Source organism: Cobetia sp. MMG027, assembly GCF_027947415.1.
In the GTDB taxonomy this organism is placed as follows: Bacteria; Pseudomonadota; Gammaproteobacteria; order Pseudomonadales; family Halomonadaceae; genus Cobetia; species Cobetia marina.
Genome location: NZ_JAQJIO010000009.1, coordinates 173,014 through 229,932, shown reverse-complemented (window position 1 = coordinate 229,932; position 56,919 = coordinate 173,014). Strand labels below are relative to the sequence as shown.

The following is a 56,919-nucleotide window of genomic DNA, read 5'->3' as shown; positions in this document are numbered from 1 at the left end:
TTCACCCTGATGCGGGCATCACCGACAGTTTCGCGGTCGTGGTCACCGACATCACCGGGCAGAGCAGCACGGACAGCCTGGACATCACCATTCTCGATACCGCGCCGGAGGCCAAGGCTGACGCGCGCAACATCGGCGAAGACACCACCACGGCGCTCGACGGCAACGTCATCAACGGCGCCAGCGACACCGCCGACACCCTGGGCGCGGATGCCACCAGCGTGACCAGCGTCACGCCGGCCGGCGGTAGTGCGTCCGACGTCACCGCAGATGATGCGACGGTCGTTACCGGCAGCTACGGCACGCTGACGCTCGAAGCCGATGGCAGCTACAGCTACGTGCTCGACACCACCAATGCCGATGTGCAGTCGCTGGATGCTGACCAGTCACTGACGGACGTCTTCACCTACACCATCACCGACGCCGATGGCGACACCTCCAGCACCACGCTGACCATCACCGTCGACGGTGCCACCGATGCCGCGCCCATCATCACGTTGGCAGACAAGGAAGTGACCGAGGCCACGGGTGCCACTGTCACTGACACCTTCCAGGTCGAGGCGGATGCCGGCATCGCCAGCGTCACCATCAATGGCACGGATATCACTTCGGCGTCAGTGGATAACCCCATCGTGATTCCGGGCGCGACTGATGACGAAGGGACGCTGACTATCACGGGCTACGATTCCGGCACCGTGTCCTACACCTATGTGGAGGATGGTACGGCTGCGGATCACTCGGCTGGTGACAATAGCGTGTTCGACAACTTCGCCGTGGTCGTCACTGACCTGGCAGGACAGAGCACGAGCGACAGCCTTGACGTCAAGATTCTGGATACCGCGCCGGTTGCCAACCCTGATGAACGCACCATCGAGGAAGATGCGACGGATGAACTGACAGGCAACGTGATTGACGGTATCAATGACACCGCCGATACGCTGGGCGCCGATACGCCGTTCATGGTCTGCAAACTGGACGATAAAGGGATTGCCGACGGCGGCAGTGCGACCGTCACCGGCGACTATGGCACGCTGACACTCAATAGTGACGGCAGCTATACCTACGTATTGGATACCACCAAGACGCAGTCGCTGGCTGATGGTGTGCAGGCGGAAGATGTCTTCACTTATGTCCTGGAGGACAGTGATGGTGATACGTCTACCACCACGCTGACCATCAACATCACGGGGTCTGACGATCTGCCGGTACTTACCGCAGACACTGGTGCCGTGAGTGAGGACGACGTACTGAGTGCCACTGGTGCGCTGACGGCTACCGACGTGGACGGCATCGCTCCGACCTTCGTCGCCGCCACCGATGACAGCAGTATCTACGGCAGCTTCGAGGTCGCCGCCGACGGCAGCTGGACCTACACGCTTGATAACGACAGTGCAGACGTACAAGGCCTGATTGAAGGACAGACCGTCACCGAGCAATACATCGTGAGCCTGTCGGATGGCACCAGCACTACCGTCGATATCATTATTACCGGTGCTGATGATGGTGAGCCGACCATCGACTCGTTGGAAGATCAGTCAGTCATCGAGGGTGAGGGTGCGACCGTCACCGATACCTTCAATGTCCAGGCTGATACTGGCATCGCTACCGTCACCATCAACGGCACCGATATCACCGGCGCGACTGCAGACAATCCGGTCGCGATTCCTGGCTCGGATGGTGATGAAGGTACGTTGACCGTCACTGGCTACGATGCCGACACGGGCACCGTCTCTTACCGCTATGTGGAAGATGGTACTGCCGCTGATCACTCTGGCGGCGATGACAGCGTTGTCGATAGCTTCACCGTGGTGGTGACGGATGTTACCGGTGCAACAGCCACCGACAGCCTCGACGTCACGGTTCTGGATACCGCGCCTGTCGCCAATGATGACACCTACACCATTCGTGAGGACGATACTTCCCCTGATGGTGAGCCGGTGATCAGTACCAATGTCATCACGAGTGTTTTGGGTCGTGGTCAGGATGAGCTTGGTGCCGACGCCGTGACCATCACGAAACTGGACGGCATCTTGCTGGCAGACAACGGGGGTAGTGTTACCGTCGATGGCAGCTATGGCAGCCTGACCCTCAATACCGATGGCAGCTTCAGTTATGACCTGGACGATGTACGTGCCCAGGCATTGGGAGCGGGTGATCTGGTCAAGGAGGAGTTCGAGTACACCATTCTTGATGCGGATGGGGATTCAGATACCGCTGTCATCACCATCAATGTCCAGGGCTTGAACGACAAGCCGGTGGCCTATGACGATGGCCCGATTCTGGTCGAGGAAGATACTCCGGTCAGCGGCAACGTCCTGAGCAACGATGTTGATGCCGATGGTGATGAGTTGAGCGTCTTCAGCTTCACTGTTGACGGCGATACCTACGACCCGGGCGAGACGGCGGATCTTGGCGAAGTCGGCACGCTACTTATCAATGCCGATGGTACCTTCACCTTCACGCCCGGCGAGAACTACAACGGTCCGGTGCCTGATACCACCTATGTGATCACGGATGGTACCGAGTTCGATGAAGCCATTCTCAGCTTCCAGGATGTCACGGCGGTCGATGACCCTGTTGTCATCAGTGCCGATGATGGCGCTGTTGCCGAAGATGGTGTGACACAAGCGTCGGGTACGCTGACCGCGACCGATGTCGATAGTGTGGCGCCGACATTCGTGGCCGCGACCGATGACAGCAGTGACTACGGCAGCTTCACTGTCAATGCTGACGGTAGCTGGACCTATACGCTCGACAACGACACAGCTGCTGTTCAGGGGCTGACGTCTGAAGACGAGATTGTCGAGCAGTACACCGTCACGCTCAGCGATGGTTCCACCACGACAGTGGATATCGTGATCACCGGTACTGATGATGCACTGCCGGTCATCAATTCACTGGAAGATCAGTCCGTCACCGAAGCGACAGGAAGTACGGTCACCGATACCTTTACCGTGAAAGCTGCGGCAGGTATTGCGGCAGTGACGATCGCTGGTGTGGATATCACGGATGCCAACACCTCACCGGTAGTGATCTCCAATCCAGATGGCGAAGGGACGCTGACCGTCACAGGCTATGATGCCGACACCGGGGTGGTCTCCTACAGCTATGTGGAAGATGGCACTGCGGCTGATCATTCCGGTGGCGATGACAGTGTCGTTGACGACTTCGCTGTCGTGGTGACGGATCTTGCCGGTCAGAGCACCACATCCAGTCTGGATGTCACCGTTCTGGACACCGCGCCGATAGCCAACGCTGATACCCGCAGCATGAACGAGAATCGTAGTGCTGCCGTTACCGGCAATGTGGTGGACGGCTCATCTGCGACGGCGGACACCCTGGGGGCCGATGCGGTCACCGTCACCGCCGTCACTTCCGGATCAGAAACCGTCGCGGTGAGCGATGGCGCGGCGGCGGTGATCACTGGTGCTCATGGCGAGCTGACGCTTGAAGCGGATGGCTCCTACAGCTACCAGTCAGCACGCGAAGATCTGCAGTTCCTCGCGGCGGGTGAGTCGGTCACGGATGTCTATACCTACGTGATCAAGGATGCTGACGGTGATACCTCCAGCACCACTCTGACGATCACCATCAATGGTCGCAACGACGGCCCGGCGATCAGCGTCAACAGTGGTGATAGCGCCTCCGCCAGTCTGACGGAAACGGACTCCGCCCTGAGCACCAGCGGTACGCTGTCGGTGACGGATGTGGATCTCAGCAATAGCGTGACGCCAAGCGTGACCAGTGTCTCCAGCAATGGTGATACTGGCGCGCTGGACAACGATGATCTGCTTGCGCTGCTGGGGGTGGACACCGGCGCCATCATCGATGACGAGAACACTGAAGGGACGCTCAACTGGACCTTCGACAGCAGTGCTGCCGGGGAAAGCTTCGATTACCTGTCTGCAGGCGAGTCACTGGTCCTGACCTACACCGTCACTGTCACGGATACGGCGGGAGCGACAGCTACCCAGGATGTCACCATTACCATTAAGGGGACGAATGACGCTCCGATGGTGACTGCGACTGAAGGCCGCGTCAGCGAAGAAGGGCTCGAAGGCGGTATCGCCGACAGTGATGCGGCTGATGGCTTCACGGATACTACCGATGCCACCATCGTCACCGGTACGGTTTCGGTCACGGATGTCGACAGTGACAGTGTCTCGCTGGTGCTGACAGCGCCCGCCACGGCCATCACCTCCGGTGGCAGTGCGGTGACCTGGTCCGGCAGCGGCACCCAGTCAATGGTGGCAACCGATGCCGAGGGTAATGAAGTCGCGACGGTGACCATCGATGACAGCGGCGCCTATACCTTCACTCTGAGTCAGGCGGTTGATCACTCGGGTGATGGGGAAGATGTCCTGTCTCTGGACTTCGGTGTGCTCGCAACGGATAGCGAAGGCGCAAGCTCCACCGGCACGCTGACCATCGGCATCGAGGATGATGCCCCCGAGCAGCAGGAAGCACAGAGCTTCTCCTCGACGCTGGTGGACACGAATCTCACTATCATTCTTGATGTGTCAGGTTCCATGAATACAACTGATGGAATCGATGGTGAAACTCGCCTGCAGAGCGCCATTGATTCCATCAAGTCTCTGATTGAGGCATACGATGACTTTGGTGACGTACGTATCAATCTGGTCACGTTCTCAACCATTGGCACAGCACAAGATGCATGGATGACCGTCGGTGAGGTTGAAACCATATTGGATAGTCTTGTTGCCAATGGAGTCACTAACTACGACTCTGCGCTAGCTGCTGCCATCGAGAATTACTCCCAAGATGGGGCGTTGGAAGATGCGCAAAGCATTTCCTATTTCTTCTCCGATGGTGAACCAAACTATGGTGATGGGGATTCTAGGGAATTGAATGTCCTTACCGGTGGGTTCGTGTATAGCGCTGATGCCGGTATCTCGAACGATGAAGAGGATATCTGGACTGACTTCCTGGTCGATAATGGCATCAAGTCCTACGCTATCGGCCTGGGCAGCAATGTCACCGAGTCCAATCTTGATCCGATTGCCTACGATGGCTCGGCAGATGAGGATCTCGATAGTACGGTCGTGACCAGCTTCGAGGATCTCGACGATACGCTTGCTGCCACGGTCCAATCACCCGTCAGTGGTCAGCTGGTATCAGGCAGTTCCGTGGATGGCAGTCTGTTGGGAGCAGATGGCGGTTATCTGCAGTCGGTCACTGTGGATGGCACGACCTACAGCTATGATCCGGATACCAATGCTGTTTCTGCCACTGGCACTGACAACAGCAGTTACGATGCAGACAGCCTGGAGTTGACCATCTCGACGGATCTGGGCGGCAGCATGCTGTTCAATCTGGGGACCGGTGATTTCTCCTATACGCCGCCGGACAATGTCAGTGAGCGTTCCACGGACAGCTTCGATTACGTCACGGTCGACAACGACGGGGATACCAACACTTCCAGCGTCAGCATTGATGTCGACAAGTTGGCTGTCGTGATCGGGACTTCCGGTAACGATACTTTGACAGGTGATGGTGACGGGCCTTTCTATGCCGATTATCTGATCGGCCAGGGCGGCAATGACATCTTGAGTGGCGGTGTGGGCAGCGATCGTCTGGAAGGCGGTAGCGGCAACGATACGCTGAGAGGTGGTACCGGCAACGATATCCTGTCCGGTGGCGAGGGCGATGATCTTCTGGTGGGTGGCTCCGGCAACGACATCCTCACCGGTGGCGATGGGGCAGACACCTTCCAGTGGATGAGTGGTGATGACGTCAACAGCGAAGGCGGCATGGCGACGGATACCATCACCGACTTCAGTGTGGCGGATGGCGACGTCATCGATCTGTCGGATCTCCTTCAGTCCAATGGGGACGCCGATGCGCTCTCGAGCTTCCTGCACTTCGAGTCAGATGGGGACGGCGGTACCACCATCGAGATCAGTGTGGACGGCTCTGCGGGCAGCAATGTCACCCAGGAGATCACTCTGCAGGATGTGGATCTGACATCGGGCGGTGATTCCGATACCCAGATCATCCAGTCGCTGCTGGATAGCAATAGCCTCAAGACCAACGTTGACGGTTGATGCAAAAGATAAGGGAGATGGCTTAGGCCATCTCCCTTTTATTGCATTAGACTTCACCGAATGAATGTCTGCGAAGTGCCCCACTAAGGAGGACAGGTTGAGCGATCAACCCACGCCATTGAGACCAGAGCCGGTCGGCGAAAGAGAGGGCGACCCTCTGCTGAATGCGCTGGTGTTCATGGCGCGTTACCACGGCAATCCCCGGTCAGCCGCCGTGCTGACGGACGGGCTGCCGATGGAGGACGGGCGTTTGCCTCTGGCGCTTGTCAGCCGTGCAGCCGCGCGTGCCAATCTGAGCGCCAAACTGGTCAATCAACAGATCACCGCGATCAGCGATCTGTTGATGCCCTGCATTCTGATGTTGAATGAAGGGCGCGCTGTCGTGCTGCTGGAAGTGGATGCCAAGACAGGAAAGGCGCGAATCCATCAACCGGAAGCGGAAGGCGATGCATGGATCGAACTGGAAACGCTGACGGCACGCCATGATGGACGAGTGGTCTACCTGAAGCAGGAACACCGTTTCGATGAGCGCGCCCCGGAAACGCTGGAACAGAGCGATGGCCACTGGTTCTGGTCGACGCTGAAGCTCTCGACGCCTATCTATCGTGACGTGATTCTGGCCTCTGTCCTGATCAATCTGTTTGCTGTGGCATCGCCACTGTTCGTGATGAATGCCTATGACAAGGTGGTGCCCAATCTGGCGTTTAACACCTTGTGGGTCATGGCGACGGGCATGGCGATCATCATGGTATTCGATTTCGTGATGCGGCAGACGCGTGCCTATTTCATGGATACCGCCGGCAAGAAGTCCGAGGTGCTGCTGACTTCCAAGCTGTTTGCCAAGACCATGAATCTGCGCATGGAGTCGCGCCCCGGCTCCGTGGGCGGCTATGTGAAGCATCTCCAGGAATTCGATTCCATTCGCGAGTTCTTCACGTCAGCGACGTTGACCACGCTCGTCGACCTGCCGTTTGCGCTGCTGTTTCTCGCCATCATCTGGATCGTCGCCGGGCCCCTGGTACTTGTGCCCCTGATAGCTCTTGTCATCCTGCTGATCTACAGCCTGGCGATACAGAGACCGCTGCGCAACAGCATTGAGAAGGGCTCGCGGCTGGCGACCGAGCGCAATGCGCGTCTCGTGGAAGCGGTCTCGGGGCTCGAGAGCCTCAAGCTGGCCAATGCTCAGGGAGAGACCCAGCGCCGCTATGAGCGTGCGGTGGGTCAGATCGCTCATTGGGGGGTGAAGAGCCGCAATCTGACGACATCCGTCAGCTCGCTGAGCATGTCATTGACGCAGGCCACCACGGTGGCACTGGTCGTGTTCGGGGTCTATCTGATCGCGGATGCACGACTCTCGGTGGGTGGGTTGATTGCCGCGGTCATGCTTTCCGGGCGTGCACTTCAGCCCCTGGGGCAACTGGCGCTATTGATCACCCGTATCGGGCAGACGCGCAGTGCCATGAGTGCGCTTGAGCAGATCATGGCGTTGCCTGAAGAGGCAGAAGATCGTCGGTACGTGCATCGCGAGACACTGCAGATGCGGATCGAGTTCGATCGTGTCGGCTTCGCCTATGCGCCCAACACGCCGCCGGCGGTGACCGATATCTCGTTGACCATCGAGCCAGGCGAGCGAGTGGCCATCATCGGCCGTATCGGTGCCGGCAAGAGCACCCTGCAGCGCCTGATCTGCGGACTCTACCGTGCTACCGCCGGCAGCGTGCGAGTCGATGGTCTTGACCTCAACCAGATCCATCCCGCCGATGTCCGGCGTCATATCGGGCATGCCGGTCAGGACAGTGCGCTGTTCTTCGGCTCTATCCGCGACAACATCACCCTGGGGCAGCCGCATGCCAGTGATACCCAGATTGAGCTTGCGGCCGATGCTGCCGGCGTGACCGAGTTCACTCGCCATCACCCGGAGGGACTTGATCGCCAGGTCGGGGAAGGGGGACGGATGCTGTCCAGTGGCCAACGTCAGACGGTCCTGATGGCTCGGGCGCTTCTGATGCGACCGCCGCTGCTGTTGCTCGATGAGCCCGGTTCGCACATGGACAATCGTGCCGAGCTGCGTCTGAGGCGTATGCTCAAGTCATTGCCGCGTACCCAGACCATGGTGCTGGTGACGCACAAGAGCAGCATGCTGGAAGTGGTAGACCGCGTCATCGTGATGGAAGGTGGGCGTATCGTCGCTGACGGTCCCAAGGACAAGGTATTGAATGCCTTGAATGAAGGGCGTGTGTCCGGGCGCAAGCAGGAGGCTCAACGTGGCTAAGGCACCGATTGAACAGCGCGATCTTCACCACCTGGATGACGTCAGCTCAGCCGTTCTGCTGGCGACCCCCTGGAAGTCACGCATCCTGATCTGGATGGTGCTGGCCTTCATCGTGGTGTTCGTCATCTGGGCCAGCCAGGCGAGCCTGGAGGTCGTGACGCGAGGTTCCGGCAAGGTGGTGCCCTCCACCCACCTCCAGGTCGTGCAGAATCTGGAAGGGGGGATCGTGCGCGAGATCTACATCAAGGAAGGGCAGATCGTGTCGCCCGGAGAGCCCTTGCTGCGCATTGATGACACCAGCGCCGGTTCCGACCTGCGCGAGCGTGTCTCGACCCTGGATGGCCTGCAGGCCACCATCATCCTGTACGACACCGAGCTGGATTCCATCGCGGTGGACGCCTCTGCTGATGACTGGAAGGACCAGGTCGTCATGACCCGCGTCCCCCTGCCATTCGATGAGGAGTTCAAGACTCGCAGTCCTGCACTTGTCGCGCGTGCGATGACTGCCTATCGCACCCACCTCAACCAGTTGAACAGTGGCTTGAATGGCTCTCGTGAGCAGATTCTGCAGAAGGAGCAGGAGCTGAGAGAGCTGAAGTCACGCATCAATAGCTTGGAGCGCAGCTACCAGCTGTCACGTCGTGAGCTCAACATGACAGCACCGCTGGTACGTGAAGGCGTGGTATCGCAAGTCGATCTGCTCAAGATCCAGCGTGAGGTGAATGATCTGCGGGGGGATCTGGAGTCGGCGCGACTGGCAGTGCCCGGCAAGCAGTCGGAGCTGGATGAGGCCATCTCGAATCGTGTCGGTGTTGCCCAGGAATTTCGTTCGCGTGCAGCAGATGAGCTGGCCAAGACTCAGGCGGATCTCGGGCGATTGCGTGAGGGGCGTACCAGTCTTCAGGACCGTCTTGACCGTACTTTGGTGACGTCTCCCGTTCAGGGGGCCATCAAGACCTTGAATATCAATACCATAGGCGGGGTCATCGAGCCTGGCGAAGATCTGATGGAGATCGTTCCCATCGAAGATCAGCTGCTGGTCCAGGCCCGGGTGGCACCCAAGGACATCGGCTTCCTGCGTATTGGCCAGCCTGCCGTGGTCAAGCTGTCCGCCTACGACTTCACCATCTATGGAGGGCTCGAAGGCGAGGTGGAGCAGATCAGTGCCGATACCGTTCAGGATGAAGAAGGCAACAGCTTTTATGAAATCAAGGTGCTCACGGAGCAGAACCACCTTGGAAGTGACTCAGACCCGCTCACGATCATCCCGGGCATGCAGGCCAGCGTGGATGTCATCACCGGTGAGCAGACCATCCTGCAGTACCTGATGAAGCCGATTCTGCGCGCCAGGCAAGGTGCCTTGCGTGAACGTTGATCATGGACATGAAGTATTCAAGGGCAACCCATAATGAAAAAGACACTCTTGGCATTGAGCGTGATGGCGGGGATGAGTTCCAGTCTCTCCGCCTCTGCGCAGTCATTGGAAGAAGCCGTTTCCAAGGCAGTGATGGAAAATCCGCGTACCCGCTTGCAGGTGACCCGTCATATCCAGCGTCTGGAAGAAGCGGAAGTCCAGCGTGGGGCCTATCGCCCGACGGTCGATCTGACCGGACGACTGGGCTATGGCAAGTTCGACTCCGAGGATGATGGGGTCAATGACGAGGATGACTGGCACGATTATCGTCGGTTGGATCTCACCATTCGCCAGCTGCTCTGGGACGGTGACACCACGATCGAGCGCATCCGTCAGGCAGAGACCGAAGCTGACTATCAGCGCCTGCAGACGGCCGCCGAAGCCAATGATGTCGCGTTGGATACGGCCGGGGCCTATCTGGATGTCATGCGTGATGAGCTGATTCTCAAATATGCGCAGGCCAATCTCGATGCGCACCGTCGTATTTCCAGTGATATCGGGCGTCGTGCAGAGTCCGGTCTCGGTGCCCGCAGTGACGTGCGTCAGGTGGATGGTCGTCTGGCCAATGCCGAGGCCAGCGTGCTGTCCGCCCGGAACAACCTCGAGGATTCCCGCTCGGCGTATCTGCGCCTGGTCGGTGAGCTGCCCACGGATCTGAACCTCCCCAGCCTCGATACCGATCTGATCAGTGCCGATGTGGAGAGTGCCTATGTCCAGGCCAATCAGCGCAACCCCCTGCTGGCAGCGGCACGGGTGTCCATTGATGCGGCTCGTCATGAGGTGAACGCTGAGAAGGGTGACAACTACCCGGAATTCAGCATCGAGGGCAATCGCACGCTGACGGACGATTATGATCAGGACGAGAGCAGCTCCGATGACTGGAGCGTCGAGCTGGTCATGCGCTACAACCTGTATCGCGGTGGGCGGGATCAGGCCGAGATTCGCGGACGCCAGGCGGCGCTGGAAACCGTCGAGCATGACAATGATCGCGTGATGCGCGATGTGCGTGACGAGATCCGACTGGCCTGGAATGCACGCGAGAACCTCAAGCGTCAGATCGATTATCTGGAAAGCTATGTGCGTGCCGCGACGGATACGCGCGAAAGTTATCGCAAGCAGTTCGATATCGGCCGCAGGACGCTGCTGGATCTGTTGGACAGCGAAAGTGAGCTGTTCACTTCGCAGCAGAATCTGATTCGTGCACGTTTTGACCTGGAAACGGCCAACTATCGCTTGTTGTCCGCGACAGGTGCATTGCTGGATTCAATGAACGTTGCCGTACCGACCCGACAGGGTTGAGTCGCTCACGGCACCACCAGGAAGTGGTGCCGTGGTCATACTGACGGCTGATGAGGAAATCAGATGAGTCTTTCGCGCCGCCTGTTTACCTTGATGTTGTTGGTGCTGTTGGTGTTTTCCTTCGGTATCTTCTTCATTCAGGTCAACAATACCCGTGATTCACTGGCCGAACGACAGCGTGTCGAGCTCTCGAATCTCGCCCAGAGCCTGAGTCTTGCACTGGTGCCGCATGTCGAGCTTGGTGATGCTGCCAGCGCGGAAACCCTGATTCGCGCCACCCTGGATGGTGGATATGTCCGGGATATCCAGCTGGAAAGCGTCGCGCTCCCGGCCCCCATCGCGTTTGACATCACACGAGAAAGCCAGGCACCCGAGTGGTTTCAGCAGATGATTCCCATGCCGGTAGAAACGGTCAGCCGTGAATTGCCGGGTGGGTGGGCCTCTCTGGGGACGATCTCGCTGACGGGAGAGCCGGCCCAGGGTCACGATGACCTCTGGAAGCTCGCCAAACGGCTCGGACTCTGGTTGCTGTTGGGGGGCTTGTTGACCCTGCTGGTGGCCTCGCTGGTCATGCGTCGCCTGCTGCGCCCTCTGGACCGCCTCTCCGCACGTCTCAACGAGATGGAGACACAGCGTTTCGACGCGCCTCTGGAGGAAACCAGTGTCAAGGAGCTGCGTGGGATCACGTCGGCTGTCAATCGACTCGGGCAGCGTCTGCATACCCAGTTCGAGGCTCAGGCGGCGCAGTTGGCGCGCCTGCAGCGCCAGGCAGAACAGGACGCCGTCTCGGGGCTTGGCAATCGTGGTTACCTCAATCGTGCAGTGGATGAATGGCTGAGTGAGCCTCTGGGAGGCAGCTTCGCACTGTTGCGGGTCGCGCAGCTTGAAGTCGTCTATCAGGAGCAGGGCTACAAGGGACGCGATGCACTGCTGCGCGCCATCGCCCAGCGGCTTGAGCAGCGTGAGCTGGCCGGGGAGCCCATCGTGGCAGGGCGATTGGCCAATCATGACTTCGGCTTGCTGTTGCCAGAAGTCGATGAGTCCGCGCTGCAGGCCTTCTTGAAGGGCATCACCGAAGACATCGATCGACTGCTGGATGCCAATCCCATGGCGAACAGCCGCCCGATCGGCTGTGTCATCGGGGCGGCAAGGCGAGAGCCGGGCATGACCCGCACCCAGTTGTTCACGGTGGCGGACACGACCTTGCTGCAGGCCATCGAGCATGGCAGCAGCGTCGCGCTTGCCGAGGAAGGGGATCAGGCGCGTCCACGCGGCGAATGGCGAGACGTCATCGAGCAGTCGCTGGAGCGCCCTGATGGGCTCGATTTCGTGGCGCAGCCCGTGCTGTTCAATGATGGCAGTGAGCTGCACCGGGAACTGTTCGCGCGTCTGCGTGAAGGGGACCAGCTGCACCGAGCCGGCGATTTCCTGCCGGTCGTGCGCCATTTCCGTCTGGGAGCACGCTTCGACCTGCATGCGCTGGAGTGGCTGGCTGCCCATGTCGATGGCATCGAGGCTCCACGTCTGGCGCTCAACCTCACCGAGGAGACGCTGGATGATGAGGCGAGCTTCTCGGGACTCATCAGCTGGTTGGGAGTCCATCCGCGTCTCTGCAAGCGTCTGGATATAGAAGTGTCGGAAAGCATCGCGCTTCGCCACCTGGAGCGCGTCAAGCTGCTGTTCCGGCGTGCACGCCGGCTGGGCGCGCGTGGAGGCATTGACCGCTTTGCACGTGAGCTGAAGGAGCTCAGTTATCTGGAGGCGCTGCGTCCGGACTACGTCAAGATCGATCAGGCGTTCTTCAAGCGTGACGATGTGGACACCGAGCTGTTGCAAAGCCTGTGCATGACGGCGCATCAGGTCGAGTCTCTGGTGATCGTGACACGGGTCGAATCCGAACAGGACCAGGCGCGCGTGATGTCCCTTGGCGCCGACGGCTATCAGGGCTATGTGGCACCGGCCGTCGATGTCATGGCGAGGAAGCCCTGATAGACAGCCAGGGGCTGGTCGCCATGTGGCAGAGACGCTGCTTCAGCTGGCTGATCGCCTGGGTATTGATGCTGTTCACGGTCGGTTCCGTACTGGCCCGCGATACGCAGGCACAACGTTTCATCGAGGTCTATGGTCAACCGGGGTGGGCGAGAGTCCAGCAATGGGAGCAGCTGCTCGTGGATCTCGACGGGCAGCCGGCCAGGCGTCAGCTCAGTGAGGTCAATGATTTCTTCAACCGGATGCATTTCACCGATGACATGCGCGTCTGGGGGAAGGAGGATTACTGGGCGACCCCGCTTGAGTTCCTGGGGGCCGGCGCAGGGGACTGCGATGATTTCGCCATGGCCAAGTATCTGACATTGCGTCAGCTGGGCGTGCCGGAGAGTTCCTTGCGCCTGCACTACGTCAAGGCATTGAGGCTCAATCAGTTCCACATGGTCGTCACCTATCAGGGCGCGGGCATGTCGATGCCTGATGTGCTGGACAACCTCAACAGCTCCATCCTGCCGGCCAGTGAGCGCACCGATCTCCTGCCGATCTACAGCTTCAATGGCAACGCGTTGTGGATGAGCAAGCGGCTGGAGGGGGGAGAGCGCATCAGCGACAGCCGAGGGCTGTCGAGTCTCACGGACTGGCAACGACGCTACAAGGACGGTGTCCTGAAAGCTCCCCTGCGCAAGCGCCCCTGAGGTGAGGGGCAGTTCAGCGTCGAATCGCGACAGGTATCGAGCAGAACGCCCCGTGGCCAGACCGCCACGGGGCGTTCTGCTTCATGCGGTGTCGGATCGCTTCATTCCGGCGTGTTGCCGCGCAGATGGAGCACTTCGAGCAGGTTGCCGTAACGGTGACGGCTGGGCATGGTCGCCAGGCCGGAGAACAGCAGCCAGAAGAGGCGCTTCCCGCGAGTGAGCTGATGCGTATGCTGCAGCAGGCGCGACAGCAGGCGGTTCTCGTCGCGCTCCTTGTAGCTCGGGGCCATGCTGACCTGCTCACGCACCAGCACCGGGGCCATTTCGAGTCGATACAGCGTTTCGAGTTCTCGGAAGCTCAGGCCGTGTGCCTCGACCACTTCGGCCATGTGCTGATACTCCGCCTCGCGGGGGGCACGCTCCTCCCAGAGAGGCGCCAGCGCCAGCCAGACCTCCTGGCGGCGTTCGAGCAGGGCGGCCACATCGGGGGCGAGGTGAGCGTTCTGGTCGTTCATGGAGAGATCCCGAGCGAAGGCTGTCAGACAGACACACCATCAACGGATGGCGCGAAGCAGGACAGCGGTGTGATGGCGGTGTGCTGAATGCGTCACATGATACGGCAGTCGTCATGGAGGGCTCCAGTGACGTGACATCAGCGCGGGTTGGCCCGCCGGGGCGGACAGCGTCGCCGACAGCCGCTAGAATAGCGGCCAGCAGCAGGCACACACGCCTGCATGTCCTGATTCGACAGCCAGACTCACCAGACGTTTTCAGAGCAAGGCACCGGTCGCGCAGCGTGCGCCGTGGTCATTGCATACTGGAATCGGGCATCAGCATCGGCGGGTACACGCCGGGCCAACAGCAAACGAGGTTCTTACGTGATCATCAAACCCAAGGTTCGCGGCTTCATCTGCACCACGACTCATCCCAAGGGCTGCGAGCAGAATGTTGCCGAGCAGATCGCCATCACCCGCAAGACGGTCGGTGACAAGCGCGACGGTGGCCCGAAGAAGGTGCTGGTGATCGGTGCTTCCAGCGGCTATGGCCTCGCGGCGCGTATCACGGCAGCCTTCGGTTACGGCGCGGACACCCTGGGTGTCTTCTTCGAGAAGCCGGGCACCGAGAAGAAGGCCGGTACCGCAGGCTGGTACAACTCTGCCGCTTTCGACAAGTTCGCCAAGCAGGAAGGGCTCTACAGCCAGGCCATCAATGGCGACGCCTTCTCGCACGAGACGCGCGCCAAGGCCATCGAGCTGATCAAGGCCAACATGGGCGAAGTCGATCTCGTGGTCTACTCGCTGGCCTCTCCGGTGCGCAAGCTGCCGGACAGCGGTGAAGTGAAGCGCTCCGTGCTCAAGCCGATCGGCGAGACCTACCGGGCGACCGCCATCGACACCAACAAGGACACCATCATCGAAGCGGAGGTCGAGCCGGCCACTGAGCAGGAAATCGAAGATACCGTCACCGTGATGGGTGGTCAGGATTGGGAGCTGTGGATGCAGGCGCTGGACGCCGCCGGCGTGCTGGCGGATGGCGCCCGCTCCGTGGCCTTCAGCTACATCGGTACCGAGATCACCTGGCCGATCTACTGGCACGGTGCGCTGGGTCGCGCCAAGGAAGATCTGGACCGCGCCGCCGGCAGCATCCACGAGAAGCTGTCCGCCAAGGGCGGTCGTGCCCACGTGGCCGTGCTCAAGTCCGTGGTCACCCAGGCCAGCGCCGCGATTCCGGTCATGCCGCTCTACATCTCCATGGTCTACAAGATCATGAAGGAGAAGGGCCTGCACGAAGGCACCATCGAGCAGCTCAACCGCTTCTACGCCGAGCGCTTCTATGGTGAAGGCGAGATCGTCACCGACGAGTCCGGCCGTCTGCGTCTCGACGACTGGGAGCTCAAGGACGACGTCCAGCAGGCCTGTCAGGAACTGTGGCCGCAGGTCACCAGCGACAACCTGTTCGATATCACCGACTACGCCAGCTACAAGCAGGAATTCCTCAAGCTGTTCGGCTTCACGCGTGATGATGTCGATTACGATGCCGACGTCGCCACCGACGTCGAATTCGATGTCGTGCAGATGTAAGAGCGCTTCAGCAAGCGCGCAGAGGTCAGGGTAGCGAGCGCTGCCAGCTGACCGCTGAGCGATGACGACGCCACCCTTCGGGGTGGCGTCGTCGTATGTGGCGGCCTCATCTTGAGCGTCATGCCAGTCCGGGCCAGGCACAAGTGCCGGAGGCATGGCACAATATGGCGGCAGGTTGTCCCCACCCTCACGCGATGGACCTCGACTTACACCCATGCCCGTGGATTCACTGGTTTCCCCCCAGGCCCAGCAACGCCAGATAGGCTTCGTGCTGTTGCCCGGCTTCTCGTTATTGTCCCAGGCCTGTGCGCTGGAGCCCCTGCAGGTGGCCAATCAGCTCGCGGGGCAGACACTCTATCGGGCCGTCACCTTTGCGCTGGACGGGCGCGGTGTGGCGTCCGCTGCGGGCTTGAACCTGTCACCGGACAGCCTGGTCGCCAGTGATTCGCGCCATCTGGACGCCCTGTTCGTGTGCGGTGCTCAGCCGGCGGGCGAGGCGGGCCTGCAGGAGGTGGCCTCGAATCCCGCGCTGCTGGCCTGGCTCAAGCGTCTGGCCGAGCGTGGCGTGATGCTGGGCGGTATCTCCACCGGCACCCGTGAGCTGGCTCGCGCCGGGCTGCTTGATGGCTATCGTGCGACGATCCACTGGCAGCGTGCCGAGTCGTTCCGTCGCGACTTCCCGCAGGTCAACGTCTCCCATCAGCTGTATGAGCTGGACCGTGATCGTGTCACCTGCGGTGGGGGTACCGCGGCGATGGACATGATGATGACGTTGATCGCCCAGCAGCATGGTCGTGCGCTGGCCGAGAAGGTCTCCGAGCATTTCGTCTGCGAGCGTATCCGGCTGGCGGACGAGCCACAGCACGTGCCGCTCAAGAACCGTTTCGCCCATGCGCCCCAGCCGCTGGTGGAGGCCGTGACCCTGATGGAAGCCAATATCGAGGAGCCGCTGTCCACCCACGAGATCGGCGAGCACCTCGGCATCTCGCGGCGTCAGCTGGAGCGGCTGTTCAAGAAGCATCTGCAGGCGGTGCCCAGCCGCTACTATCTGGATCTGCGTCTGGCACGCTCACGTCAGCTCTTGCGCGAGAGTGATCAGCCCATCGGCGAGATCGCGCTGGCCACCGGCTTTTCCAGCGCCGCTCACTTCTCCACGGCGTTCCGCAACCATTTCGGGCGCAGCCCCCGCGACGAACGTCTCATGCTGCAGGCCTGAAATGTCGCATCGGTGACAAAAGTCGCCTCCTGACATAAGTCGTCGTCCTTTCGCTGAAAGTCTTTGTCATCTCGCCTCCCTATACTCGGGAGTCATGACCCGTGGCTCGCCGATCATCGGCCTGCCACGCAACGCCCCCGCGATGAGGAAGAGACGATGACCCAGCTGACCCGTGCCGATTTCGACCATGCCATGGTGCCCAACTACGCACCCCAGGCTGCCATTCCGGTACGCGGCGAGGGCAGCCGTCTGTGGGATCAGGAAGGTCGTGAGTACATCGACTTCGCCGGCGGCATCGCCGTCACCTCGCTGGGTCACTGCCACCCGGCACTGGTCAAGGCGCTCAAGGATCAGGCCGACAAGGTCTGGCACCTGTCCAACGTCTACACCAACGAGCCGGCCCTGGCGCTGGCCAAGGCGCTGACCGAGCGCACCTTCGCCGACAAGGTCTACTTCTGCTCCTCCGGTGGTGAGGCCAACGAAGCCGCGCTCAAGCTGGCACGTCGTTTCGCCCACGACACCCATGGCGAGAAGAAGGACAAGATCATCTCCTTCCGTCAGTCCTTCCATGGCCGCACCTTCTTCACCGTCAGCGTCGGTGGTCAGCCCAAGTATTCCCAGGGCTTCGGGCCGATTCCGGGCGGGATCCAGCACGCCGAATTCAACAACCTCGACTCCGTACGCGAGCTGATGGGCGATGACACCTGCGCGATCATCGTCGAGCCGCTGCAGGGCGAGGGCGGCATCATTCCGGGGGAGCAGGCCTTCCTCGAGGGGCTGCGTGAGCTGTGCGACCAGCACGATGCGCTCTTGATCTTCGATGAAGTCCAGAGCGGTGCCGGGCGGACCGGCCACCTCTACGCCTACCAGCACTTCGGCGTGGTGCCGGACATCCTGACCACCGCCAAGGGCATCGGTGGCGGTTTCCCGCTGGGCGCCATGCTGACCACGGATCGCATCGCGCCGGCCATGGCCATCGGCACTCACGGTTCCACCTACGGCGGTAACCCGCTGGCATGTGCGGTGGGGCTGGCGGCGCTCGAGACCATCGACACGCCGGAAGTGCTCGAGGGCGTCGCGCATCGCCACCAACTGCTGCGCAATGGCTTGGAAGGTATCGCCAAGCGTTACGGTGTCTTCAAGGAAGTGCGTGGCATGGGCCTGTTGATCGGTGCCCAGATGGCGCCGGACTATGCGGGCCGTGCCAAGGACATTCTCAATCTGGCGATGGAAGAAGGTCTGATGGTGCTGGTCGCCGGGCCTGATGTGCTGCGTCTGGCGCCGTCGCTGGTGATCAGTGAAGCCGAGCTCCAGAGCGGTCTCGACAAGCTCGACCGTGCCGTGGCGAGCTTCGTCGCCGCCTCTGCATCTGCATGAGCAGCGCCATGAGCAGTGCCCCGATGCTGGTGGTGCGGCCTGCCGAAAGCCGCGATCTGCTCGCTCTCGAGCGGCTCGCGGCCTCGGCCACGCCACGCCTGACCAATCTGCCGGCACATCGTGACCGCCTCGAGGAGCGCATCACGCGCTCCCAGCGCAGCCTGCGTGCCGAGATCGATTTTCCCGGTGACGAGATCTACTGCTTCGTGCTGGAGGATCTCGATAGCGGGGAAGTGGTCGGTACCGCCTCGCTGCGCGCCGAGGCTGGCGCGCGGGAGGCCTACTACACCTATCGTCAGGAAACGCTGATCCACGCCTCGCAGCAGCTCAACGTGCGCCACGAAGTGCAGACGCTGTCGCTGTCGCATGAGGTGTCGGATGCCACGCTGCTGTGCGCGCTGTCGCTAGATGCCCGCTATCGCGAGACGGATGCGGACAGCCTGCTGCGCCGCGCACGCCTGATGTTCATCGCCCAGTACCCGGAACGCTTCGCCAATGAACTGGCGGTGGCCTTCCCGGGCTATCTGGAAACACGTGACGAGCGTCAGGTCAGTCCGTTCTGGGACAGCGTCGGCCAGCACTTCTTTGATCGTGATTTCAATGACATCAACCAGATGGCGGGGGTGCGCTCCAAGAGCTTCATCGCCGAGGTGATGCCACCGTTCCCGCTTTATCTGCCGCTTCTCACGCCCCAGGCGCGTGCCGCCATCGGGCGCGAGAATCCGCGCCACGAGTACGCCATGCAGGAGATGCTCGCCGAAGGCTTCTCGCGCTCGCGCCACGTCGACATCTTCGATGCGGGCCCCTTGCTGCTGGCGGAGTGCGAACGTCTACACACCTTCAAGCAGTGCGGCTGGCATCCGGTGCGTATCCGTCCGCAGGAAAGCCTGCCGGACGCGGTGCCGGCGATGGTCGCCAACCAGCGGCTCGGCGATTTCCGCTGCGTGCTGGCGCGCTATGCACTGACGCCGACCGGCCAGCTGATGCTGACGCCGCAGCAGGCCGAGGTGCTGGGGGTGGAAGAGGGGCGTGCGGTGCTTGCCGTGCCGATGCCCTTGCCGGCGGTCGATGAGGGAGAGCTGTAATGCGTATTCGTCCTATCGCTCGTCACGATATCGAAGGCCTCAAGGTGCTGGCGCGGGAAACCGGCGTCGGCTTCACCTCGCTGCCGGACAATCATGAATTTCTCAGCGCCAAGATCGAGCGCACCCTGGCCGCCTTCGAAGGCCGGGAACCCGGTGATGATCGCCTGTACTTCTTCGTGCTCGAGGATGAGCGCGACGGCAGCATCGCGGGCTGCTGTGCCATCGAGGCCTGTGTGGGCACCGATGCGCCGTTCTATCACTACCGGCTCGGCTCGCTGGCGCACTCCTCGGTGCAGCTCGACCTGCATCGCACCCTGGATACGCTGACGCTGTGCTCCGATCACACCGGCGATGCCGAGGTCTGCTCGCTGTTCCTGCGTGAGGGCTGGCGCAAGGACCGCAACGGTGCGCTGCTCTCCAAGGTGCGCTGGCTGTTCATGGCCCAGTTCCGTGAGGCCTTCCCCGACAAGGTGCTGGCCGAGATGCGCGGTGTCTTCACGCCCGAAGGGCGCAGCCCGTTCTGGGAGTGTCTGGGCAGTCACTTCTTTCCGATGGACTTCAATGAGGCCGACCGCCTCACCGGCATGGGCCAGAAGAGCTTCATCGGCGAGCTGATGCCCAAGTTCCCGATCTACACGCCATTCCTCTCCGAGTCCGCGCGGGCTGCCATCGGTCAGGTGCACGAGCACACCCGCCCGGCGGTGGCGATGCTCAAGAAGGAAGGGCTGCGCTGGGAAGGCTATGTCGACATCTTCGATGGCGGCCCGACGGTCGAGGCCTATATCGATGACGTGCGCGGCGTCCGTGACAGCCAGCTGGCATGTGTCGAGGTGATCGCGTCTGATGCCCCGGCCTGTGAGCGTCCCGCCGTGATGGCCGCCACCACCGGCATGGCGGACTTCCGCGCCAGCTGGATCAGCCATGCTGTCACGCGGGACGACGCGGGTGCCTGCCATGTGCGCCTGCACCGTGATGAGGCCGAACGCCTTGGCGTCACCGGCGGTGACACGCTACGCGTGCTGGCCAGCTGAAGCATTCGCCCCGGGCATCCGCTTCTTTGCGCCATCTCGCAGGCCCATGTCGCCTTGCGTCCTTTTGCCATCAGCGGGGCAGATCGCCAACTGCCCCGTTATCTCCTTGTTCAGCGTCGCTTACGCGGCGCGCCCTTTCGATGAGGCATGCCATGACCACTACGACTCCGACTCCCGCCACACTCAACGTGCGTCAACAGCTCTTCATCGACGGCGCGTGGCAAGCGGGGGAGGCCGAATCCTTCACCAAGATCGACCCCGTCTCCCAGGCACGCCTGTGGCAGGGCGCCTCGGCCACTGCCGAGCAGGTCGAACAGGCCGTCGCGGCAGCGCGTCAGGCATTCCCGACCTGGGCGCGTCTGGGTTTCGAGGCACGTCTGGCGGTGGTGGAGCGTTTCCGTGATCAGCTGGAGCAGCATCGTGAAGCGCTGGCGATCAGCATCGCCAGTGAAACCGGCAAGCCGCTGTGGGAAGCGCGTACCGAGGTCGGCGCGATGATCGGCAAGATCGCGATCTCGGTGAAGGCCTATCACGAGCGTACCGGCGAGCGCGCCAAGGATGTCGCAGGCACCCAGGCGGTCCTGCGCCACCGTCCGCATGGCGTGATGGCCGTCTTCGGCCCCTACAACTTCCCGGGCCATCTGCCCAACGGCCACATGGTACCGGCGCTGCTGGCGGGCAATGCCTGCGTGTTCAAGCCCTCCGAGCTGACCCCGGCCACCGCCGATCTCACCCTGCAATGCTGGGAGGCCGCGGGCCTGCCGGCCGGCGTGATCAATCTGGTGCAGGGCGCGGCGGACGTCGGTCAGGCCCTGTCCCAGTCCGAGGGCATCGATGGGCTGCTGTTCACCGGCAGTGCCAAGGTCGGCAAGCTGCTTCACCGTCAGTTCGCCGGTCAGGTCGGCAAGCTGCTGGCGCTGGAACTGGGCGGCAACAATCCGCTGGTGGTGCGTGATGTGCAGGATGAAACCGCCGCGGTGCTGGCGATCATCCAGTCGGCCTTCGCCTCGGGCGGTCAGCGCTGCACCTGTGCGCGCCGCCTGATGGTGCCGCAGGGCGAGGTCGGTGATCGTCTGATCGAGGCGCTGGCCACGGCGCTGCGCGAGTTGCGCGTGGCGGGGCAGTTCGCGCAGGACGCGCCCTTCTATGGCGGCCTGGCCAGTGTCGCGGCGGCCGAGGGCCTGCTCAAGGCGCAGGATGATCTCGAAGCGCTGGGCGGCAATGTCCTCGTGCGCATGCAACAGCTTGAAGAGGGCACCAGCCTGCTCAGCCCGGCGCTGATCGATGTCACCGGCCTTGTGCTCGAGGACGAGGAATTCTTCGGCCCGCTGCTCAAGATCCATCGCTACGCCGATTGGGACGAGGCCATCGCGCTGGCCAATGACACCCGCTACGGCCTCTCGGCCGGGCTGATCGGCGGTGAGCGTGCTGACTGGGACGACTTCCTGCTGCGCATTCGCGCCGGCATCGTCAACTGGAACCGCCAGACCACCGGCGCCTCCGGCGACGCGCCCTTCGGTGGCATCGGCGACAGCGGCAACCACCGTCCCAGTGCCTATTACGCGGCCGACTATGTCAGCTATCCGGTCGCCTCGATGGAAGCCGAGGCGCTGGCGCTGCCCGCGACCCTGCCGGCCGGTATCCGTCTGTAAGGCCGTCCGTTGGGGCACCGCTGCCGCTTACCCATTGTTGACCACGACGCTCGCCGTGCTTGCTCCCTGAGGTGCCAAGGCGTCGTGGCAGGAGACCTTCATGTCCGACACCCCGTATCAAGAGATCAATTTCGATGGCCTGGTAGGCCCGACCCACAACTACGCCGGTCTGGCACATGGCAACGTGGCCTCAATGCGCCACGGCGGCCTGGCCTCCAACCCGCGCGAAGCCGCGTTGCAGGGCCTCGACAAGATGAAGTCGCTGGCGGATCTGGGTTATGCACAGGGGATTCTGCTGCCGCAGCAGCGCCCGGACCTTGGCGCACTGCGTGATCTCGGCTTCACCGGCAGCAATGCCCAGGTGTTGAAGGCGGCCAGCGAGCAGGCACCGCAGCTTCTGCGCGCGGTGTGTTCCGCCTCCAGCATGTGGACGGCGAACGCCGCCACCGTCACGCCCTCGCGCGACAGCGGTGATGGCCGCGTGCACTTCACGCCGGCCAACCTGCAATCCAGTTTCCACCGCTACCTGGAGCCCGCGACCACCGGACGCATCCTCGGCGCCATCTTCGCCGACGATGCCCATTTCGCGCATCATCCTGCGCTGCCCGCGACGCCGGCCTTCTCCGATGAAGGTGCGGCCAATCATACGCGGCTGTGTGATGGCCACGGCGGGCCGGGCGTGCATCTCTACGTCTATGGCCGTCAGGCCTTCGGCGGTGACGGCGTCGAACCGCGTCGCTATCCGGCGCGTCAGACACTGGAAGCCAGTCAGGCCGTCGCGCGTCAGCATGGCCTGAGCGAGGATCAGGTGGTGTTCGCCCAGCAGCATCCGGAGGCCATCGATGCCGGCGTCTTCCACAACGATGTCATCGCGGTGGGCAATGGCCCGGTGCTGTTCTATCACGAGCTGGCCTTCCGCGATGAGGAGGCGGTGCTCAACGAAATTCGCGCGAAACTGTCCACACCGCTGATCCCGATCCGCGTGCCACTGGAAGCCGTCAGCCTCGAGGATGCCGTCTCCTCCTACCTCTTCAACTCGCAGCTGCTCTCCAATGACGATGGCAGCATGACGCTGGTGGTGCCGGGCGAGTGTCAGGAGAACGAGGCGGTATGGAATGCGCTGCAGAATGCGATTCTGGCCGGCCCGAACCCGATCGGGGAAGTGCTGGTCAAGGACGTCAAGCAGAGCATGCGCAATGGCGGCGGCCCGGCCTGCCTGCGTCTGCGCGTGGTACTGAGTGACGCCGAGCGCGCCGCGCTGTCCGGGCGTGTGATGATGACGGATCAGCTGCACGGCGAGCTGGGTGACTGGGTCAAGCGTCACTATCGCGACAGCCTGACACCGGCGGACCTCGCCGACCCACAGCTGGCCGAAGAGACACTGGCGGCGCTGGATGAGCTGACGCGGCTGTTGAAGGTCGGCAATGTCTACGCCTTCCAGCGCTGATCGCCTGGCCCGAGCCCATACGACACAGCCCCATACGACACAGCCCCATACGACACAGCCCCATACGACACAGCCCCCATCGGGTTCGCCGATGGGGGCTGTGTCGTTGTGGAGGTGTGGTCTGACATTTGAGAATCAGATGCCGTGGCGCGACTCAGGCCAGTTGTGGCTGCACCATGCGCTTGGGCTCGCGGCGCACCGGCCAGTGCACGAGCGCGGCCAGCAGGCCGAAGATGCCGCTGGCGATCCACAGCAGGTCGTAGCTGCCGGTCAGCTGATAGACCACACCACCGCCCCAGGCCCCCAGGAAGGCGCCGACCTGATGCGCGGCCAGCACCATGCCGAACACGAAGGCCTGACGCTTCTGGCCGAAGTAGAGCGCGACGGCCTGGCTGGTCAGTGGCACCGTCGACAGCCACAGCACGCCCATGATCGCGCCGAAGGCGTAGAGCAGCATGCTGCTGGGCGGGATGACCACCATCGCCATCACCAGTGCGGCGCGGCACAGATAGATCAGCATCAACAGCTGCGGCGGGTGACGGCGGCCGCCCCAGGCACCGAACAGGATGGTGCCGGCGATATTGAGCGCGCCGATGATCGCCAGCGTGTTGCCGGCCACGTTCAGGGGCAGACCGCAGGCGACCACGAAATTGGGCAGGTGGGTGGCGATGAAGGCGACGTGCACGCCGCAGACGAAGAAGCCGCCGGCCAGCGCCAGAAAGCGCCGGTCCTGTAGCAGCGGGCCCTGGCTCGGGACATCCTCTGCCTGTGTTTCACTGCCGGCCGGCGGGCGACGCAGCAAGGGCAGGGCCATGGGAATCAGCAGCAGACAGCTGGCGCCGAGCGCCAGCATGGCGATCTTCCAGTCGATCAGCACCAGCATCGGGGTCGCGACCGAGTAGATCAGCTGCCCGAAGGAGCCGCCGGCCGAGGCGATGCCCAGGCCGATGCCACGATGCTGGAGGGGAACCACACGCGTGACGGCGGCCAGCACCAGCGGGAAGGTGGTCGCCCCGATGCCGATGCCGGCCAGCACGCCCGCACCCAGCATCCACACCGTCGGGGTCGGCCAGAGGGCGGTGACGCCCATGCCGACCGCATAGCACAGGCTGCCGACCAGGAAGACGCTGAGGGTACCGAAGCGATCCGACAGCTTGCTGGCGATGGGCGCGGCCAGCCCGAAGACCAGATTCTGGATGGCGAGGGCAAATGACAGACTGCCCATGCCCCAGGCAAGCTCGCTGGCCATCGGTGGCAGCATGAAGCCCATCGCCTGGCGCGCGCCGGTATTGATGGCGAGTATCAGCGCTGCCAACGCGATCGCTGCCTTCCAGTTGAGTTGCATGTCAGATCCTCATGCCGGGAATCGTTATTGTCGTTGTTCTTGCAGTTCTTGCAGTTCTTGCAGTTCTTGCGGTCCCTGCACCCGGTGCTGGCCATGGGCGGAACATCCTCCATGAGGACTCTCGCTACATTTCACTTTATTCTCATGAAAGTACAGATGCCGGATACGCCACTGTCAGACGCGTCTGCGACACTCTCGTCCGTATCAGGCAATTACATGGCTTCGCGGGAGTCCTCGCTCCGGTGCGCCGCCATCATTCTCGACCGCTACCGGCCCAGTCCCGAGGCGGACCGATGTCATGCAAACATCTGCCGATGACAAGGCGTGAAACGCTATACTGTGTGGCATGCGAGACAGCATCTGCATGGCCATGATGAGCCCAGTGACATCACACTGTTTCCTTTTTGGCACCATGGTGCCGAATCGTGACCTGTAGAATTCACCGATTCGAATCGTGCCAGGCCTCAAAGCCTGGGGTCGGTCCCTGACGCCGAACCCACGCCACGTCAGTCAGATGACGCCATGGCTGGCCGCGACACCCTGCACGCGTTGTCCGAACCCTGTCCCCCTGCTTCATGCTCCTGAGGAGAAGCCCCTTGGCCAACTTCACTCTGAACGGCAAGGCCGTCAGTCTCGAGGTCGATCCGCAAACCCCGTTGCTTTGGGTGCTGCGTGAACACCTGGGCCTGACCGGCACCAAGTTCGGTTGCGGAATCGCCCAGTGCGGCGCCTGCACCGTGCACCTGAACGGCACCGCGGCGCGCACCTGTGTCCTGCCGGTACTGGCCGCCGAGGGTGGTGACATCGTCACCATCGAGGGGCTGGCCGAGAACGATGACCACCCGCTGCAGCAAGCCTGGGTCGAGGAGCAGGTGCCGCAGTGCGGTTACTGCCAGTCGGGCCAGATCATGCAGGCCGCCGACTTCCTCAAGCACACACCGAACCCCACCGATGAGCAGGTCACTGCCGCCATGGCGGGCAACCTGTGTCGTTGCATGGCGTACGTGCGTATCCATCGTGCGGTGAAGCGTGCCGCCGCGATCGCCAGTGAGCGCGACATGGCGCAGGTGATGGGCCAGCAGACCGAGGCCACCGCCGCGACTGCCGGTGTCGGCACATTCGATCCGCGTGCCACGGCAGATGCCGTGAGCCATTCTGCTGCCGAGGAGACATCTCATGGCAAGGTTTGAAGATACGCTGGGCCGGCATCAGCGCGCTCAGGCAGCCACTCGTCACCCCTCGAGCCAGCACGGCATCACGCGGCGTGGTTTTTTGATCGGCAGTGTCGCGGGTTCCGCGATGCTGGCGTTCGGGGTCTCCGGCGCAGCCCTGGCTAGCGGCGCCGATGACGGCCGCTCTGCCAGCGAGACGCTGTCCGCCGGCGCCTTCGAGCCGACCATGTGGTATGCCATCGGCACTGACGGCACCATCACCATCCATATCACCAAGGCCGAGATGGGACAGCACGTCGCCACCAGCCTGGCGCGTCTGGTCATCGAGGAGCTCGAGGCCGATCTGGCCTCCGTCGAGATCGTCTACGTCGACAGCGATCCCAAGTGGGGCTACATGATCACCGGCGGCAGCTGGTCGGTGAATCACAGCTACCAGCCGCTGTCGCAGGCGGGGGCTGCCGGGCGTATCGCGTTGATCGAAGCGGGCGCCAGACAGATGGGCGTGTCCGTCGAGAGCTGCAAGGCGCGCAAGGGCCGTGTCATCAGTGGCGATCAGTCGCTGGGCTATGGCGAGATCGTCGCCGCGGGCCTTGAGCGCAGCTTCACGGAAGATGAGCTGGCGGCCATCGAGCTCAAGCCGGCCTCCGAGCGCCGCGTGCTCGGCACCAAGGGCAATGCGCTGGACGTGCCGGCCAAGACCAACGGTCAGGCGGTCTACGGCATCGATTATACCCTGCCTGCCGAGGTGGAAGCCCGTGTCGGCAAGACGCTGCATGCGCGCCCGGTGCTGCCGCCGAGTCGCTTCGGCTGCAAGGTCACGGCCGTGGATGACAGCGAAGCCCAGAAGGTCATCGGCTATCGCCAGACCATCGAGCTCAAGGATCCGTCCGGCATGTGTCAGGGGTGGTTGGCGGTCATCGCCGACAACTTCTCGGCGGCCATGCGTGCCACCGACCTGCTCAAGGTGGAATGGAGCAAGGGCGACAGCTATCACGTCGATGAGGCGGCGATCCAGGCAGAAGGCCAGCGACTGGTCAGCGCCCCGAGTCGTGACAATGGCTCGCTGATGGTGGATCAGGGTGACCCTTCCGCGCTGATCGAAGGTGCGGCGACCACGGTGGAGTCCACCTTCACCACCTCAAGCGTGCTGCACTTCACTCTGGAGCCGGCCAATGCACTGGCCTATGAGGAGGAGGGGCATTGGCATGTCCACTGTGGCAACCAGCAGCAGTCATTGCTGATTCCCCTCGTCGCCAAGGCGCTGGACGTCGAGGATGGCAAGATCACTCACCACCAGTTGTATCTGGGCGGTGGCTTCGGGCGTCGTCTCCACGGTGACTACGCCGTGCCGGCGGCACTGGCGGCCAAGGCCGTGGGGCGTCCGGTCAAGATGATCTTCACGCGCCCGGACGATAGCCGTTTCGATTGCGTGCGCTCGCCCTCGGTGCAGCGTGTGCGTTCCGGCCTGGATGCCGAGGGCCGTGTCGTGGCCTCCGAGCACGCCGCCGCGGCAGGCTGGCCGACTGCCGCGCTGATGCCGAGCTTCCTCGCCGAAGCCGTGGAAGGCGGTGGCAAGCTGGATTCCTTCTCCATCAGTGGCGCGGACCACTGGTACAACGTCGGCACTCAGCGTGTCTGGGCGCAGCAGAACAAGGTCGCTCATGAGGCCTTCGTGCCGGGGTATCTGCGCTCCGTCGCACCGGGCTGGACGCTATGGGCGGTCGAGCAGCACATCGATGAGCTGGCGCAGGCAGCCGAGCAGGATCCGGCCGAATTCCGCCTCTCGCTGCTGGACGCCGAAGGCCGCAATGCCGGCAAGGCGCCGGTCAGCACGGGCGGGGCGGAACGTCTGCGCAACGTGCTCACGCGCGTGATGGAGAAGTCCGGTTGGAGCGAGCGTGACAGCCTGCCGGAAGATACCGGCATGGGCGTGGCGCTGAGCTTCGGTCAGGAACGCAGCATGCCGACCTGGGTGGCCTGCGTGGCACGGGTCAAGGTCGATCGCGCCACTGGCGAGGTCAAGATCGAGAAGCTGACCAGTGTCGTCGATGCCGGTACCCTCGCACACCCGGATGGCGCCATGGCGCAGCTGGAGGGCTCGCTCTTGTGGGGCGTCTCGATGGCGCTGCACGAAGGCACCGAATACCGCGAGGGTGGCCCGGTGGCGCAGAATCTGGGTGCCTACCAGCCGCTGCGCATGCATCAGGTGCCGCAGATGGATCTCGAGTTCGTTGACAGTACCGAGATGCCGGTCGGTCTTGGCGAGCCGGGTACCACGGTGGTCGCACCGGCGGTGGCCAATGCCATCCATCACGCCGTAGGCGTTCGCCTGCGTGATCTGCCGATGCGCCCGGCGGCGCTCAAGGCCGCGCTCAGCGAGGCCTGATCCTCACCGATGAATGCGTCTGATACCCGCCACTCCGGCATGCCCGGGTGGCGGGTTTCGTGTCTTCTGGCTGGGAGCCGGCTTCCGATATGAGAGATTTTTGATGCAACATCTTGATCTTGAAGTGATCTGTCAGGCGATCGACTGGCTGGCGCCGTCAGATGGCACGCGGCCTGACAGCCCGATCTGGCTGTGTACGGTGCTGTCCACCTTCGGCTCCTCACCGCGTGAGCCGGGCGCCTGGCTGGTGGCGCGTGCCGATGGCCAGCATCGTGGCTCGTTGTCCGGTGGCTGTGTCGAGGAGGACTTCCTGGCGCGCCTGGCGGGAGGCGAATTCACCGCGAGCGCCCAGGTGATCCGCTATGGCGAGGGCGGCCATCAGGGTGCGGGGATCGCCTTGCCGTGCGGTGGCTTGCTGGACGTGCTGGTCGAGCGCTTCACGGCCAGCGAGGCGGACATCGCGCATCTCAAGGCACTGCGCGAGGCACTCGAGGGTCAGACGCCGCGTCTGCGTCAGGTCATGCTGGCGGGGGATGGCGCGCGTGCGCTTCAGCAGGACAGCGGGCTGGGGGAGCGGGTCGAGCCACTCAAGGGCCACGATGACCAGACGAGCGGCTATCAGCTCAGGGTCGGGCCGGTGGCGCGTCTGCTCTTGGCGGGACTCTCGCCGGTGGCGGAAGCCTGCGCGGCCTTCGCCGTCAGCCTCGGCTTCGAGGTGATTCTCTGCGAGCCACGCGAGGAAGTGCTGGCGGACTGGGATGCCCGCAAGACGCCGCTCGCCGGTGTCACCCTGCGTCGTGAGCTGCCTTCGCGCTTCATCGCGGCGGGGGGCTGCCATGCCGCGACTGCCGTGGTGGCGCTGACCCATGATCCACGCATCGATGATCTCGCGATGATCGAGGCGGTACGCCAGCCCGCGTTCTACATTGGCGTGATGGGCTCGCAGCGTACCTCTCAGGCGCGCGCCGAGCGGCTGGCGCGCAGTGGCGGGCTCAGCGCCGAGGAGATTGCGCGTATCGTGATGCCGATCGGACTGAATCTGGGCAGCAAGACGCCGGCCGAGATCGCGCTGGCCGTCATGGCCGATATCGTGCGTATCCGGCGTGGGCGCGCTCGGGAAAGTCTGTGAGACCCGACATGAGTGAGACGATCATTCTGGTGATGGCGGCCGGTCAGAGTCGCCGCTTTGGCAGTGACAAGCGTCAGGCTTGTCTGGCGGATGGCCAGACACTGCTGATGGCGACGCTTTCGCAGGTCATGTCCTGTGAGGTGGACTGGCGTCTGCTGCTGCGCGAGGACGATGATCCCGCCGCACTGCTGGGAGATGACTTCGCGCGTGAGCATGCCCGGCGAATCTGGCGTGCGCCGCAGGCGGGCAACGGCCTCGGCGCCAGTCTCGGCGATGCCTTCCGTCAGCTAAATGATGAGGCTGGATTGGCGCATGTGCAGGTGGCGGCGGTATGGCTGGCGGACATGGCGCAGATCACGCCGCAGACCTTCCACGCCTTGCACCGTGAGGCGAGTGCGGAGCATGTGGTGCGGCCGGTGCTGACAGGCGAGAAGGGCAGGCCCGGTCATCCGGTGCTGTTCGGGCGGACGCTATGGCGTGAGCTGGCAGCGCTTGAGGGCGGTGAGGGTGCGCGGGAAGTGATCCTTCGACATCGTGATGCCTTGCGTGAGGTGGTCGTCAGCGATGCCGGCATTCTCGACGATATCGATACACCGGCGATGCTGGCGGAAAGGCGGCGAAGTCTCCCACCCCCAAATGCCTGAGCAAGCGCTGGGCGGCAAGCCATCGCGCCAGACACAAGGACGCCCCGTCACCTGAAGGTGACGGGGCGTCCTTGTGTCTGCTCATCCGCATTCTACAGCGTGCGCACGTCCAGCAGCTTGATGCGCTGGATGCGTGGCTCACCCCAGCTCAGATCCAGCACCCACTCGGCATCGAAATGCGTGTGCAGCACGCTGCCGTCGTGATGCGCGGCGCGGTGCTCGCCGCCCATGCGCAGGGTGGCCGTGTCGAGACTCTCGCGTCGGGCACGTACCCAGCCCAGTGCATGACTGTTGATCAGCAGATCATCACGGCGCTGTTCCCAATTGGTCAGGAATTCGCTGCCAGTGAGCGTCTCATCCAGCAGCTGGATCACGGCATCGTCTCCCAGCAGCTCGGCCAGCTCGAGGGACGGCGCCAGGCGGTTGAGCAGAGAGAACCAGCGATGCGCGAAGTTCTCGAGTTCAGCCTCAAGGGCCAGATCATTGAAGGTATCGGCGTACATGCTACCCGCTCCCGAGTATTGAACAATGTAGGTTCGGCGGTGTGCCGAGACGATGCGTCGAGGCAAGCCAGTGCGGCGAATCATCTCGCGTCGCCGCACTGGCGGTGTGGTCCGTGAAGCCCCGGCTTCTCTAGGTACGCTTCTCGACCATCCTGCGGATGCCGACATAGAACAGTGGCGTCAGCAACAGGCCGAACACGGTGACGCCGATCATGCCGGAGAACACCGCCACGCCCATCGCCTGGCGCATCTCGCTGCCGGCACCGGTGGCCAGTACCAGCGGCACCACGCCGGCGGTGAAGGCCACCGAGGTCATCAGGATGGGCCGCAGCCGCAGACGACAGGCCGTCAGCACGGCATCCAGGCGACTCTGACCTTCATGCTGCTGCTCACGGGCGAACTCGACCAGCAGGATGGCGTTCTTGCAGGCCAGCGCCACCAGCACGATCAACCCGATCCGCGTGAAGATGTTGTTGTCGCCTCCCGTCAGCCACACGCCAGCCAGCGCCGACAGCAGCGTCATCGGCACGATCAGGATGATCGCCAGCGGCAGCGACCAGCTCTCGTACTGGGCAGCCAGCACCAGGAATACCAGCAGCACCACCAGCGGGAAGATATAGATCATGGTGTTGCCGGCCAGCACCTGCTGGTAGGTCACCTCCGTCCACTCGTAGCCGATGCCCTGGGGCAGATTGGCTGCCAGCACTTCCTCGATGGCGGCCTTGGCCTGATCACTGGAGACGCCCGGTGCCGGCGAGCCGTTGATGTCGGCGCTGACATAGGTGTTGTAGTGCATCACGCGGTCCGGCCCGGTGGTCGGCGTCACCTTGACGAAGCTGCCCAGCGGAATCATGCGCCCGTTGTCGCTGCGCACCTTGAGATTGCGGATGTCATCCGGGTCGAGACGCGCCGACTGCTCGGCCTGGGCGCGAACCTGATAGGTACGCCCGAAGCGGTTGAAGTCATTGACGTACAGCGAGCCCATGTAGATCTGCAGGGTCTCGAAGGCGCGTTCCACCGGGACGCCCATGATCATCGCCTGCTCGCGGTCCACATCGATGTCGTACTGCGGCACCTGGATGCGGAAGCTGGAATAGACGCTGCTCAGGCGCGGGTCGGCATTGCCCTTGGCGGTGATGGTCTGCACGGCGGCGAACAGCTGATCGAAGCCCTGGTTGCCGCGGTCCTGCAGCTGCAACTTGAAGCCGCCCGTGGTCCCCAGACCCAGAATCGGCGGCGGCGGGAAGACGGCGACGAAGGCCTCGTCGATGCCGGCAAACTTGCGGTTGAGCTCGGCGGCGATCGCCTGGCCGGAGAGCTGGGGCGACTGGCGATCCTCGAAGTCATCCAGCGGCGTGAACAGGATGCCGGAATTGGAAGCATTGACGAAGCCGTTCACCGACAGCCCCGGGAAGGCCACGGTATGGGCGACCCCCGGTGTCTCGAGTGCCAGCTTCTGCATCTCGTTGATGACCTCGGTGGTGCGATCAAGGCTTGCCGCGTCCGGCAGCTGAGCCATCGCGACCAGATACTGCTTGTCCTGTCCCGGGATGAAGCCGCCGGGCACGCTGTCAAACAGCTTGCCGGTGGCGCCGAGCAGGGCCAGATAGATCACGCCGACGATGACACCGAAGCGCAGCAGCTTCTTGATCAGGCCGGTGTAGCCGTTGGACATCGCATTGAAGGCCCGGTTGAACGGCGCGAACAGCCAGCGTCCGAACAGGCCATCGATGAGGCGTGTCAGCCAGTCCGGCTTGGCACCGTGGGGCTTGAGCAGCAGGGCCGAGAGCGCCGGCGACAGGGTCAGTGAGTTGAAGGCCGAGATCAGCGTCGAGATGGTGATGGTCAGCGCGAACTGCTTGTAGAACTGGCCGCTCAGGCCGCTGATGAAGGCGGTGGGCACGAAGACCGCCGTCAGCACCAGCGCGATGGCGATGATCGGGCCGGTCACCTCGCGCATGGCGATCTGGGTCGCTTCGATGGGGGAGTGGCCCAGCTCGATGTTTCGCTCGACATTCTCCACCACCACGATGGCGTCATCGACCACGATACCGATGGCCAGTACCAGTCCGAACAGCGACAGCGTATTGATCGAGACACCCATCAGCTGCATGACCGCGAAGGTGCCGATCAGCGAGACCGGCACCGCGATCAGCGGGATGATCGAGGCGCGCCAGGTCTGCAGGAACAGGATCACCACGATCACGACCAGCAGGATGGCCTCGAACAGGGTATCGATGACCGCCTCGATGGAGCCGCGCACGAAGACGGTGGGGTCGTAGACGATGTCGTAGCTGACGCCATCGGGGAAGGCATCGGACATCTCGCTCATGCGCTCGCGGACCGCATCCGACAGCGCGATGGCATTCGAGCCGGGGCGCTGGAAGATCGGCATCGCCACCGCATCCTTGCCGTCGAGTTGCGCGCGCAGCGAGTAGCTGTCGGCACCCAGTTCGACACGTGCGACATCCTTCAGGCGCGTCAGGCGGCCATCCTCATCGACACGGATGACGATGTTCTCGAATTCCTGCGTGCTCTCGAGACGTCCGCGCACATTGAGCAGGCGCTGGAACTGGTTGTCATCCGGGGCGGGCTGGGCACCGACGGAACCGGCGGCGACCTGCTGGTTCTGAGCGCGCAGCGCACTGATCACGTCACCGGCAGACAGTCCACGCGCCGCCACGGCGTCCGGGTCCAGCCATACACGCATGGAATACTCGCCAGCACCGAACAGGCGCACGTCACCGACCCCGTCGAGACGGGCGAGGTTGTCCTTGAGATTCAGGCGCGCGTAGTTGGATAGCCACAGCTGGTCATAGCGGCCATCCGGGGAGGTCAGGTGGACCACCATCGTCAGGTTGGGCGAGGCCTTCTCGGTGGTGATGCCAAGCTGCTGCACCTCCTGCGGCAGGCGTGGCGTGGCACGTGCCACACGGTTCTGCACCTGCACCTGGGCCTTGTCCAGATCGGTACCCAGTGCAAAGGTCGCGGTCAGGGTCAGGTTACCGTCGGAGGTCGCCTGGGAGTCCATGTACAGCATGCCTTCGACGCCGGTGATTTCCTGCTCCAGCGGCGTGGCGACGGTCGAACCGATGACTTCCGGGTTGGCGCCCGGGTAGTTGGCGCGCACCACCACGGTAGGTGGCACGACTTCTGGATACTCGGAGATGGGCAGCTGGTACAGTGACAGCAGCCCCGAGATGACGATCAGGATCGACAGCACCGCGGCGAAGACCGGGCGCTTGATGAAGAAGCTGGAGACGTTCACGTACGGCCTCCTGCTGCCTGGCGGTCGGCCTCGGCCAGCGCCGCGGCATCCTGATCATTGTCGTGCGACGGCTGATCCTTCTGGTGTTGCGTCAGGCGAGCGACACGCTCGGCGAGGGCCTTGAGGGCACCATCGTCGGACATCTCGACCAGCTTGGGCGTGATCGGCATGCCCGGGCCTGCCTTGGCGGGGCCGGCGGCCAGCACGCGATCACCGGCGGCCAGGCCATCGGTGACGGCACGCAGCGGGCCAAAGCGCGGGCCAGTGGTGATGCCACGGTAGGCGAGGGTGTCATCTTCGCCGATCACCAGCACGAACTGACGATCCAGATCGGTGCCGATGGCACGCTCCGGGATCAGCACGGCGTCGCGAATCTCGGGGGAGGCGATGCGCAGGCGCGCGAAGGCGCCCGGCCGCAGGGCAGGGTCCTCTGCGGTGAAGGTGGCGCCAATGCGCAGGGTACCGGTGTCGATGTCGACGCTGTTGTCGATGAAGTCGAGCTCGCCCTGGAACGGGAAGTCCTGCTGGCCTGCAAGCTGCAGTTCCACCGGCAGATGATCCTCGGCGGAGACGTCGGCAAAGTCCTGATTCCAGGTCAGCTCGCTGATGTCGATATAGGCGTCCAGCTGGCGAGTTTCCACCAGGGTGGTCAACACGCTCTGACCGGCTTGAACGGTATTGCCGCGCGTGATGCGGGCATTGGACAGTCGGCCATCGATCGGGGCACGCACCGTGGCGTAGTCGAGATCCAGACGGGCGCGCTCGAGCTGGGCGATGGCGGCCTTGAGCTGGGCGTTGAGACCGGAGACGCTGGTGCTGCGTGAATCGGCTTCCTCGCGGGAGATCAGGTTGCGCTTGACCAGGCTGGCCGCGCGTCCGGATTCACTGCGGGCGTTGGCCAGTTCTGCCTTGACGCGAGCCACCTCGGCTTCCAGACGATCAACCTCGGCCTTGAAGGGGCGCTGATCGAGGCGGACCAGCGGGGTGCCGGCGCTCACCTGACTGCCTTCGGTGAACAGGACCTCTTCGATTTCACCGCTCACGCGCGGGCGCAGCTGTACGCTCTGCGGAGATTCCAGGCGGGTGGTGTAAGTGTGCCAGGCCGCGACCGGCTGAGCCTTGGCCGCGACGACTTCCATCGTGGGAGGTGTCGGCTGGGCGCCAGCGGAAGCCTCGTCATCGCCTTCACTGCAGGCGCTGAGCGCAAGGAGACCGCCAAGGGTCAACAGCAGGGAAGAGGCGATACGAGAAAGGCGCGCCGGACGTGAAGGATGTCTCGACATGGGGGAGCTACCGTTGCAGGAGTGGGATGCTGGGCATCCTAGAGAGGCCGGGCAGACGGGATAAGCCCTCTCAGCCACACTGCTTTGGTTCTCAATTTGCACCAATTGTGCAAGGGGACGCGATGACTTGGCATCTGGCTCAGGCGTGGCGGGGGCTTGCTCTCATTCCCCGGCGGCGCTGATGAAGGGGCTGGGTCGGGAATGACCCTGTCTCAACGCAAAAGTCCCGCGGCAGATGCCAGCGGGACGTGTTGTCTTGCGTGTCACTTGCGCCTGTCAGCTCGCGCGCGTCATGACATGGGAGGCGATCTTACTTCTTCTCGCCGAAGTACTTGGTGTGGATGGTGTCGTAGGTACCATCGGCCTTCAGTTCCGCCAGTGCGCCGTTAATCTGCTCGGCCAGGTCCTTGTCACGCTTGCGCATGGCGATACCGAAGCCGTCGCCGAAGTATTTCTTGGGCTCGGTGACCACTTCCCCCACGGCCTTGTAGTTGCCGTTGCCGCCATCGATGAGGGTGGACTTGCCGACCGGGAAGTCGAGGAAGGCGATGTCGAGGCGACCCGCATCCATGTCCAGCACCAGGTCATCGGCGGTGGTGTAGCGCTTGACCTCGGCATTCTTGGCGTAGAGATCCGTGACGTAGTTGTCCTGCAGGGTGCCGCGCTGCACGCCGATGGCCTTGCCTGCCAGGGCCTCGGTGGAGGTGGCGCTCAACGCGCTGTCGGACGGCGCGAACCAGGCAGACGGCGGCGTGATGTAGGTGTCGGAGAACAGCACCTTCTCACGGCGTTCTTCGTTGATGGTCATCGAGGACATGATGGCGTCGTACTTGCGTGCCATCAGGCCGGGGATGATGCCGTCCCATGCCTGGATGACCCACTCGCAGTCGCGGTTGATCTTCGCGCAGATGGCATTGCCCAGCTCGATGTCGAAGCCGGTCAGCTCGCCGTCCGGTGTCTTGTATTCCATCGGCTCATAAGGCACATCGACGCCGATGCGCAGTGTCTCGGCGGCCTGTGCGCCACCGGCCATCAGTGCTGCACCCAGCAGGGAAATTCCCAGAAGCTTCTTCATGTCGTTCCCGTTCCTCGTTGTTGTTGGTCGAGCTGACGTGTCAGCGACACCAGACGCTCCCTGAAAAGGTATCAGGCGTCTGCGCCGATGAAGACAGGACTGTCGTCAGCCATTGTTCTCCACACTAGCCCAGTCCTGCGCTGTGGTGAAGGGGGAAAATGGTCGGATTCAAACGTTCGTTAAACGAGATGCATTGCTGGATCAGGAGTGAAAAACGAAAGAAGCGCCCGGCAAGAGGCGCTTCTTTCAGTTCAATTCAATGGTTTCAAGTGTGCCAGCAGACGTTTCTCCAGCTGCCTGAAGATGGCAATGATGGTGAAGGTCAGACACAGATAGATGGCGGCGACGAACAGGAAGGCTTCGAAGGGGGCATAGAAGCGTGCATAGATGTCACGCGCCGCCCCGGTGAGGTCCAGCAGCGTCACCACACTGCAGATGGCACTGGCATGCAGCATGAAGATGACTTCATTGCCGTAGGCCGGCAGTGCCCGACGGAAGGCACTGGGCAGAATGATGCGACGCATCATCTTGCCGCGTGACATGCCATAGGCGCGTGCAGCTTCCATCTCGCCCTTGGGCGTGGACTGGATGGCACCATGGAAGATCTCGGTGGTATAGGCCGCGGTATTGAGCACGAAGGCCAGCAGCGCCGGGACGAAGGGGTCACGGAAGTACTCCCACAGCCAGGTGTCCTGAATGCTGGGGACATGCACGCTGGTGATTCCCAACGAGATGTCGAAGCCATCGAAGAACACCACCCCGTAGTAGATCAGGTAAAGCTGGATCAGCAGAGGGGTGCCACGGAAGACATAGGTGTACAGGTAGACCGGCATCTTGATCCAGCGGCGGCGCGAGCCGCGCAGGATCGCCAATGGCACGGCCAGCACCAGCCCGATGATCAGCGACAGGAATACCAGCTGCACCGTGGTGACCAGCCCCTCCCAGTAGTGCCAGAGAGTGGTGGCGGTGAAGATGTAGTTGTCGCTCAGCACATCATCGAGCATCTGGCCAAGCTGGGCGATGACGCCTGTCGGGCCCGCATCGTTCAGTTGTTCCATGCGCTGGCCTCCCCGAATCCGGTGTTGTAGCGCTTCTTGAGGCGCGAAAGCCCCCATTCGGACACGGTGGCGATCAGCAGATAGCCCGCCGCGACCGGCAACAGGAAGGTGAAGGGCTCATGGGTCGCCTTGGCGGCCTCGCTGGCGACACGCACCATGTCGACCAGCCCGATCACCGACACCAGGGCGGTGGTCTTGAGCAGTACCATCCAGTTGTTGCCCAGCCCCGGCAGGGCGTGACGCATCATCAGCGGGAAGCGAATGCGCTTGAAGACCTTCCAGTTGCTCATGCCATAGGCGCGTCCGGCCTCGATCTGGCCGGCATCCACTGCCATGAAGGCACCGCGGAAGGTCTCACCCATGTAGGCGCCGAAGATGAAGCCGATGGTGATGACGCCCGCGGTGAATTCGTCGACGTTGACGAAGACATCGATGTCATAGCGGTCATACAGCCAGTCGGTGACCATGTTGATGCCGATCTGACCACCGAAGAACAGCAGCAGCATCAACACGATGTCCGGTACGCCACGGATGATGGTGGTGTAGAGCGTCGCGATCCAGCGCAGTGGCGTGGAACGCGACATCTTGGCGGTCGCTGTCATCAGCCCGAGGGCGATGGCCAGTAGCTGGGCCAGCACGGCCAGCTGCACCGTTACCCAGGCACCCTCCAGCAGACTTGGCCCGTAGCCTTGTAGGTCGATCATGGGAATCCTCCCGTGAAGCGCCGTGCAAACCGCTCAGCGGTTTACTGGCTGTTGGCGGTCGCGGCGCTGGCGAAGTACTTGGCGTTGAGACGCTCGAGCGTGCCGTCGGCCTTCAGCGTGTCCAGTGCCTCGTCGATGGATTTCTTGAGATCACGATCGCGCTGCTTCATGGCGATGCCGAAGCCGTCACCGAAGTACTTCTTCGGTTCGCTGATGGCGCTGCCGGTATTGACGAAATTGCCATCATTGGCCTCGACCAGGGTGTCCTGACCGACCGGCAGATCAAGGAAGGCGACATCGACGCGACCGCTGTCCATGTCCAGCACCAGGTCATCCAGCTTGGTATAGCGACGCACCTCGGCCACGCTGGCGTAGAGGTCGGTGACGTAGTGATCCTGCAGGTTGCCGCGCTGGACACCGATCACCTTGCCCTTGAGAGCCTCGGCATCGAGGCTGTCCGCGCCGGCCAGCGGGCTGTCCGCCTTGACGAACCAGCCGGACGGCGGCGTGAAGTAGGGCGCGGAGAACAGCACCTGACGTTCACGCTCCGGGTTGATGGTCAGCGCGGACATGATGACGTCGTACTTGCGTGCCATCAGGCCCGGGATGATGCCGTCGAAGTCCTGCTCGACCCACTCGCAGCGAGTGGCGAGCTGCTCGCAGATGGCATTGCCCAGCTCGATCTCGAAGCCGGTCAGCTCACCGCTCGGCAGCTTGTAGCCGAAGGGCGCGTAGGGCACGTCGATGCCGAGGCGCAGCGGGTCCGGTACATCGGCGGCCTGCACGGCGCCTGCCGAGATGGCGAGAGTGGAGAGGCCGAGGGTGAGGCCCATCAGGGCGCGTGTCGCGAACTGTTTCATCACTTTCATTCCTGAAATCTCTTGCGCCTCGAGGCCTGCCGATGGCATGGCGCTCGCGGTGCTGAATCATGTGCCGGACACGGGATCACCGTGCCGGGGGAAGCGCCGGCGGAGCGAACGGTTGATCAGAGCCGTCCGTCAGTCCTGTTCATCAGTCCTGCCTGTCAGTACTTGGGCGCCAGGAACTGCTTGAGTCGCTCTGACTGGGGATTGCCCAGTACCTCAGCCGGATCGCCGGCTTCCTCGACCAGACCCTGATGCAGGTAGACCACCTGACTCGAGACGTCGCGCGCGAAGCTCATCTCGTGGGTCACCACCACCATGGTGCGGCCTTCCTCGGCCAGATCGCGCATCACCTTGAGCACGTCACCGACCAGTTCCGGGTCGAGAGCCGAGGTCGGCTCGTCGAACAGCATCACTTCCGGCTCCATCGCCAGGGCGCGCGCGATGGCACCACGCTGCTGCTGGCCCCCCGACATCTGGGCCGGGTAGTAGTCGGCGCGCTCGAGCAGGCCGACGCGATCCAGCAGGCTGCGCGCGTGCGCGATGGCTTCTTTCTTCGGCTTGCCGAGCACGTGGATCGGCGCCTCGATGACGTTTTCCAGCAGGGTCATGTGTGACCACAGGTTGAAGCCCTGGAAGACCATCGACAGGCGCGCGCGCATGCGCTCGACCTGACGCCAGTCCATCGGCTCGCGACCGCGGCGGGTGTCCTTGAAGCCGATCTGCTCGCCGTGGACGAAGATGTCGCCACCGTCCGGCTGTTCCAGCAGGTTCATGCAGCGCAGAAAGGTACTCTTGCCGGAGCCAGAGGCACCGATCAGCGTGATGACGTCGCCCTTGCGTGCCTTGAGCGACAGGCCCTTGAGCACCTGATTGCTGCCGAAGGACTTGGTGATGTCGCGAACCTCGAGGGGCAGCACCTCGCGGTTCGGGGTCTCGATCCCGGGGGATGTCTTGGTCATGCCGTTACTCCGATCCAGACGCAGCGCATCGCTGCCTTGCCAGGCGGCGCGGGCGCGTCCTGAGTCTGCCGCAGGGCGGCACGGACCCGTGGGAACTTGTGCGTTGTCGACACGGCGGCACAGGGTGCATGACGTCGCCAGGCGAGACTGAATCTCGCTGGCGGCTGGCCATGTCGTCGCAGCCGCTCGAGTGGTATCACGGTCGTGATCGTGAAAGGGGGCAGATTCTACCAGCTCAACGCTGGGTTAACTGCTTCCTTGGAGCGTCGCCGGATACGACTTTGGTTGAGCGCGTGTCGGCAAGAGTCGCTGGCTGGCGACAGGAGGGACAGAACGGCAGGAATGCGTCATGAGTGGGGACCTTGTTGTCATTATTGGGGGCGCCCACCCTGCCGATGCGCCGTGCTGCGTGGGGCAGTACGGCGGTGGCTGGCGAGTGGGGCGCATTTCATGATCAGGCTGTCTCGGGGGGAGCACAGCTGGCCAGCAGCAAGGCGGCGCGGGCGCCGATCTCGACACTGGCATTGGGGAATACCACGCTCAGCGGCGTGTCCCCGATGATGCAGGGGCCCGCCTGCGCGTCCCGGGCGATCAGCGTGCCGGGGGCGAAGCGGGTGAAGTTGGCGACGTCCTCGCTGAAGCACAGCGCGAAGTCTGCGGAGTGGCGCATCAGCTCCACTTCCACCTTGAAGTAATCCATGGCATCGGGATCAGACTCATCCGGCGGCGTTCCGGTGGCCAGAGCCGCGAGCAGGCGGGACATCGGCGCCAGTGCCGCCATGTCATTGGCGCCGAACGGACGCACCTGGCCCAGCTCCAGCGTGAAGGCATCGGCATCATGGTAGTGGCGCGAGTAGTGCGAGAAGGTCCAGCTGTGCTGATGTTGATGCAGCACGGCCTGGAGGCCGGCAGCGCTCAATATCGACCACTGTGAGGGACTGATGGCCTCTCCCTCGCTGAAGGGCACCACGGCAAAGCGCGGGTAGTGGCTGTCGCGGATCGCGGTATGCATGTCGTAGTGCAGGCGTCGCGTGCCATCGGCCGGCGGGAAGCGGGCGTAGAAGTCATCCACTGCCGCCATCAGCTGGCGGGCGCGTGCCGGCTCATCATCGGCTGGACAGTCATTGGCCTTGCCGGCAACCGCGTTGCCGGCGTCCACCGAGATGGCGGTCGCCGTCTCGGTACGTCGGAACAGCCGATTGAGGTTGGTCGCATGGAAGCGCTCACCGGTGCGGATGGCGGGCAGGTTGCCCAGAATCAGCAGCAGCGGGGCACCGGCGATCAGGTGGCCGCTCTCGAGACCGGCGATCAGCTCACCCAGCAGTTCGATGGGCGCCGTCTCGTTGCCGTGAATTCCCGCCGAGAGCACGCAGGGGCGAGCCGCAGGCCCTTGGGTGTCCGGACAGATCTCCAGCACACCGGGGGCGACGATCTCATAGCGCCCACCGGGGATGCGTCCCATGCCACGCGCGCTGGCGTGGCCTTCGAGTGTCAGGTCAAGCCAGTCGGCAATCACGGGGTGGAGTGCTCCCTTGGGCTGTCCTGGCCGGTATCGGAAGATTCGGTCAGGTGGGTGGATTCGAAGATCTTGTCGGCACTGGCGGCCACGAAACCCTGATACAGATTGCCGTCGGCATCCGGATAGCGACGGGCGAACTCGTAGTAGCAGGTCGCGATCTCGTGCTGCTCGCCGCCGGCGAAGGTGAAGGTCTGGCGGTCGGCGAGGGTGGAGGCCTGCTCAAGCAGGACCTCGGGTGAGCCCTTGATGCGTCCGCCGGCCGGATTGATGCCCAGGCCAAGCGCTTCCACGCGCGTCAGCACCTTGTCGAGCGTGTCATGACGGGTAAGTACATTGACGCTGATGGTGAAGTGATTGGCGCGCAGGCCGATGATCGACAGCCAGGCCGCGTATTCGCTCTCCTCCATCAGACGCTGATACTGCTCGAAGGTCGGCGCGTCCCACAGGCGACCTGACCACAGCACGGAGGGCTGGGTGGCGGCATCCGGCGAGATCTGGCTGACCAGACCATCGATGATCGACTGGGCGCGCTCGGAAAGCTCATGACATTTCAGCTCGGAGAGGAAGACGCGCGGCATGTCGGGAGACGGCGGCAGATAGCCGAAGGCGCGCAGTTTCTTCTCGCGGAAGTCATAGGGGGCGAAGCGGGTGTAGCCGAGCGCCAGCAGATGAGGTTCCAGCGCGCTCAGGGTGATCGGCCCGCGGTCGAAGGTCCGGAAGGCCACGTGGTCGTTGACGATGGTCTCGCCGTCGGCCACGAAGGCATCCTGGATCTGTTGGGCCTGGGGCGTCATGGCGACGTAATCATCCCACAGGGCGCTGAAGAACTGCTGGATATCCATGGCACGAGCTCCCTCTGAACTGAGTTGCCCAGTGCAGCGAGGTGTCACTGACACTGGGCGACGGCATGTGGCGGTTGGCAGCAGGGCAGCGCACTCGGCGAGACGCTGCCTCGGCAGATTGTCAGCTCACCATTGGCGAGCCGCTGGCGCGTGGCAAGAGGCAAGGTCGGTTGGATGAAAGCGGCTGTCCGCACCATGTAAACGTCACGTGTCGGTTTAGACCTTGGGTGGAGCCTGCGCCGTGAGCAAGCGCCTGCGTCATCAGCTCTCGCCGTCAGCGACGGGACATGTCTCACCCTGCTCGACCTTGATCAGTGAATCGGTGGCGAAGCCGAGCTCGGCGGCCTGATCGACCAGCGCCTGATAGGTGCCGTCATCCAGCTGCGGCTCGCGCGCCAGTATCCACAGGTAGTCGCGATCGGCACCGGCCACCAGCGACCACTGATAGTCATCATCCAGTGCCAGCACGTTGTAGCCACCATAGAAGGGGCCGAAGAAGCTGACCTTGAGGGCCGCGGTCTCGCTGCCCTGAGTGAAGTAGGCTCGCCCTTCGGCCTGACTCCATTCGCCCTTGTCGGCATCAAGGCCGCGATTGATGACGCGCACGCCGCCGTCCTCGCGGGGCGAGTAATCGGCGGTGACGCAGCTCAGTCCCTCCTCGAAGCTGTTGGGCAGGCGGGCTATCTCGTGCCATTGCCCGTAGTAGCGTTCGAGCTGGAAGTCCCCGACGGGCTGGGTGCCGGACGGGACACCGGCACAGCCGCCAAGGAGGCTGAGGCCAGCGAGCGAGAGGGCGAGATGCGGCAGGCGTGTCATTGGCGGGCTCCATGAGACAGGACGCCCCGGCGAATCGTCGCGGGGCGTCGTTACGTGATGAAAGGATGCACAGACATCCTTCTCTCATTGGGGCGTCTGCGGTTGTCTCAAGAGGGAGGGGGCATCATTCGTGGTGGAGGCTCACAGCACCAGGCGCAGCGGGTTGGCCGCGACCACTCGCCCGCGGCCACGTTGCTTGGCTTCATACATGGCACCGTCCGCACGCGCGATGATGGTTTCCGGCGTGGCACCGGAGAAGGGGAACAGACAGACGCCCACGCTGGCGCTGACACCGATGATCAGCGGCTCGCCGTCGACCTCGAGGTGGATGGGCCTGCTGATCGCATCCACCAGACGATTGGCCAGTGTTTCCGGGCCCTGGCGGCTATCGCCTTCACGACTGATCAGCACGAGAAATTCATCGCCTCCCAGGCGGCCGACGATATCGTTGCCACGCAGGGTGTCTCCGAGTCGTTCGCCGATGATGCTCAGGACCTGGTCGCCGATATGGTGACCATGGCGGTCATTGATGGGCTTGAAGCCATCCAGGTCGATGAACAGCGCAGCCTGTATGACGCCGGGTGCCTGGATGTCGAGCACCTGATCGAGATGCTCCATCAGGGCGCGTCGATTGAGCAGTCCGGTGAGCGAGTCGCGTGTCGCGTGGTCACGCAGATTGTCTCGCTCGTCGGTGACGTGACATTCGCGCAGGAACAGCAGGCGGCTCTGTCGCTCTCGCGAGTAGGCGCTCATGCCGGCCAGCAGGTTGGCGGACATCATGAAGAAGGCTTCGTTGGCTTCCACCAGCACGCCGGTACCACTGTGCAGGATCGCGCAGCTGGCGGTGCAGCCCATCCAGATCAGCAATCCGCAGGCCAGTGCATAGATGAACTGCAGCCCCAGCAGGGTGTAGGTCCAGAACACCAGCAATAGCAGACTGACGAAATAGGCCGGGAATTCACCCTCATGCATCTCATGGTGATCCACTGCGTGGTCATTGCCGAGATGGAACATGGCCAGCGTGCCCAGCGCCGCGCTCAGGGAGGCCAGGCACAGCAGGCCATTGACCCGGTGTCTGTATCGCGCATGGCGTGACAGCAGGAACAGGCTCAGGACACTGGCGAGAATGCCGGCGCGCAGCAGCAGCAGGCTCTCGAAATGGTGGGTAAGACTTATCTCGATCAGCGCATAGGACGCGAACATCACACAGCTCAGCGGTATGGTGAACCGGCTGAGCTTGTGTGAGGTCTCGATCTGTTGTCGACGATAGCGTCGTTCCAGGGTGTCATCCGCAAAGCAGAGCGTCATGGGATTCATGGGCGGTACCTGAGTAGCCAGAGTCTCAGGATGCCATCGCCTTGCGTGGTCTGCTGCCGGGACTGGACGAATTGAATCACTGAGCTTCAACGCTCGCGGGCCGTCGTCAGTCCAGCTGGCGCGCTGTGACGCGCAATGCCGATTCCACCATGTCGTAATCGACGTAGCAGCCTTGCAGGTGCCGGCGCCCGGTGGTCGGGTCGAAGGACCGGCGCCCGTGCATCACGCGGCGGTTGTCGAAGGCCACCATCTGACCGGCCTCGAGCTTGAGGTGCAGGCGGAAGTCCGGTTCGCGCAGGATGCTCCAGTAGTGGCGGTAGGCGGCGTACCAGGCCTGCATCCGTTCCAGCGGCAGGCGCAGGCTATCGCGGATCCAGTTGTTGAAACGCACCTCGATGACCTTGCCGCTGGCATCCAGGTGGATGACCGGTTCACGCACCACGAGATCGGTCTGCTCATCCGCGAAGCGAAAGTCCACCGGCGTCTCGGCCAGCAGGCGGAAGGCGGCAGGGTCACGCCGGCGCAGTTCCTCGGCGACGGCCATGCCGTCACCGAAGATCGACTCACCGCCCTCGGCGTCATTGACCAGGCAATAGAGCATCTGGATGTCCGGCGGTTGGCGCCAGTTGGGCAGATCCGTGTGCAGTTCCAGCGCGATGGGCGTGTAGGCGGCATTGTTGGGCGCCTGCTTGGAGAAGACCTCGAAGCGCCCGCCGAAGTTGGTGGCACGGATGGGGCCGATGGTGGCCGCGATGGCATCGATCTCACCGCCTTCACAGGTGCCGCCGTCCAGAATCGCGAAGCCGTCGCGGCACAGCGCTTCCAGCCAGCCAAGTCGTGCGGCGCCGCCGGCCATGTAGTCGGCAAAGGCGGTAACGTGAGGCTGATGGCCCTGCTGCCAGGCGCGGCTTGAGGGGACCGGCGTGGCTGGCGGCGCATCACTCGGACGACGTTGCAGCAACCAACCGGCATCGAAGCGACTGGTGTGGCCGTCCTGCCAGATGACGACGAGATTGCCTTGCTCGACACGCAACTGATGCACCGTCAGGGCCGCATCATCCATGAGCATGAAGGTGCGCTCGAAGGTCTGCGGATGACGGCAGGCGTCGCAGGCGCAGTGATCACGCAGCCAGATCAGCGGAAAGCGTGCCTGATCCCCATCGGCCCAGCTCAGAGTCGCCAGTGCCTCGTCATGGGTCGCCTGAATCAGGGGAGTGCCGCGATGATGGGGCTGATATTCCTTCATGTCCCACTGATGACGCGTGCCGGCATCCGTCGCTGCCGTGTCGGTAGTGTCGGTAGTGTCGATAGTGTCGTTCGTATCGATAGTGTCGTTCGTCACGCTAGTGTCGCCAATACCATCAGTGTCGCTGGTACCGAAAGTGTCGGAATCAGATGCGGTGAGAGTCTCCATGGGCGCCTTCCTTGTCTCTGTCGGTGTCGGTGAGTCTTGTGCTGAGAGTGAGTCTATTGTCTTGCGTGTCATGAAGGCTGACCAACGCGAAATATGACGTCCATGGCTTAGCTGAGCTAATGTGTGGTCATGCTCCTCCATTGTCCGCCACGAGATTGCCATGCACGACTCACCTTCCTCGCCGCCGAGTGTCTTGCCTGTTTCCTTGTCCAGCCCGTTGCCACCCCTGGCCTGGCTGCAGGCCTTCGAGGCGGCGGCACGCCTGATGAGTTTCACGAGGGCGGCCGAGGAGCTGAGCGTCACCCAGTCCGCCATCAGTCAGCGTATCCGCCAGCTGGAGGATCGGCTCGGCCAGCCGCTGTTCGTGCGCCATGCTCGCAGTCTGAATCTGACACCGGCCGGGCAGGCCTGGCTGCCGGCGCTGCAGGATGGCTTCCAGCGTCTGCAGGAGGGCACGCTGGAAGTCTTCGGACCCTCGCGCGCCGCGCCGGTGAGTCTGCGTGCGACGCCGATGAGCCAGCAGGCCTGGTTGTTGCCGCGTCTGGCCAGCTTTCATCGAGATCAACCCGAGATCGCCCTGCGGCTGGTGAGTGCCTTCTGGGCGCGTGATTTCGATGGCGAGGAAGTGGATATCGAACTGCGCTATGGCCAGGGGGACTGGCCGCAGGTCGAGGCGATCAAGGTGGGAGCGGAGCAGGAGCGGATGATCGTCGTGGCAAGCTCGGCACTGAGCGCCCGGTTGAGCACGGCGGCGGATCTGACCGGAATGACGCTGCTGCATGCGGCGGGATTCGCGGTGGGCTGGCGTCGCTGGCTGGTCGCGGCCGGTCAGCTGGGACTGGAGAAGACGACGTCCACCATCAGTTGTGACACCCAGGTCATGACACTGGAAATGGCGCGTCTCGGCATGGGCGTGGCGCTGGTGCATGAAGGCCATTTTCAGCAATGGATGGCCTCCGGCAATGGCGGACTGGAGCAGGCCTTCCCGCTGGCGATTCCTGCCGAGCAGCATTTCTGGCTGGTACGTTCCTCCCAACGTCCCATGCGACCCACGGCCCAGCGTGTCTGGGATTACCTGATGGAAAAGCCAGCAGTGACCGACTCAGGTACTGCTCTTGATGCATCGGGGAATCGCAATGGCGGGCCCGCCGCGGCACACCCTGATTGATATACCGTTAGCTTAGGCCCGGCGGTTGAGAGGGTGAGCGGTCGCTATTCATTGCCCGGATCTTCTTGTCTGCCTGCCTGGCTGCCTGGCTGCCTGGCTGCCTAGCTGCTTGGCTGTCAGGCGATCAGTCGTGAGCCGTCGGGCAGCGTGACAATGGCGATTGATGGAAGAAGCGTTCCAGCAGGGCATACAGCTCGGGATAGGCGATTTCGAGAGTGTCCGGTGCGGTAAAGAAATACTCGCAGCACACGGCGAAGCATTCGGCGGGGTGACTGGCGGCGTAGTCATCGATCGGCGTGGGAATGCCGTGTGCCAGGCGCTCGCTCAGGTCATCCCAGACGGCGGTGAAGGTGGCGTGCCATTCCTGAGCGCTGATGTGGACAGGCAGAGGCGGAAAGCCATCGGCATCGGTGGCGTTGGCCATGTCGAGCTTGTGGGCGAATTCGTGGATGACCACATTGAAGCCGCTCCAGTCACCGCTGGCGGCCAGGTCCTGCTGCGTGACCACCACCGGCCCCTGGTACCAGGTCTCACCGGCCCGGGTGTCCTGGAAGACATGCACCACGCCTGCCTCATCCATCTCTTCCACTTCACGGCGGATGGCCTCGAGCGGCAGCATGATCTCATGGACGCGAGCGCCGGCATCCTGCCAGCGCTCGGCATGCGCCCAACCATTGAGCAACAGCATCGCCTGAGCCGCCAATGCCAGCGCCTCGACCTCCTCGAGAGGCTCGGCGCTGGTCAGCTTCCAGTCATGCAGTTGCCGCCGGGCGCGGCGCTCGAGACGCGTGAGCGCCTCGGCGTCGAGTCCCTCGAGGATCGGCAGACGCTCGCGGACGGATTGCCACAGGGTGTCCCCCTCCTGGGTCTGGGAAGAGAAGGGGGCTGAGGCGTCGGCATCATGGCCGTGGCGCTCGGATCGCTGCCACAGTCGTTGCCACCAGAGGGGCATCGAGTCAGTCCTGACGACTGCCGGACTTCCAGGACCAGTCGCGCAGGCGCAGGTCGAAGAGGTCCTTGCGACGGTCCTTGAGGTTGGTCACCGAGCCTTCGCTGCGCACGACCTTGAGGCGTTCCAGATCAAGATCCGAGAACATGATCATCTCGGTGTTCGGGGTCGTCTCGGCCATCACCGCATCATGCGGGAAGGAGAAGTCAGAGGGCGAGAATACCGCTGACTGGGCGTACTGGATGTCCAGACTCTCGATGGACGGCAGGTTGCCGACACTGCCGCAGACCACCACATAGCACTCGTTCTCGATGGCGCGCGCCTGGGCGCAGTGGCGGACGCGCAGGTAGCTGTTCTTGGTGTCGGTCCAGAACGGCACCATCAGGATGTCCATGTCCTGGTCGGCCAGCAGACGTGACAGCTCCGGGAATTCCACGTCGTAGCAGATCAGCATGCCGATGCGACCGGCGTCGGTCTCGAACACGGCCAGCTCGTCGCCGCCCTTGATGATCCAGTCACGGCGCTCCTGAGGCGTGATGTGCAGCTTGGCCTGACGGTCGATCTCGCCATCGCGGTGACAGAGATAGGTGACGTTGTAGAGCTCGTTGTCATCACCGACCTCCACCATGGACCCGGCCACGATGTTGATGTTGTAGGCCACCGCCATGCGCGAGATTTCCTGCTTGAAGCGCTCGGTGAAGCCGGCGAGGAAGCGGATGCAGCGCACCGGGTCACTCTGGTCTTCCAGCAGGCCGATCAGCGGCGTATTGAACAGCTCCGGGAAGACGGCGAAGTCGCTCTGATAGTCCGAGAGGGCATCGACGTAATATTCCACCTGCTGCAGCACGGATTCGACACAATCGAACTTGCGCATCTGCCACTGGACGGCGCCGACGCGAATCATCGTCTTGCGGCTTTCCAGCACACGCTCGACCGGCTCGAAGAGGATGTTGTTCCACTCGAGCAAGGTGGCATAGCCCTGTGAGCTCTCGTCTTCCGGCAGATACTGGCGCATCAGGCGCTTGACCAGAAAACCATTGGCCAGCTGGAAGGACAGGATGGGGTCGTAGATCTCGCGTCGCTCGACCTTGTCGATGTAGTCGGTCGCGGACAGCTCCGCGGCATACTCGTGATACTGGGGAATGCGCCCACCGGCCAGAATCGAGCGCAGATTCATGGAGCGACACAGTTCCTTGCGCGCTTCATACAGGCGGCGGCCGAGACGATAGCCCCGGTAGTTGGGGTCGATCAGGACATCCAGGCCATAGAGCGCATCTCCCTCGGGGTTGTTGAGGATGACTTCGCGCTGACCGATCAGATCATCGTACTTGTGCGGGTTCGAGAAGGCGTCGTAATCCACCAGCGCCGTCAGCGCGACCCCGACCAGCATCTCGCCGTCCTCGATCACGATCTGACCATCGGGGAATTCCGCGACCAGGCGATTGATGGTGTGTTCCGGCCAGGCGCCGCCGATGTCGTCGTAGATGCCGTCCATCAGGCGTTTCAGCTGGGGGTAGTCGGATTCCTGCAGGTTGCGCAGGTTAAGGTGCAGGTCTTCGACGGACATCGAGACTCCTTGGGAAATGAGTGATGAGAGCAGGGCGAGACGCGGCGGGTGCGACAGCTTGGATCCATTATTCGCGCTGTCGAGGCCGAGTGTCATCAATATCCTTTGGTCAATGACCGGCGCGTGTCGCGAATCCCTCCTCAATGGGTCCAACCTCGCGCCACTGCAAGGGTGAGCGGGTGGAAGCACGGCGAGCGGCGTATCAGCGGGATATTGAACGAATGCTCATTTTGCTTGCATTTGCGCGGCACAACGTCCAAAACATTGCCATGGGCAAGACGCCCACGGCGACGTCATGCCGAACATCTTGAGCTTGAATGACACCGGAGGATACCTGCATGACCCCAGTACTCTATGAATTGCGAGGCCGTGATGACCGTCTGCGTTTCTCGCCGTTCTGCTGGCGCGCGCGGCTGGCCCTGGCCCACAAGGGCATCGAGGCGGAACTCGTTCCCATGCTGTTCACCGACAAGAGCCCGATCGACTTCTGCGATTCCACCACGGTGCCGGTACTCAAGGATGATTTCGGCGTGTCGATGGACAGCTACGACATCTTCCAGCACCTGGACGAGCATTATCCGGATGCAGGCCATGGCCCGCTGATCGGCGATGCACTGGCAAGGGCGCGCCTGAATTTCGTCAAGGTCTATGCCGAGCAGGTCATGGCCGTCGGTTTCTTCCGCCTGGTGGCGCTGGATCTGGTGCAGGCCATTCACCCGGATGACCGTGAATACTTCCAGAGCGCCCGAGAAGCCCGCTTCGGCATGTCGTTCGAGGAGTTCCACGATGTCGAGATCGCCCGTGGCATTCTCGACAGCGCCTTCAAGCCGTTGCGTGGCCTGCTGGGCAATCAGCCCTTCATGGATGGCGAGTCACCGGCGGCGGCGGATTACCTGATCTTCGGCTTCTTCATCTGGGCCCACATCGTCTCCGACACCTCGCCCTTCGGCGAGACGGAAGACCCCGCTGATCCGCTGGTGCAGTGGCGCGAGCGCATGATGGATCTCCATGACGGCATGGCACGCAAGTCGCCGCGTGCCAGCGAGATCCCGCAATAATCCCTCGATCGCGTCAGCGATGCGCTTCCTGATGGCTCGAACGCTTCCAGGCGTTCGGGCCATGTCGTCTTGCCCTCGAAAAGGTGCTCACGATGATTGACCTGTATTACTGGACCACGCCCAACGGCCACAAGATCACGATCTTTCTGGAAGAGGCCGGCCTCGAGTACCGACTCATTCCGGTGAACATCAGCAAGGGCGAGCAGTTCGCGCCAGCGTTTCTGGCCATCTCGCCCAACAATCGCATGCCGGCGATCGTCGATCATGCGCCGGCCGATGGTGGCGAGCCGATTTCCGTGTTCGAATCCGGCGCGATTCTGGAATATCTGGCCGACAAGACCGGCCAGTTCCTGCCGCGCGAGACGCGCCCACGCAATGATGTGCTGCAGTGGCTGCATTGGCAGATGGGCGGCCTGGGGCCGATGCTCGGTCAGGTGCACCACTTCACGCACTACGCGCCAGAACCGGTGGAGTACGCCATCGAGCGCTATCACAAGGAAGGCGAGCGCCTCTACGGCGTTCTGGAGCGCCAGCTTGCGGGGCGTGAGTTCGTGGCCGGTGACGAGTTGAGCATCGCCGACATGGCCATCTGGCCGTGGCTGAAGGCCGAGAAGCAGGAGATCGATCTGGCCCGCTTCCCGGCGGTGGCTGCCTACCGCACTCGCATGGCCGAGCGTGATGGCGTCAGGCGGGCGATGGCGCGCATCGACGACATCAATCCGGCGGCCAATGTGGCGATGGATGAAGAGGCGCGTCGCCATCTGTTTGGCCAGGGCCGCTGAGTCGCGCTGGTACGTGAGGCCTGCGGGGCTAGGGCTGCCCCCAGTCCTTGGGCACATGGCGCCGGATACGATCCAGCAGCGCGCCCAGCTTGCGCGGCGGGTGCCCGAAGGGATAGTGCAGGCTGACCGGAATCGAGGGTCCTTGCCACTCGGGCAGACAGGCCTCGAACTGGCCGGGATGTGCCACGGAGCGGGTGCGCACGTGGTGGTCCGGCAGCAGGCCGATACCGGCGCCATGCGCGATGTGGTCGGCATGTACCACGACATTGTCGACCGTGAAGCGTGAGGGCGGCAGGCTCACTCGGTACTCGCCCTGTTCCGGATGGTGGAGCACCAGATCGGGATGATGGCGGTCGATCAGGTTGACCCAGTCGTGGGAGGCAAGCTCGCCGGGATGCTGCGGATGGCCATGCTGGCGCAGATAGTCCGGGTGGGCATACAGATGCTGACGCTGGTGGCCCAGCACCTCGTCACGCAGGCCGCTGTCACGGGTCGGACCTTCCCACAGCCACAGCATGACCTGATCATCCTCACGTGTCGGAGGCTGCAGGTTCGAGGTCAGCGTCAGGCGAATGCCCGGATACTCCTCGATGAACTCGGTAAGCAGACGATTGAACCAGCCACGCAGGAAATGCGGGTGGACGCTGATGCTGAGATCACCGCTCACCTCCTCGCGCAGCTCGTCCAGTGCCATCTGCGAGCGCTCGCCCAGCGACAGCATCTGCTGGCAATACTGATGGAACAGCGTGCCGGCCTCGGTGGGAATCAGGCGGTTGGCCTGGCGATGCAGCAGCGGCTGACCAAGCTGATACTCGAGATGACTGATCCGACGGCTGAGCGTGGACTTGGAGATACCGAGGTGTTCGGCGCCGGCGCCCAGGTTGCCATGGCGCATGATGGCATCGAAGGCACTGAGGCCCTGAAATTCGTCAAGTACGGGAGGCATGGATTGGTGGCACCTGAGACTGTCTGCCACTCGGGCAGCCGATGGCATGAAAGAGAGCGTGGAGGCAGAGTGCGCCGCGGATCTGGCACAAGGGCCAGTGGCGAGTTGCCGATTTGGCCAGCATTGTAGCCGATTTGGCGGGGGGAGTGGCATGCATGAAAGTGATTCGCGTTCTCTGCTGGCGGGCGCGTTCAGATAATGGGGCTCACGATTCCAGCTTGTTGACGCCCATCCGCGCCCGAGCGGGATGCATGTGGCGGGTGGGCGCGGCATCATGGCATGCAGCAGTGGCACGCGCTGTCGCTGCGTTTCACTCTTCCAAGGCCCTTTCGCGGCCTGACAAAGGACCTCGTGATGTCACTCGCCACGCGCTTGCGCGCTCACTTTCGCTCATGCCAGGAATCCGCCTGCCTGAGACGCACCTCTCTGACGGCCCGCTCGACACTGCTGATGACGCTGGTGGCGCTGCTGGCGGCACCGGTGCAGGCCGACGAACCCACCCGGATTCGCGTCATGGCCGCCGCCTCGCTGCATGATGCGATGGATGCCATCGAGGCCCGCTACGAGCGCCTCGCCAACGTGGATATCCTGCCGGTCTACGCCTCGTCCTCGACCCTGGCGCGTCAGCTGGCCAATGGTGCTCCAGCCCAGCTGTATCTGTCGGCCAACGAGCGCTGGATGGACTGGCTCGAGCAGCAGCCCGGCGTGGTGGTGACAGGGCGTCATGATCTGCTGGGCAATCGTCTGGCGCTGGTAGCCGCCGGGGCAAGTTCTCTGGATGCCGGCGTCAGCAATGCCCGGGACGTGACGGACGTGGCCAAGCGACTGGCCGCGACGGGCGACGCCTCCCGGCTGGCGGTGGGGGACCCGGATCACGTGCCGGCGGGCATCTATGCACGTCAATCGCTGGAATCGCTGGGTCAGTGGCAGGCACTGCGCTCGCATCTGGCCAGTGCCGAGGATGTGCGTGCGGCGCTGGCGCTGGTCGAGCACGGTGAAGCCCCACTGGGCATCGTCTACTCGACGGATGCCTCCGTCAGTCATCGCGTTCATCAGATCGGCCTGCTACCCGAGAGCAGCCACGACCCCATCCACTATCCTGCCGCCTTGATCACGCGGGGCGGGGGTGCGCCCGACGAGGCAGCGGAAACCTTCGCCCACTGGCTGTCCAGCAATGAGGCAGGGGCCATCTTCCATCGCTTCGGGTTCACCACCCTTGGGACCCAGACTGCACCCGCCACCGCTGACAGCCAGTGAGAGCGCCCCGGCGGCCGGCATGTCCCGGAGGCACGCGGGCCGCTACACTGGAGGTTTTCCGTGGCATCATTGCGGCAATGACGTGGCTGGCAGAGCGAATCATCGAGCGGGCCATGGCGATGCCATGGGCGCGAGTCGTCTCGTGATCGCGCTGCCCTGCGCCACCTGATCTTGTTCGAGGAGAGTGCATGCTGAGCGCACTGGAATGGGAAGCCCTGAGTCTGAGTCTCAAGGTCGCCTGCGTGGCTGTCGGCTTCAGTCTGATTCCCGGCTTCGCCGCGGCCTGGTGGCTGGCACGACGCGAGTTTCGTGGCAAGGCGCTGGTGGATGGCCTGTTGCATCTGCCACTGGTGCTGCCACCGGTGGTGGTCGGCTATCTGCTGCTGGTCACCTTCGGACGCAACGGCGTCATCGGTCAGTGGCTGGCGAAGATCGATATCGTGCTGCCCTTCACCTGGCAGGGCGCCGCCGTCGCGGCAGCGGTCATGGCCTTCCCGCTGATGGTGCGTGCCATGCGCCTGTCGCTGGAGGCCATTGACCCGGGGCTGGAGGCCGCGGCTCGTACCCTGGGGGCCAATCCGCTGCGGGTGCTGTTCACGGTGACGATGCCGCTGGCGCTGCCCGGTATTCTGACCGGCGGCATGCTGGCCTTCGCGCGCGCGCTGTCGGAATTCGGCGCCACCATCACCTTTGCGGCCAACATTCCCGGCGAGACCCGTACCTTGCCCCTGGCGCTCTATACCCTGATCCAGACGCCGGGCGAGGAGGGCGCGGCCGCGCGTCTGTGTCTGATCGCGGTGGTGATCGCGATGCTCTCGCTGTTGTCTTCCGAATGGCTGGCGCGCCGGGCCCGACTCCGGATGGAGGGGCGTGATGCTTGATTTCCACCTTTGCCGCACGCTGGGCGCCTTCCATCTCGATGCCGAACTCAAGGTGCCGGCACGCGGGGTCACGGCGCTGTTCGGACGTTCCGGCAGCGGCAAGACCAGCATCCTGCGCATGATCGCAGGGCTCGACCGCCCGGATCATGGTCATCTGCGTCTCACGGGCGAGTGTCTGATCGGCGGCGAGCATGATCACTGGGTGCCTGCCCATCGGCGCAATCTGGGCGTGGTCTTCCAGGAGCCTCGTCTGTTTCCGCACTACAGCGTGCGCGGCAATCTCTGCTACGGCATGCCGCTGGCACTGACGCGTGCTCAACGCCAGCGCAACCGTGACCACCTGCACGAGATCGTCGCGCTGCTGGGCATCGAGGACCTGCTGACGCGCATGCCGGGTCAGCTGTCGGGTGGCGAGGCGCGGCGTGTCGCCATCGGACGCGCCCTGCTGTCACGCCCACGCATGTTGTTGCTGGATGAGCCGTTGACCGGCCTTGATGGCGCCCGCAAGCAGGAACTCCTGCACTACATCAGCCGCCTGGCTCGCGAGATCGAGATTCCGATCCTGTTCGTCAGTCACGATACCCGGGAGCTGTTCGCCGTCGCGGACCGCCTCGCGCTGGTCGACAACGGGCGCATCACCGCCAGCGGCGAGATCGGCGACATGCTGTCACGTCTTGATCTGGCCCCGCAGACAGGCCGTTTCGAAGCCGGCTCACTGCTCAGCGCCGAGGTGCTCTCGCACGATGAGACGCATCAGCTGACCCGTCTGGGGCTCGGGGCGGGATTGAGTCTCAAGCTGGCGCGCCTGGCGATGCCGGTCGGGCGTCGGGTACGCCTGCGACTGCGCGCCCGTGATGTCAGCATCGCGCTGGAAACCCCGCTGAATACCAGCCTGCGCAATACGCTGCCCGCCGTGATTCACGAGATCGAGAGCGAGCGCGGCCACGCCAGTGCGGAACTGGTGCTGGGCATCGCCGGCCAGCGGCTCAGAGCGCGCGTGGACCGGCTGGCCTGCGAGGAGCTGGGGCTCAAGGTCGGCCTTGGTGTCAAGGCATTGATCTCGAGCGTCGCGCTCTCCGGCCCGGACGTGATCAGTCTCGATGTCGGAGACGAGGCCGCGCAGCAGGATGAGGCGGCCGGCACCAGCGAGACGACGTCTCCCTGACTCTCCCGCTATCCCGCTCCCCTGAGCCCCCTCGGGCCGGGCATTCTGGTAATGTGCCTCGCTCGGTATCCATCGACAAGGAAGACCCTGATGCAGCTGACCCACCTGTGGCGCTACCCCTTGAAGTCAGGCGCCGCCGAGGCACTTGAGAGCACGACTGTCGGCGAGGAAGGCCTGACGCAGGACCGCCGTTTCGTGGTGGTCGCGGCACGCGGCAAGTTCGTCACCGCACGCACGCATCCGCAGATGCAGCGTCTGGCACTGCGCGAGCAGTCGCCGGGCCACTGGCGGCTGTGGCAGCTGGACCGCCCGGCCTGCGGTGAGGTGAGCTTCGCGACCCGTGATGAGGCCGAGCGTCTCGACATCCAGGTGTGGGCAGACCAGTTCAGCGCCCTGAGCGTCAGTGACGAGGCGGATGCCTGGTTGAGCGAGCAGCTCGGCATGCCGGTGCGGCTGTGCTGGCTGGGCGAGCGCTCCGAGCGCTATCGCGAGATCATCCGACAGCGCGTGAGTGCCGCGGACGGCTTCCCGCTGCTGCTGGCCAACCAGGCCTCGCTGGAAGCGCTCAATCGCGAGACGCCGACGGCGGATCACGGCATGAACCAGTTCCGGCCGAATCTCGTGATCAGCGGTGCCGAGGCCTGGGCCGAGGATGGCTGGCAGGAGGTGATGATCGGCGAGGTACGTTTCCGCCTGGTGTCATCCTGCACGCGTTGCGCGATGGTCAATGTCGACCCGGCCACCGGCGAGAAGCGCGGTGACAGGGAGCCGCTGACGACACTGGCGCGGGTGCGCCGTTTCGAGGATGGCCAGGTGCACTTCGGCTACAACCTGGTGGCGGTGGACCCGACGCGCCAGCCGCCGCTGCGGGTCGGTGATCCTGTCGAGGTCACGGCCTTCAAGTGACGCCTCGCGTCTGCGTTCAGGGGGCGGTTGGCAAGGCTCAGTCCGGCGGTCCGAACAGGGCAGGCTGACCATGCGCCTCGCGCCAGACATCCAGCGCTGCCCGGTGCAGCTGACTGTGTCGCCACGCCAGCGCCTCGATATCACGGTCATAGCCGCCGCCGATCACGCAGGCCACGGCCGCGCCCGCCGCGCGACAGCGCTCGATCACGTGGCGCTCGCGCCGGTAGAGGCCGCGGTCGCTCAGTTCGAGATGGCCGAGCCTGTCGGCGGCGTGCGGGTCGACCCCGGCATCGAAGATCACGAGTTCCGGCTGCACCCGC

43 protein-coding genes (1 of these 43 only partly in view) are annotated in these 56,919 nt (G+C 63.3%); 24 read left to right on the top strand and 19 right to left on the bottom strand.

Annotated features, from left to right (window positions below; genetic code table 11):
• The 6 genes from PJK54_RS14050 to PJK54_RS14025 all read left to right on the top strand — a co-directional run.
• The coding region (locus PJK54_RS14050; RefSeq protein WP_271303198.1) for a VCBS domain-containing protein at nt 1–6,065 on the top strand (6,065 nt) is incomplete at its 5' end.
• A 97-nt stretch (nt 6,066–6,162) separates the two neighbouring features.
• A complete protein-coding gene (locus PJK54_RS14045; RefSeq protein WP_271303197.1) occupies nt 6,163–8,337 on the top strand; it encodes a type I secretion system permease/ATPase in 2,175 nt (724 codons plus the stop codon).
• Nucleotides 8,330–9,712 carry an HlyD family type I secretion periplasmic adaptor subunit gene (locus PJK54_RS14040; RefSeq protein WP_084207911.1) on the top strand — a complete coding sequence of 461 codons (1,383 nt, stop codon included), beginning with the start codon at nt 8,330–8,332 and terminating at the stop codon, nt 9,710–9,712. Before PJK54_RS14045 ends, PJK54_RS14040 begins: the two co-directional genes overlap by 8 nt.
• Before the next feature lie 33 nt (nt 9,713–9,745).
• Nucleotides 9,746–11,050 (top strand): TolC family outer membrane protein, encoded by a 1,305-nt coding sequence (locus PJK54_RS14035; protein WP_176493571.1) that lies wholly within the window; start codon nt 9,746–9,748, stop codon nt 11,048–11,050.
• Nucleotides 11,051–11,113: 63 nt separating this feature from the next.
• Complete coding sequence (locus PJK54_RS14030; protein WP_271303196.1) at nt 11,114–13,039, top strand: bifunctional diguanylate cyclase/phosphodiesterase; 1,926 nt, start codon at nt 11,114–11,116, stop codon at nt 13,037–13,039.
• Between the two features lie 23 nt (nt 13,040–13,062).
• Nucleotides 13,063–13,731, top strand: coding sequence for a transglutaminase-like cysteine peptidase (locus PJK54_RS14025; protein ID WP_077378262.1), 669 nt, complete (start codon nt 13,063–13,065; stop codon nt 13,729–13,731).
• 101 nt (nt 13,732–13,832) lie between these two features.
• Here PJK54_RS14025 and PJK54_RS14020 read toward each other — a convergent pair whose 3' ends face one another.
• On the bottom strand, nt 13,833–14,246 hold the full coding sequence (locus tag PJK54_RS14020) for a DUF7079 family protein (RefSeq protein WP_271303195.1): 414 nt from the start codon (nt 14,244–14,246) through the stop codon (nt 13,833–13,835).
• A 363-nt stretch (nt 14,247–14,609) separates the two neighbouring features.
• Here PJK54_RS14020 and fabV point away from each other — a divergent pair, with 363 nt between their 5' ends.
• The 7 genes from fabV (at nt 14,610) to astB (ending at nt 23,620) form a co-directional block, all read left to right on the top strand.
• On the top strand, nt 14,610–15,812 hold the full coding sequence (gene fabV / locus PJK54_RS14015) for an enoyl-ACP reductase FabV (RefSeq protein WP_271303194.1): 1,203 nt from the start codon (nt 14,610–14,612) through the stop codon (nt 15,810–15,812).
• A 214-nt stretch (nt 15,813–16,026) separates the two neighbouring features.
• Nucleotides 16,027–17,028 carry a GlxA family transcriptional regulator gene (locus PJK54_RS14010; protein WP_169477227.1) on the top strand — a complete coding sequence of 334 codons (1,002 nt, stop codon included), beginning with the start codon at nt 16,027–16,029 and terminating at the stop codon, nt 17,026–17,028.
• A gap of 156 nt (nt 17,029–17,184) precedes the next feature.
• On the top strand, nt 17,185–18,405 hold the full coding sequence (locus PJK54_RS14005; RefSeq protein ID WP_271303193.1) for an aspartate aminotransferase family protein: 1,221 nt from the start codon (nt 17,185–17,187) through the stop codon (nt 18,403–18,405).
• 23 nt (nt 18,406–18,428) lie between these two features.
• Nucleotides 18,429–19,490, top strand: a complete 1,062-nt coding sequence (locus tag PJK54_RS14000; RefSeq protein ID WP_141392325.1) for an arginine N-succinyltransferase — start codon at nt 18,429–18,431, stop codon at nt 19,488–19,490.
• The gene (gene astA, locus PJK54_RS13995; RefSeq protein ID WP_176503240.1) at nt 19,490–20,521 is read left to right on the top strand and encodes an arginine N-succinyltransferase; all 1,032 of its coding nucleotides are present in this window, start codon (nt 19,490–19,492) and stop codon (nt 20,519–20,521) included. Before PJK54_RS14000 ends, astA begins: the two co-directional genes overlap by 1 nt.
• A 152-nt stretch (nt 20,522–20,673) precedes the next feature.
• Entirely contained in the window at nt 20,674–22,173 is a 1,500-nt protein-coding gene (gene astD, locus PJK54_RS13990) for a succinylglutamate-semialdehyde dehydrogenase (RefSeq protein WP_271303192.1), read from the top strand.
• A 100-nt stretch (nt 22,174–22,273) separates the two neighbouring features.
• Nucleotides 22,274–23,620 carry an N-succinylarginine dihydrolase gene (gene astB / locus PJK54_RS13985; protein WP_077378280.1) on the top strand — a complete coding sequence of 449 codons (1,347 nt, stop codon included), beginning with the start codon at nt 22,274–22,276 and terminating at the stop codon, nt 23,618–23,620.
• 154 nt (nt 23,621–23,774) lie between these two features.
• On the opposite strand, the gene PJK54_RS13980 is transcribed toward astB, so the two are convergent.
• A complete protein-coding gene (locus PJK54_RS13980; RefSeq protein WP_271303191.1) occupies nt 23,775–24,965 on the bottom strand; it encodes an MFS transporter in 1,191 nt (396 codons plus the stop codon).
• Between the two features lie 596 nt (nt 24,966–25,561).
• Between PJK54_RS13980 and PJK54_RS13975 the strand changes: the two genes are divergently transcribed.
• The 4 genes from PJK54_RS13975 to PJK54_RS13960 all read left to right on the top strand — a co-directional run bounded on the left by PJK54_RS13975 (nt 25,562) and on the right by PJK54_RS13960 (nt 30,296).
• Nucleotides 25,562–26,155 (top strand): (2Fe-2S)-binding protein, encoded by a 594-nt coding sequence (locus PJK54_RS13975; protein WP_442870684.1) that lies wholly within the window; start codon nt 25,562–25,564, stop codon nt 26,153–26,155.
• Nucleotides 26,142–28,523 carry a xanthine dehydrogenase family protein molybdopterin-binding subunit gene (locus PJK54_RS13970; protein WP_084207915.1) on the top strand — a complete coding sequence of 794 codons (2,382 nt, stop codon included), beginning with the start codon at nt 26,142–26,144 and terminating at the stop codon, nt 28,521–28,523. Before PJK54_RS13975 ends, PJK54_RS13970 begins: the two co-directional genes overlap by 14 nt.
• A 103-nt stretch (nt 28,524–28,626) precedes the next feature.
• Complete coding sequence (locus tag PJK54_RS13965) at nt 28,627–29,652, top strand: XdhC family protein (protein ID WP_271303190.1); 1,026 nt, start codon at nt 28,627–28,629, stop codon at nt 29,650–29,652.
• 8 nt (nt 29,653–29,660) lie between these two features.
• Nucleotides 29,661–30,296: a nucleotidyltransferase family protein gene (locus PJK54_RS13960; RefSeq protein WP_271303189.1), complete on the top strand. Its 636-nt coding sequence runs from the start codon at nt 29,661–29,663 to the stop codon at nt 30,294–30,296.
• Between the two features lie 92 nt (nt 30,297–30,388).
• Here PJK54_RS13960 and PJK54_RS13955 read toward each other — a convergent pair whose 3' ends face one another.
• The 13 genes from PJK54_RS13955 to PJK54_RS13895 form a co-directional block, all read right to left on the bottom strand.
• Nucleotides 30,389–30,799: a hypothetical protein gene (locus PJK54_RS13955; protein ID WP_077378298.1), complete on the bottom strand. Its 411-nt coding sequence runs from the start codon at nt 30,797–30,799 to the stop codon at nt 30,389–30,391.
• A gap of 130 nt (nt 30,800–30,929) precedes the next feature.
• Entirely contained in the window at nt 30,930–34,067 is a 3,138-nt protein-coding gene (locus PJK54_RS13950; protein WP_271303188.1) for an efflux RND transporter permease subunit, read from the bottom strand.
• On the bottom strand, nt 34,064–35,350 hold the full coding sequence (locus tag PJK54_RS13945) for an efflux RND transporter periplasmic adaptor subunit (protein WP_271303187.1): 1,287 nt from the start codon (nt 35,348–35,350) through the stop codon (nt 34,064–34,066). Before PJK54_RS13945 ends, PJK54_RS13950 begins: the two co-directional genes overlap by 4 nt.
• A 310-nt stretch (nt 35,351–35,660) precedes the next feature.
• Nucleotides 35,661–36,425, bottom strand: coding sequence for a transporter substrate-binding domain-containing protein (locus PJK54_RS13940; protein ID WP_077378307.1), 765 nt, complete (start codon nt 36,423–36,425; stop codon nt 35,661–35,663).
• Nucleotides 36,426–36,676: 251 nt separating this feature from the next.
• Entirely contained in the window at nt 36,677–37,429 is a 753-nt protein-coding gene (locus PJK54_RS13935; protein WP_077378483.1) for an ABC transporter permease, read from the bottom strand.
• 41 nt (nt 37,430–37,470) lie between these two features.
• Nucleotides 37,471–38,187, bottom strand: coding sequence for an ABC transporter permease (locus tag PJK54_RS13930; protein WP_084207919.1), 717 nt, complete (start codon nt 38,185–38,187; stop codon nt 37,471–37,473).
• 41 nt (nt 38,188–38,228) lie between these two features.
• Nucleotides 38,229–39,047 (bottom strand): transporter substrate-binding domain-containing protein, encoded by an 819-nt coding sequence (locus PJK54_RS13925; RefSeq protein WP_077378313.1) that lies wholly within the window; start codon nt 39,045–39,047, stop codon nt 38,229–38,231.
• Nucleotides 39,048–39,211: 164 nt separating this feature from the next.
• Complete coding sequence (locus PJK54_RS13920) at nt 39,212–40,012, bottom strand: ABC transporter ATP-binding protein (protein ID WP_077378316.1); 801 nt, start codon at nt 40,010–40,012, stop codon at nt 39,212–39,214.
• Between the two features lie 454 nt (nt 40,013–40,466).
• Nucleotides 40,467–41,528, bottom strand: a complete 1,062-nt coding sequence (locus tag PJK54_RS13915; protein ID WP_271303186.1) for a succinylglutamate desuccinylase — start codon at nt 41,526–41,528, stop codon at nt 40,467–40,469.
• Nucleotides 41,525–42,373, bottom strand: coding sequence for a DUF1338 domain-containing protein (locus PJK54_RS13910; RefSeq protein ID WP_271303185.1), 849 nt, complete (start codon nt 42,371–42,373; stop codon nt 41,525–41,527). Before PJK54_RS13910 ends, PJK54_RS13915 begins: the two co-directional genes overlap by 4 nt.
• Nucleotides 42,374–42,634: 261 nt before the next feature.
• Entirely contained in the window at nt 42,635–43,189 is a 555-nt protein-coding gene (locus tag PJK54_RS13905) for a lipocalin family protein (protein ID WP_077378325.1), read from the bottom strand.
• 141 nt (nt 43,190–43,330) lie between these two features.
• A complete protein-coding gene (locus tag PJK54_RS13900) occupies nt 43,331–44,506 on the bottom strand; it encodes a GGDEF domain-containing protein (protein WP_176493558.1) in 1,176 nt (391 codons plus the stop codon).
• A 106-nt stretch (nt 44,507–44,612) separates the two neighbouring features.
• The gene (locus tag PJK54_RS13895; protein WP_271303184.1) at nt 44,613–45,920 is read right to left on the bottom strand and encodes a TauD/TfdA family dioxygenase; all 1,308 of its coding nucleotides are present in this window, start codon (nt 45,918–45,920) and stop codon (nt 44,613–44,615) included.
• Between the two features lie 160 nt (nt 45,921–46,080).
• Between PJK54_RS13895 and PJK54_RS13890 the strand changes: the two genes are divergently transcribed.
• Nucleotides 46,081–47,088: a LysR family transcriptional regulator gene (locus PJK54_RS13890; protein WP_191237637.1), complete on the top strand. Its 1,008-nt coding sequence runs from the start codon at nt 46,081–46,083 to the stop codon at nt 47,086–47,088.
• 124 nt (nt 47,089–47,212) lie between these two features.
• On the opposite strand, the gene PJK54_RS13885 is transcribed toward PJK54_RS13890, so the two are convergent.
• Together PJK54_RS13885 and PJK54_RS13880 are read right to left on the bottom strand one after the other, a co-directional pair.
• On the bottom strand, nt 47,213–48,040 hold the full coding sequence (locus PJK54_RS13885; RefSeq protein WP_271303183.1) for a zinc-dependent peptidase: 828 nt from the start codon (nt 48,038–48,040) through the stop codon (nt 47,213–47,215).
• A gap of 4 nt (nt 48,041–48,044) precedes the next feature.
• A complete protein-coding gene (locus PJK54_RS13880) occupies nt 48,045–49,604 on the bottom strand; it encodes a carbon-nitrogen hydrolase family protein (RefSeq protein ID WP_077378340.1) in 1,560 nt (519 codons plus the stop codon).
• A 338-nt stretch (nt 49,605–49,942) separates the two neighbouring features.
• Here PJK54_RS13880 and PJK54_RS13875 point away from each other — a divergent pair, with 338 nt between their 5' ends.
• Together PJK54_RS13875 and PJK54_RS13870 are read left to right on the top strand one after the other, a co-directional pair.
• A complete protein-coding gene (locus tag PJK54_RS13875) occupies nt 49,943–50,662 on the top strand; it encodes a glutathione S-transferase N-terminal domain-containing protein (protein ID WP_077378486.1) in 720 nt (239 codons plus the stop codon).
• A 92-nt stretch (nt 50,663–50,754) separates the two neighbouring features.
• Nucleotides 50,755–51,444: a glutathione S-transferase N-terminal domain-containing protein gene (locus tag PJK54_RS13870; protein ID WP_271303182.1), complete on the top strand. Its 690-nt coding sequence runs from the start codon at nt 50,755–50,757 to the stop codon at nt 51,442–51,444.
• A 28-nt stretch (nt 51,445–51,472) separates the two neighbouring features.
• Here PJK54_RS13870 and PJK54_RS13865 read toward each other — a convergent pair whose 3' ends face one another.
• Entirely contained in the window at nt 51,473–52,390 is a 918-nt protein-coding gene (locus PJK54_RS13865) for a LysR family transcriptional regulator (RefSeq protein WP_077378346.1), read from the bottom strand.
• 354 nt (nt 52,391–52,744) lie between these two features.
• Here PJK54_RS13865 and modA point away from each other — a divergent pair, with 354 nt between their 5' ends.
• The 4 genes from modA (at nt 52,745) to PJK54_RS13845 (ending at nt 56,599) form a co-directional block, all read left to right on the top strand.
• On the top strand, nt 52,745–53,647 hold the full coding sequence (gene modA, locus PJK54_RS13860; RefSeq protein ID WP_271303181.1) for a molybdate ABC transporter substrate-binding protein: 903 nt from the start codon (nt 52,745–52,747) through the stop codon (nt 53,645–53,647).
• Between the two features lie 188 nt (nt 53,648–53,835).
• Nucleotides 53,836–54,528, top strand: coding sequence for a molybdate ABC transporter permease subunit (gene modB, locus PJK54_RS13855; protein ID WP_077378349.1), 693 nt, complete (start codon nt 53,836–53,838; stop codon nt 54,526–54,528).
• Nucleotides 54,521–55,693 (top strand): molybdenum ABC transporter ATP-binding protein, encoded by a 1,173-nt coding sequence (modC, locus tag PJK54_RS13850; RefSeq protein WP_271303180.1) that lies wholly within the window; start codon nt 54,521–54,523, stop codon nt 55,691–55,693. Before modB ends, modC begins: the two co-directional genes overlap by 8 nt.
• Before the next feature lie 90 nt (nt 55,694–55,783).
• Nucleotides 55,784–56,599, top strand: a complete 816-nt coding sequence (locus tag PJK54_RS13845; RefSeq protein WP_191237634.1) for an MOSC domain-containing protein — start codon at nt 55,784–55,786, stop codon at nt 56,597–56,599.
• Nucleotides 56,600–56,636: 37 nt separating this feature from the next.
• Here PJK54_RS13845 and PJK54_RS13840 read toward each other — a convergent pair whose 3' ends face one another.
• Nucleotides 56,637–56,919: the 3' portion of a histone deacetylase family protein gene (locus tag PJK54_RS13840; protein WP_271303179.1), read on the bottom strand. Its footprint extends 692 nt past the window's final position; 283 of the gene's 975 nt are visible here — the last part of the coding sequence; the start codon falls outside the window, past its right edge; it ends in the stop codon at nt 56,637–56,639.

What these genes read in the sequence shown, in the direction of transcription:
- PJK54_RS14035 (WP_176493571.1), top strand. Translation starts at nt 9,746, where the DNA reads ATGAAAAAGACACTCTTGGCATTGAGCGTGATGGCGGGGATGAGTTCC.
- PJK54_RS14030 (WP_271303196.1), top strand. Translation starts at nt 11,114, where the DNA reads ATGAGTCTTTCGCGCCGCCTGTTTACCTTGATGTTGTTGGTGCTGTTG.
- PJK54_RS14025 (WP_077378262.1), top strand. Translation starts at nt 13,063, where the DNA reads ATGTGGCAGAGACGCTGCTTCAGCTGGCTGATCGCCTGGGTATTGATG.
- PJK54_RS14020 (WP_271303195.1), bottom strand. Translation starts at nt 14,246, where the DNA reads ATGAACGACCAGAACGCTCACCTCGCCCCCGATGTGGCCGCCCTGCTC.
- PJK54_RS14010 (WP_169477227.1), top strand. Translation starts at nt 16,027, where the DNA reads ATGCCCGTGGATTCACTGGTTTCCCCCCAGGCCCAGCAACGCCAGATA.
- PJK54_RS14005 (WP_271303193.1), top strand. Translation starts at nt 17,185, where the DNA reads ATGACCCAGCTGACCCGTGCCGATTTCGACCATGCCATGGTGCCCAAC.
- PJK54_RS14000 (WP_141392325.1), top strand. Translation starts at nt 18,429, where the DNA reads ATGCTGGTGGTGCGGCCTGCCGAAAGCCGCGATCTGCTCGCTCTCGAG.
- astA (WP_176503240.1), top strand. Translation starts at nt 19,490, where the DNA reads ATGCGTATTCGTCCTATCGCTCGTCACGATATCGAAGGCCTCAAGGTG.
- astD (WP_271303192.1), top strand. Translation starts at nt 20,674, where the DNA reads ATGACCACTACGACTCCGACTCCCGCCACACTCAACGTGCGTCAACAG.
- astB (WP_077378280.1), top strand. Translation starts at nt 22,274, where the DNA reads ATGTCCGACACCCCGTATCAAGAGATCAATTTCGATGGCCTGGTAGGC.
- PJK54_RS13980 (WP_271303191.1), bottom strand. Translation starts at nt 24,965, where the DNA reads ATGCAACTCAACTGGAAGGCAGCGATCGCGTTGGCAGCGCTGATACTC.
- PJK54_RS13970 (WP_084207915.1), top strand. Translation starts at nt 26,142, where the DNA reads ATGGCAAGGTTTGAAGATACGCTGGGCCGGCATCAGCGCGCTCAGGCA.
- PJK54_RS13965 (WP_271303190.1), top strand. Translation starts at nt 28,627, where the DNA reads ATGCAACATCTTGATCTTGAAGTGATCTGTCAGGCGATCGACTGGCTG.
- PJK54_RS13960 (WP_271303189.1), top strand. Translation starts at nt 29,661, where the DNA reads ATGAGTGAGACGATCATTCTGGTGATGGCGGCCGGTCAGAGTCGCCGC.
- PJK54_RS13955 (WP_077378298.1), bottom strand. Translation starts at nt 30,799, where the DNA reads ATGTACGCCGATACCTTCAATGATCTGGCCCTTGAGGCTGAACTCGAG.
- PJK54_RS13945 (WP_271303187.1), bottom strand. Translation starts at nt 35,350, where the DNA reads ATGTCGAGACATCCTTCACGTCCGGCGCGCCTTTCTCGTATCGCCTCT.
- PJK54_RS13940 (WP_077378307.1), bottom strand. Translation starts at nt 36,425, where the DNA reads ATGAAGAAGCTTCTGGGAATTTCCCTGCTGGGTGCAGCACTGATGGCC.
- PJK54_RS13935 (WP_077378483.1), bottom strand. Translation starts at nt 37,429, where the DNA reads ATGCTCGATGATGTGCTGAGCGACAACTACATCTTCACCGCCACCACT.
- PJK54_RS13930 (WP_084207919.1), bottom strand. Translation starts at nt 38,187, where the DNA reads ATGATCGACCTACAAGGCTACGGGCCAAGTCTGCTGGAGGGTGCCTGG.
- PJK54_RS13925 (WP_077378313.1), bottom strand. Translation starts at nt 39,047, where the DNA reads ATGAAACAGTTCGCGACACGCGCCCTGATGGGCCTCACCCTCGGCCTC.
- PJK54_RS13920 (WP_077378316.1), bottom strand. Translation starts at nt 40,012, where the DNA reads ATGACCAAGACATCCCCCGGGATCGAGACCCCGAACCGCGAGGTGCTG.
- PJK54_RS13910 (WP_271303185.1), bottom strand. Translation starts at nt 42,373, where the DNA reads ATGGATATCCAGCAGTTCTTCAGCGCCCTGTGGGATGATTACGTCGCC.
- PJK54_RS13905 (WP_077378325.1), bottom strand. Translation starts at nt 43,189, where the DNA reads ATGACACGCCTGCCGCATCTCGCCCTCTCGCTCGCTGGCCTCAGCCTC.
- PJK54_RS13900 (WP_176493558.1), bottom strand. Translation starts at nt 44,506, where the DNA reads ATGAATCCCATGACGCTCTGCTTTGCGGATGACACCCTGGAACGACGC.
- PJK54_RS13895 (WP_271303184.1), bottom strand. Translation starts at nt 45,920, where the DNA reads ATGGAGACTCTCACCGCATCTGATTCCGACACTTTCGGTACCAGCGAC.
- PJK54_RS13890 (WP_191237637.1), top strand. Translation starts at nt 46,081, where the DNA reads ATGCACGACTCACCTTCCTCGCCGCCGAGTGTCTTGCCTGTTTCCTTG.
- PJK54_RS13885 (WP_271303183.1), bottom strand. Translation starts at nt 48,040, where the DNA reads ATGCCCCTCTGGTGGCAACGACTGTGGCAGCGATCCGAGCGCCACGGC.
- PJK54_RS13880 (WP_077378340.1), bottom strand. Translation starts at nt 49,604, where the DNA reads ATGTCCGTCGAAGACCTGCACCTTAACCTGCGCAACCTGCAGGAATCC.
- PJK54_RS13875 (WP_077378486.1), top strand. Translation starts at nt 49,943, where the DNA reads ATGACCCCAGTACTCTATGAATTGCGAGGCCGTGATGACCGTCTGCGT.
- PJK54_RS13870 (WP_271303182.1), top strand. Translation starts at nt 50,755, where the DNA reads ATGATTGACCTGTATTACTGGACCACGCCCAACGGCCACAAGATCACG.
- PJK54_RS13865 (WP_077378346.1), bottom strand. Translation starts at nt 52,390, where the DNA reads ATGCCTCCCGTACTTGACGAATTTCAGGGCCTCAGTGCCTTCGATGCC.
- modA (WP_271303181.1), top strand. Translation starts at nt 52,745, where the DNA reads ATGTCACTCGCCACGCGCTTGCGCGCTCACTTTCGCTCATGCCAGGAA.
- modB (WP_077378349.1), top strand. Translation starts at nt 53,836, where the DNA reads ATGCTGAGCGCACTGGAATGGGAAGCCCTGAGTCTGAGTCTCAAGGTC.
- modC (WP_271303180.1), top strand. Translation starts at nt 54,521, where the DNA reads ATGCTTGATTTCCACCTTTGCCGCACGCTGGGCGCCTTCCATCTCGAT.
- PJK54_RS13845 (WP_191237634.1), top strand. Translation starts at nt 55,784, where the DNA reads ATGCAGCTGACCCACCTGTGGCGCTACCCCTTGAAGTCAGGCGCCGCC.